This is a genomic window from Franconibacter daqui (genome assembly GCF_014644275.1).
Taxonomy (GTDB): domain Bacteria; phylum Pseudomonadota; class Gammaproteobacteria; order Enterobacterales; family Enterobacteriaceae; genus Franconibacter; species Franconibacter pulveris.
In genome coordinates this window covers 224,594-281,257 of the sequence record NZ_BMKJ01000001.1, presented here as the reverse complement: position 1 = coordinate 281,257, position 56,664 = coordinate 224,594, and the positions used below count along the sequence as shown (strand labels likewise).

The window sequence follows — 56,664 nt, the reverse complement described above, 5'->3', positions numbered from 1 at the left end:
GGCGGCGCTGTTTACGGTGCTGGTCGGCTTGCCGGTTGGGGTGCTGCTGTTTATCTCGCGCCGCGACGGCGTCTTGCCGCTGCCCCACCTGAATGCGGTGCTGGGCGCGGCGATAAATACAGGCCGTTCGCTGCCGTTCATCGTGCTGCTGGTGGCGCTTATTCCCTTTACCCGCCTGCTTATCGGCACCACGCTTGGCAGCACCGCTGCGGTCGTGCCCATTACCCTCGGCGCGTTTCCCTTTTTCGCCCGGGTGGTGGAGAACGCGCTCGACGAAGTGGATAAAGGACGCATAGAGGCTGTGCTGTCGATGGGCGGCACTATCTGGCACATCATCGCCAAAGCGCTGCTCCCCGAGGCGTTGCCCGCTATTCTGGCCGGCATCACGCTGACCGTGGTGATGCTGATTGGCTTCTCTTCGATGGCGGGCGTCATCGGCGGCGGCGGGCTTGGCGACCTCGCCATCCGCTACGGCTATCAGCGCTTTAACGACCAGATTATGGCGGGCACGGTGGTTATCCTTATCGCCCTGGTCCAACTGGTGCAATCCTCCGGCGACCGGTTGGTGCGCCGCCTTGCCCATCGCCGCTAATGCTCGCGCCGGGAAAGCTTATACCTCGTCGCGCTTAAGCAGCAGCGTGGTCAGCATGAACGACAACACCAGCGACAGCGCGACGCCCAGCAGGGCGAAAATAAAGTACGGGCCGAGGTAGGCTGGCAGACTAAAAATACTCGACAAAATGTAGCCATAAAGCCGCACGCCGAAAAAAGCGATAAAGGCGGACGCGAGCGAGCTTGCCGCCGTTGCGGCGATAAACGCTTTTTTATAGCGCGTCAGCACGCCAAACAGCGCCGGTTCAGTAATGCCGAGCAGCGCCGAGACCGCCGCGGAAAACGCCACGCTTTTATCGTTGCGCCCACGGCTTAAGCGCCAGATAGCGAAGGTAGAACCAGCAATGGCCATATTGGCCATAAACATCATCGGCATCAGCATGTCGTAGCCGCGGTCGCTGAAGTTTTGCAGCGCGATGGGCGTCATAGCGTGGTGCATGCCGGTGAGGATCGCTACCGGGCGGATCGCCCCGACAACCAGCCCGGCGAAGCTTGCAGAGACGCCAAACAACCCTTCAATAAACCACGCCAGCGCTTTGCCAAGCCAGATGCCGAGCGGACCTATCGCCACCAGCGCTGCCAGCGCGGCAAGAAACAGCGTCAGCGTTGGGGTAAAGACCGTTTTCAGCGTATCTGGCATAACGCTGTCTACCCAGCGGTGGATATAGCTCAACGCCAGCACGGAGAAAATGACGGGGATGACGCTTGCCGAATAGTTGAATACGGAAACCGGAATGGCGTTCAGAAACCAGAATGCGTTCACCGCGTCCGGCGCATGGCTGACGAGCGCTTTCGCCGCCTCGATAAGCGAGGGGTACATCAGGCAGGCCGCCACCGCCGCCGCCAGGTACTCATTGGTTTTAAAGATTTTCGCGGCGGAAACGGCAAGGAAAAAGGGCAAAAAATAGAAGACGCCGCTCGCGATAAGATCGATAACGATCACCGTATCGCTCTTTGCCGGAACGGCGCCCAACGCAACCAGCCCGGCCAGCAACCCTTTTATCATCCCCGCGCCGGCGATAGCGGGAACAATCGGGCCGAAAACGCCGGAAACCGTATCCATAAACAGCGAAACCAGGCTTTTTCGTCCCTTTTCGCTTGCCGCAGGCGCTTGCTCACGGCCACCCAGCGCCACCAGCAATTGCTCATACCAGCTGTTCACTTTCGGCCCGATGATCACCTGGAACTGGTCGCTTTGCAGCTGCGCCCCCAGCACGCCGGGCACTTTTTTTATTTCCGCCTGCTCCACTTTATTTTCGTCGATTAAGTCAAACCTTAAACGCGTCATGCAGTGCCAGACTTTATTAATATTTTCCGCCCCGCCCACGAGACGAATAATATTATTTACGGCCTCATGCGTCCCCATTTCATCTCCCGCTATCACATTATTATTCTGGCGTTATTGAGCTTCCAGAGTAGGGAAAGACAAGCCATAAAACAAACCAATAAAATCAGACAATAGTCACAATTTGCGATAGCCAAGGCGCCACAATGGCCGTCCGTTGTGAATTGGTACGGTATTTTTATAAATAATGCGAAAATAACAAACCAATAAAAATAGTCTGGAAAAAGCGGTTTACGCGCCCCTTATTTTGCGGCAATAGTAAATAAACGCGTAAAAAATAGTTCTGACCCGTCGCCTGGGAGAAATTACAGTGTTGCCAACTCGTATCGAAAATGTCGAATGCTTTATTACCCGCCCTGACCGCCATAATCTGGTAGTCGTGCGGGTGCGCACAAACAAAGGTGTGACCGGCCACGGTTGCGCCACCTTCCAGCAGCGCCCGCTGGCGGTCAAGACCATGGTCGATGAGTACCTCAGACCGCTGCTGGTGGGACGCGACGCCAACGATATCGAAGATTTATGGCAGCTAATGATGGTCAACGCTTACTGGCGCAACGGTCCGGTCATCAACAACGCCATCGCTGGTGTGGATATGGCGCTGTGGGACATCAAGGCGCAGCTCGCTGGCATGCCGCTTTATCAACTCTTCGGTGGCAAATCAAAAGACGCTATCGCCGCTTATACGCACGCCAGCGGCGATACGCCTGAAGCGCTGTGTGAAGCAATAGACGCTCTGCTTGCTCAGGGCTACCGGCATATTCGCTGCCAGACCGGCTTTTACGGCGGCGTAGCGCAGGCGATGCACCTCACCCGCGCCCCGTCTCCCGGCGCTTATTACGATCAGGATGAGTACATCGCCAGTACGGTCGGCATGTTTAAAATGCTGCGGGAGAAATATGGTCAGCGCTTCCATATTCTGCACGATGTGCACGAGCGGCTTTTCCCCCAGCAGGCGGTGCAGCTCGCCAAAGCGCTGGAGCCTTACCAGCCGTGGTTTCTCGAGGATATCCTGCCTCCTGCGCAGAGCGCCTGGCTTGAGCAGGTGCGCATGCACAGCAGTGTGCCGCTGGCGATGGGCGAATTATTCAATAACCCGGCGGAATGGCACGACTTGATAGTTAACCGACGCATCGATTTTATTCGCTGCCACGTTTCGCAGATTGGCGGCATTACGCCTGCGCTCAAGCTCGCCGTTTTCTGCCAGGCGTTCGGCGTGCGCGTGGCGTGGCATGGTCCGGGCGACATGACGCCCATCGGCGTGGCGGTGAACACGCACCTGAATATCCACCTGCATAACGCCGCTATTCAGGAATACATTGCGCATAATGACGAGACCGGCTCGCTCTTTCCTGGCGCCATAACGCCTGAAAACGGCTATCTGTATGCGCCGCAGCAGCCAGGCATTGGCGTGGGATTTGATGAAGAGAAGGCGAACTGCTGGCCGGTGGTTTATCGGCCCCATGAGTGGACGCAAAGCCGCCTGCCCAACGGCGCTATCCACACACCCTGACATCAGGCTTCGCCCTGGCGGAAAGCGAGATTGTCGCGGTTGAAGGGAATCACATAAGTGCAGCTGTAATTAATATCGATGATCTCGCTTATCTCATACACCCTGCCTCCTTCCAGAATGCCGCGATTGCTGATGCGCATGGCCGGCATTCCCTTCCTGCAGCCCAGCAGCGCCGCCTGCTCGCGGCTTACGCTCACCGCCTGGTAGGCCGTGAACAGGTGTGAAATGCGGTAGCCTTTGCTCAGCACATACTGCTGAAGCGAGCGCTCAATAACCTGCTGCGTGAGATCGGGGAAATCTTTTACCGGCAGTCGGGATACTTCAATCTGCACCGCGACGTCGTCTACAAAACGCAAGCGGCAGAATTGCCAGATATATTCCCCTTCGGCAAGCCCAAATGCCTGCTGCGCCTCGCCGTCCGGCAGTTTCTTGTGCAGGCTTATCATGCGATAGCGGATTTGGTCGAAGCGTTTTTCGGTGATGGAGTTGTAGACCAACGGATTACTGCGCGCGTGCTCGTTGATCCAGATGCCGGAACCCTGCACCACGCGCACCACGCCAATGCTGACCAGCTTTTCCAGCGCCTGACGGATAGTAAAGCGCGAAACGCCATAATCAACGGCAAGCTGGCGTTCGGGCGGCAGCTTACGCGGCCCGTTCTCGTCGCGCTGATAAATCTTGCTCAGAAGATCCTGCGTCACGAACTCTTTTTTCTTCACTCGCCCTCTCCCGCAGCGAAATCATGCTTCGCCGCTGTGCAAAAATTTCCCCGGATCGCTATGCTAACGTGAGCCTGATGTTTTGTATAAACATCAACAGGAAAGTTGGGGATGACGTGAAGACAAAACATCGAGTAAGTCTGATTACCGGCATGCTGACGCTGGCCCTGCTGCTGCCAGTGCTGTTCAGCATCTGGTTTGCCCATCATCAGGCGGAAAAACGCTTTCGCAGCGAACTGAACAGTTATACCGACCGCACGATACGTCGCACCGGCCAGGTGGAAGAGCAGGCAAAACTCGCGCTGTGGGAGATCAACCGTTTTCAGGGCGAAACCTGCAGCCCTGCACACCTTCAGGCGATGCGTCGGCTCACCTTCAGCTTTCGTCACGTTCAGGAAGTGATGTATATGCGCAACCGCACATTGCTCTGTTCCTCGCTTGAAAGCCGCGGCGAGCAAATGCGCTGGCCGCGCCCCGATCGCATCAACGCGGAAGGCTACGCCGTCTGGTTTACGCAAAGCAACGATCTCAATTTTTATCACTATATGGTGGCGCTCGGTATCGGATCGCATGTTGTCGTGATGGATCCGATGTCGTTTATCGACGTTATCCCCTTCGGCAGTTGGCCTATTGAGGTGGCGCTGATTGGCCTGAACCAGAACCGGGTCATCGCAAGCAGCGTGCGCTTTGATGAGAGCGTCTGGCAGCGCGCCCAGCAGGGAAAGCTCAGCAGGCTTGAATATCAGGGCAATGTTTATCTCATCCGTCGCCAGCCCGAATCCGGCTTTGCGCTGGTGGTCTGGGCCTCGCGCCTGCCGCTGGAAAAAGAGAGCCGCGACCAGATGATGGTCTGGCTGCCGCTCGGCGTGGCGATAAGCGCCTTCGCCGTGGTGCTCATGCTGCGCCTGCTGCGACGGATCCAGTCGCCGCGCTACCGACTGCTGGATGCGATTAACGCCTCCGAATTGCGGGTCTATTATCAGCCTGTCGTCAACCTTTCCAACGGTCGGGTGGTGGGTGCCGAAGCGCTGGTGCGCTGGCCGCAGCCGGACGGCTCCATGCTAACGCCCGATATTTTTATTCCGCTTGCCGAACAAACCGGGCTTATCTCGCGCATTACGCGTCAGGTGGTGCAGAGCGTGTTTCGCGATCTGGGCGACTACCTGCACGTTCATCCCGACATGCATATTTCCATTAATCTTGCGCCGGAAGATTTATTTTCAGATGACCTGCTCGATTTGCTCACGCCGCTGCTGGCGCGCTGGCAGGTGGAGCCGCAGCAGATAGCGCTGGAGATAACCGAGCGCGGCTTCGCCGACCCGAAAGTCACCTCGCCGGTTATCGAGCGGCTGCGCGAAGCGGGGCATAAAGTTTATATCGACGATTTCGGCACCGGCTACTCCAGCCTGAGCTACCTTCAGGATTTACCCGTCGATATTCTGAAAATCGACAAATCCTTTGTCGACGCGCTGGAATACAAGCAAGTCACGCCACACATCATCGAAATGGCGAAAAGCCTGCGGCTCGAAATGGTGGCCGAAGGGGTGGAAACAGAAAGCCAGGCGGACTGGCTGCGCCTGCACGGCGTGCAGTACGGGCAGGGCTGGCTCTACAGCAAAGCCCTGCCGCCAGGCGAATATATCGCCTGGTTTAATCAGCAAAACGCCACGCTACTTACGTAACAGTTGCTGTAGCCGCTGCTGCTGGCGGCGCGCCAGCCAGTCCCCCAGCACAAAAAGCTTTATCCCGCTCACGGCGATAAGCCCGCCCCAGATAAGCGTCGGCCACATAAACCAATAATGGCCGGGCGACGTAAACAGGTTAATGAGCGTAAGCCCGCTACAGACCACAAACCAGGTAATAAGCTGCCGCCAGAAGGCGGATTCGCGGGCAAGACGCGCCCGGGCCGCCTTCACGCGCTTATCCAGCGCGTCATCCTGACCGGGCGGCGTGGCCTCCTGGGTCAGCTCAGCGACGTTCACGCCAAAGGCGGCGGCAATGGCGCCCAGGGTATCCAGGCTCGCCTGGCCGCCGTTTTCGATGCGCTGAATGGTGCGCACGTTTAATGAAGCGAGCTCTGCCAGTTGCTCTTGCGACCAGGCCCTGGCGAGACGCCGTTCGCGAACGCTATTCTTATTCATAAACCCCTCCGGATAACGAGACCTGGCAAGCGTAAAACGAGGCGTTCGCCAGCGCCACGACACGCGCCCGACACGCGCCCGACACCTTCCCGACAGGCGCGCGGCGGCGGTTTCTCTTCTACGCTGGAAGTATAAGCAACGCGAGGATCGCCATGACAAAGAAAGTGGGTTCCCCCAACTGAAAAGGCGCGGCACTGGCTGGAACCCGGCCCGGCGGCGCTGATTAGCGCAGTGGAAAGCGGAGCATAACATCATGACGCGGAGCGGGCATACCGTCCGGGTGTTATGCTTGCGTCGAGCGCCGTCTTTACGATGAGGCGATATCGGAAAACGATAACGTTTTTATCGTTGCAGTCGTCAACGCGCGGCTGCGGCCGCAGCGGCCCCGCACGCTGCCTTACGCCGGGGCCGGTTAGTTTCGCACTGACGGCGAGGTGCCTGAGCGCAAAAAGGGCTTATCCGCCGCTCGTCGCACTAGTTATCCAGAATCGGCATAAAGCCGCCGTAAATCATCCGTTTGCCGTCAAAAGGCATCTCATCGCCAAGCGCCTTCATGCGCGGGTCCGCCATCATTTTTTCATTGGCGGCGTCGCGCACCTCTTTGGAGGGGTATTCAATCCAACTGAACACCACCTCCTCGTTATCCTGCGCCTGTACCGCGCGACGAAAGTCGGTCAGCCTGCCGTCGGGCACATCTTCGGCCCAGCACTCCACGACACGCAGCGCGCCAAACTCCTTAAACAGCGGCGCGGCTTTTTCAGCCAGCGCCTGATAGGCCGCTTTATTTTCCGCAGGCACCGCCACGACAAAACCATCAACATAGTTCATTTCATACCTCCGTAACGAAGGAACGGGCGGCGAAGCGCCCGCGTTGATCGTGCGAGGATAAGTGTAGCGGCGCGCCCGGTTTCACGCCTGTCGCCAGCTAAAGCTGTAATGCAGACGTTCTTCATTGAAAATAAATTCTGGCGCGACGCTGGGGCTCCAGGAGTCGTCGCCGCCCACGCCCATATGGAACGCGTCGAGGTTGAGCCTGACGCCCGCCTCTTCGCGCAGCAGGTGGCGATGGCTGGTCTCTTTAAGCTGCTGCGCGCTGTAGCGGCTCAAACCAAAGTGGAACACCCCCTGTAGCAGATGCGAACCGTAGCGCAATTCATGTGTATCACAGCGCAAGCCGTTTTCGCCCGGGAAGATATAGGGCGTATGCAGCGCGTTTAACGGCAGCGTCCAGCGCCCCTGTTGCGCCGCGAGGCGTCTGTCGGGGTAGCTTTCATGCGGCCCCAGCCCCAGCCACTGCACCTCTTCCGCCACTTCCGCAAGCTGGCAGCTCAGGCCGATGCGGGCGGGCGCCGGGATACCCTGGGCTACCTGCACGTCTACGCTGCCGTGCAGCGCGCCGCTGGCGTCAATACGCCAGTTTTTCTCGCTGATAAACAGCGTCTGGCCCGCGTGGCGCCAGGCGTGAAGAGTGCGGATAAGCACCTCGCGCCCGGTCGTCACCGCCTCGCAGCGCAGACATTCCGCCGTCATTTCATACATCGCGCGGGTGAAGTTATCCTTAAGCGGCGACAGCAGCGTCGGCAGGCCGTCGCGCCACCATTGCTCCAGCCAGCCGCTCTGGCGGTTGAAGCACCACGTATTCTCGCCTTGCCGCACGCGCAGCGCGGTTTCGGTAACCTTGAGCTGCGGCGTTTCGCCCTGCGCTATCGGCTCCGGTAAAACCAGCGGCGCCGGCAGCCGCCACTGATCCCACGCGCAGCGGTGTCCGGCTGCTGACCAGGCGGTCGCCTGCGGCTGCACCACTTCTACATTCAGCCAGCGCTGGCCGGGCGGCAGGGTTTCCGGCAGGGTCAGCGTAAACAGCTGTTTCCCCTGCGGCGCAAGCTCGAGCGTCATCTCCCCCTGTCCTGCCGTTTCGCCTTCCACTTCCAGCCGCCAGCGCAGCCGTTCGTTATCCGTGCGGCGGAAAAGGTATTCGCTGGTCACTTCCACCATCAGCGGCGTGTGGGAAACCAGACGAAACTGGAAGAATTGCTGGGCGCGCTGCGCTTCATAAAGCGCCCAAAAGGTGTTGCCGTCGGCATCGGTTTTACACAGCGCCTGGTCGACCCAGTCCCAGACAAAGCCGCCCTGCAGGCGCGGAAACTCGCGAAACGCCTGCCAGTAGCGGGCGAACCCGCCGAAGCTGTTGCCCATCGCGTGCGCATACTCGCAGAGGATCAGCGGGCGGGTTTCGCCAGGCAGGCCAATCCACTTTTTCAGCGACCACTTCGGCACCGCCGGGAAAGGCTGGTCCTGGTCCACACGGGCGTACATCGGGCAGATAATGTCCGTCGCCGCCGTGTTCGCCCGTGGGATCGTTGGATTTGATCCAACGGTAGAGCGCGTCGTGATTCGCCCCGTGGCCCGATTCGTTGCCGAGCGACCAGATAATAATGCAGGGATGATTGCGGTTCGATATCGCGGCGCATGGTTTCTTCGTCTACCACCTGTCCACGCTCGGGATGGTGCTCGTGGCGGTTCACGCCGCGGATAAGCAGCGGCTGTCCGTTGAGTTTCAGCAGCCCTTCGCTGATCTCCACCTTACGAAAGCCGATGTCGCACGCCTCGGCTTCCAGCAGCGCGTTATGCTCGTCATAAAGCGCCACCACCAGCCGGTAAAGATGCGGCGCTTCGGCGCTCCACAGCAGCGGTTTTTCCACCGGCAGGCGCAGCGTTACGCGGTCGCTCCAGGCGCCGCGCTCGTCGATGATTTCGCTGCCGAAGGGGCTATCGCCCTGCGCGACGCACGCTCCGTCGCGCCAGAGCGACAGCGCCACGCGGCAGGCGGCAACGGCTGGGCCTTCCGCGCGCGCCAGCACCTCGAGCGTCGCGCGGCTAAAGTCCTCATTCAAATGGGTGCTGGCCTGGTAATCCGCAAGGCGGGTGGCGGGCTTGTGCTGTAGCGTGACGTCGCGAAAGGCCGGCATGCAGCACGCCGCTCAGGTCAAACTCCGCAGGCAGACGACTATCCTGCGAATACCCTACCCAGCGCCCATTGCAGAAGAGGTAAAACGCAGAGTTTACGCCGTCAAAAACAATGCGCGTCTGCCCCTGCGCCGGTCGGGTTCTCTTTGGGCACACAGGGCGGCGTGACGGGAATGGGATAGGTGACGTTGGTGTAAATCGGCGTATCGAAACCCTGCATCTGCCAGTTGGAAGGCACCGGCATCGCCGCTGCTTGCGGCAGATCGGTCAACAACCAGCTTTCCGGCACCTGTTCCGGTGCGCTGAAGAAAGAGAACCGCCACTGGCCGTTCAGGCTTAGCCTGTGCGCCTGGGCAGACGCTTCACGCGCCGCTTCCACGGTGCGCCAGCTGTGAAACGGCGGGTGGGCATCAAGCCGGTTAAGGCTGGTTACCAGCGGATTTTCCCAATCGCGGCGGGCCAGCAGCGTCTGTAAAGCAACAGTCTGGGCAGGGGCGGTCATCGTTACCTCATCTATTTTTGCGAAGCGCTCACAATGAAGTCACGATGCACCAGGATTGCGCTCAGGTAAAGCAGGAGATCGTTATCCGTCGAGGAGGATCACAGAAGCATCAGGCGTTTTTCAGCAGCGCCACTTCTGCGGCCAACTGGCGAAGCGCCTGGGCAAGGCGCTGCGCATCCGGCGCATCCTGGCGCGGCGCGGTAGTCCGGCGCTCAACCAGAGAGACCGGCAGCACGCGCTGGCCGGCTCCCGGCGGTTGCGTAAGCCCCGCTACCAGTCCATCCACCGCCTGTTCGCCCAGTTCGCGGAAATCCTGCCGAATGGTGGTGAGCGGCGGCGAGTACCAGGCGCTGTCGGCGGTGTCGTCATAACCGATAACCGAGAGCGCCTCCGGCACGTTGATGCCGCGCTCGGCGCAGGCGCGAAGCACGCCCAGCGCCATTTGATCGTTGGCGACGATAATGGCCTCCGGCCGGGAGGCGAGCAAGGCGTGGCACTGCTGGTAGCCGGAAGCGGCGCTCCAGTCGCCCTGCGCCACCGCGCAGGGTTCCAGATCCGCCTTAGAGAGCGCCGCAAGCCAGCCATCGTGGCGCAGGCGCGCCGACACCGCGTTTTGCGGACCGGCGAGGAGCGCGATACGCCTGCGCCCAAGCGCCAGCATATGTTCCACCGCCAGCCGCGCGCCGGCAAAAGCATCGAAAACCAGGCTGCTGACCCGCGCCTGCGGCCCAACATCAAGAAACAGCGTCGGCAGCGGATGGCAGCGCTGCGCCAGCCGCTCCGCCTCCTCCTCTTCCAGCGGCACGTTGATGAGCACGCCATCCACCCGCTGCGCCAGCAGATTGTCCACCGCCGCATGGCAGGCTTCGGGAAGGTTTTCATCAAGCATAGAGATGACCACGCTGAAGCCGCGCTGGCTGGCACGGATTTTCATGGCGGCGGCGATTTGCGAAGGGGCGTGCAGCGCGAGCGTCGTGGTTACCAGCCCGAGCGTCATGGTGGGCTTGCCAGCGAGCTGCTGCGCCACGCGGTTAGGCACGTAGTGCAGCTGCGCCATCGCCTGTTCGACTTTCTCGCGGGTACGCGTTGATACGTGCTCCGCCTGGTTTATCACCCGCGACACGGTCTGGTAGGAGACGCCCGCATGGCGGGCAACGTCGTAGAGCGTAATGGCTTTTGGCTTCATGGCGGCTGGCTTAGAGGAAAAAAGATATTCTACACCAGCCGCCGCTTTTCTGTTGCGATGCGCTTCGCAGCCCGTTCAGATCGTCTGGCGAGCGGCTGTTGGCGCGGCTGGGACCACGCGAAACCATGGCAGGCAGAGCTGAATAAGCGGTCCGATAGTGAGCGCATATAATACGGTGCCGGCGCCAAACGTGCCGCCCATCGCCCATCCCGCCAGCAGCACCGTCACTTCAATCGCGGTGCGGATGCTGCGCACCGACCAGCCAGTACGAGCGTGAATGCCGGTCATCAGGCCGTCGCGCGGTCCGGCGCCAAAGCCAGCCCCAATATACATGCCAGTGGCGATCGCGTTTACTGCCACCGCCGCCGCCAGCAGCACGCCGCGGGCAACGAGCGATTCCATTGGCGGCATCACCGCCAGCGCCGCGTCTGCCGCCAGCCCCAGCACCACCACGTTGCTTACCGTGCCGAGACCCGGCCGCTGGCGCAGCGGTATCCACAACAGCAGCACCAGCGCGCCTACCAGAATCATCACCATGCCGATATTGAGTGAAAAAATCCGCGCCACGCCAAGGTGAAAGACGTTCCACGGGTCGGCGCCCAGATCGGCCCGCACGAACATCGCCGTGGAAACGCCGTACAGCACCAGGCCGGTGTAAAGCTGAATTAATCGACGCACCATTTTTTCATCCTCTTTTGCGTGAATGGCTATCACTTTACGCTTTCCGGCCTTACTATTAAGGTCCAGTTTTCAAAAAGTGGACTGCTTATGAGCCTTCGCCGTACCGCCACTGCCTCTCTGTTGCGCCAGCTTGGCCGCTGGCAGCAGGAAAACAGCCGCGCCCCGGTATACCGCCAGTTGGCGGATGCGCTGCGCCTGCTCATTCTCGACGGCCGCCTGCCGCTGGACAGCCGTTTACCCGGCGAGCGGGAGTTTGCCGCGGCGCTCGACGTGAGCCGCACCACCGTCGCCAGCGCGCTGGGCGTGTTGCGCGATGAAGGTTATTTGACGAGCCGCCATGGCTCCGGTTCCGTGACGCAGTTGCCCGCCAGCCGGGAGCGCATCCCTACCCGCACCGGTGGTACGCCGCTGCTCGATCTCTCTACCGCCGCCCTCAGCGCCGGGCCAGAAATCCATCATGCCTACCAGCAGGCGTTGATAGCGCTGCCGCCGCACCTTGCCAGCACGGGTTATGACCCGCAGGGGATCGCGCCGCTGCGAACCGCCATTGCGCAACGTTACCAGGCTCGCGGTTTGCCGACCACGCCGGAACAGATCATGGTGGTAAACGGTGCGGTCAGCGGCTTCGCACTGGTGTTACGGCTGCTCACAGGCCCCGGCGACAGAGTCGTGGTCGATCACCCCACCTACCCGCTCGCCATCGCCGCCATTCAGGGCGCATCATGCCGTCCGGTGCCCGTCGCGCTGCCGCAAACGGGCTGGGATACCGACGGGCTTGCCGCCACTATCGCCCAGACCTCGCCGCGTCTGGCTTACCTGTTGCCCGATTTTCATAACCCGACCGGACAGTGCATGGATGCGAAAACCCGTGCGCAGGTGGCGCACATCGCCGCCCGTACCCGCACCACGCTTGTGGTGGACGAGACGATGGTTGACCTCTGGTATGACGCGCCGCCCCCGCCACCGCTTGCCGCCTTTGATGAAGATGAGCGGGTGATTACGCTGGGCTCCGCCGGCAAGAGCTTCTGGGGCGGGCTGCGGCTTGGCTGGATCCGCGCCAGCGCGAAAACCATCGCCTCGCTGATTCAGGTGCGCGATACGCTGGACTTAGGCTCGCCCGTGCTTGAGCAACTGGCGGTCGCTTCACTTATCTCCCACAGCGAAGATTTTCTCCCGGCGCGGCGGGCGTGGCTGCGTAAACGCCGGGATGACTGCGCGGCGATGCTGGCGCAGCTTTACCCGAGCTGGCGCACCGTTACGCCGCCGGGCGGCCTCTCTTTCTGGGTGGAATTGCCCGGCGCGTTGGCGACGCGCTTTGCCGCCAGCGCCGAAAACGCCGGCGTTCACCTTGGCGCGGGCACACGCTTCGGCGTAGAGGGCGCTTTTGAGCGTTATCTGCGGCTGCCTTTCACGCATGAGACTGAACTTCTGCGCCAGGCGCTGGAAAGCGTGCAGCCGCTCTGGCTGCAGCTGGAACAAAACGGAAATAATGCGATGCGCCGCGTAGTGTGAACCAGAGCCAGATTCTTTAGTCCGCCGCATTTGCAATGATAGTGAAGAGAGAGGATGCCGTTGACATCCGTCAACAAAATCGTTGACAGGCGTCAACAACACTATCATGATAGGCAGGAGGCTAATGAAGGGACACCCTGATAAAGATATACGGGCAGCCATCGACTATGCGTTGTTAAAAGGCTGGTATTTCGTCCAGGGCGGCAACCGTTCGCATTGCTTCGGACGACTCAAGTGCGGCATACCGGAGCACAGGGATCACATGATGAGCATCTGGTCTACGCCCCGGGACCCACGGCGCCACGCCAGACAGATTATCCGGCTGGTGGAGCGCTGCGAGCCTGTTAAGCATTGAGCGCGACAAGGCGGGGCGACCCGCCTTTTCAACACACTGAAAAAAGAGGGATCTATGGCACTTTACAATTTCACGCTTACCCTGTCTGGCGTCACGTCAGACACCGAAGGGCTTGAGGACGCGCTCTTTGCCAGCGGTTGCGACGATGCGCTTATTTGCTTCTATGGCACGTCGGTCTGGCTGGAGTTTGATCGGGAATGCGACACGTTGAGCAAGGCGGTGCTGAGCGCCATCAGGGATATCGAATCGGCGGGCATTAACGCACGCGTTGAGTCGGTGGATTCTGCACTGGTCGGCCTGAGCGATATTGCCGAACTGACGGGCCTCTCCCGCCAGGCGATAGCGTTGCTGAAAGATGGCGCCCGCGGTTCGCGCAACTTTCCTTCCCCGGTGCAACGCGTAAAGGGGAACTCGCCCCTCTGGCGCTGGAAAACCGTGACGGACTGGCTGGTTAGCGAAGGACGCGTGAAGGCCGATGACCCACTGGTCAGCAATGCGCGGGTGCTCGACAGCCTGAACCTGGCGTTGCAGCTTCGCGCTGCCCGGGAAAGCGACGACGTCACGCGCTATCTTGACCTTCTTAACCACCCGGAGAAACGCTCTGCTTGTTGCTGACATCACCGCCTGGCTCCTTTCAGGCATGCAGAATGTTCAACGTTACCCGGCTTAAAAAGACCGTAAGAATAAACAGCAGCCAGGCGCACCAGACGCCCATGACAACGTTAAGCGTTATCTCACCAAGGGAAAATAAGCGACGCATCACGATACCGGACTCCCGCCACGTTATTGACTGAGAACGAAGCCAGGATAAAACGGCAATGTTGCAGCTAAATGATGGAAGAAAATAAGAAGCGGAAAAACAAATGACGAGCCCGAAGGCTCGTCACAAACAGCATCATCCGTGATGGCACATTGCGAGATGGTGAGGCATGTTTTTATTTTATAGCTGCATCCTGACATCTCAACACGTCGGGGTTATGACGTTTTTATGAAAATAATGCGTCACTATTATTGCATTACCATTACGCCTGACGCGGGATCGGAAACCCTTTCACGGAAATAACAAAAACGCCCTCTTCGCGTTTTATTTTCGCGCCTGCATCGCACCAGTCTGAGGCAATACGAAAAAACTCGTCGCTGCCGATATCCCAACCCAGACGAACATTTTTCACATAGCCCGAGCGCAGGAGTTCACAGGCTTCGCGATAGGTGGAAGCCGTAGGAAGTGTGGTTTGCGTTTTCATTTTTTCTTCTTCAGCAGTTTTCTTAATGCTTTGATCTCTTTGGGATTGAGAGGGGAGATATCCTCTTCTTCGGTATGCTGGTTATCAATATCTTCATGGCCAGGCTCAGGCGATTCATTGGCCGCGAACAGCGCCTGAGAGAGCAGTTTTTCAGTGATGGCGCTGAGGGTTTCGTTGTTTTGCTCAGCATGAAGGCGGATCTGGTCTTTTAACTCTGCGCTAATTTTAACGTTAAGCACCGCTGTACTCATAAGAAAATCCTTTGAGAAGAAAAGCAGGGGGTTATTTAATACCGTAAATAGCTATTAATATCCAGCACTAAGACTTACCTGATTCGATTAAGCGCGCATAACAAAAGAACACAATATTATTATGACAATAGTATGACAGTTAAATGACATTATTAAGACAGGAATAAAGCCAGACAATAAAAAATAAAGGAAGGAGTACATTAGTGAAATTACCGCCCCGCCTGGAAAGGCAGAGCGGTATGCGAGATTACGCCGGGATAAGCTTATCGCGCTTCAGTTGATCAAAGAGCGCGAACAAGTCGTCGCGGGTGCAGTGATAAGCCAGAAAGCCCGCTTTGCGGCTTTTGCTCATGTCGGTGAACACTTCCATCGGGCGGCCAAGGTCGGCATCGGTGTGCCACCAGGAGGCCAGTCGGTTGACGTCCGGTTCACTGAGCTGATGCGCCTGAGCGACCGCTTGCCACAATGCCGGAGCGTTATGGCGCGCCATGCTCGCTTCCAGCGGTTGTTCCGTTTCCGGGAACGGCGCCGCCTCGATACCGAAATAAGCGGCGATTTCTGACCACATCCATTTCCAGCGGAACACATCACCGTTCACGGTGTTGAAATCTTCGTTTTTCGCCGCAGGCGACGTGGCGGCCCACTCCAGCTGCTCGGCAACCAGGCTCGCGCTGCTCATGTCCGTTACGCCATTCCACTGCGCCGCTGAGCCCGGGAAGACAAACGGCAGGCCGTGGAATTTACACAGCGAGGCGTAAACCGCCAGCGTCTGGCCCATGTTCATGGCGTTGCCAATGGCGTAGCCGATGATGGTGTGCGGACGGTGCACGCTCCAGCTGTAGCCATACTTTTGCGCACCGGCGAACATCTCATCTTCCTGAGCGTAATAGAAGTTGGCGACCGGCTGGCGGCCCTGCTCTTCACGAAAGGGGGTGAGCGGCACTTCGCCTTTGCCGTAGGCATCGAACGGGCCGAGGTAGTGCTTCAGGCCGGTGACCAGCGCAACGTGGCTGCCGTTGAGCTTTTCACCCAGCGCCTCGATAACGTTACGCACCATGCCGCCGTTAACGCGAATATTCTCTTCTTCATTCGCCTGGCGCGCCCAGACGCTGAAAAAGAGCGCGTCCGGCGTAATCTCTTTCACCGCCTCTTTTACGGACGATTCAGAAGTGAGATCCGCCGTCAGGGAGTGGCAGCCCTCTGGCACCGGCGTACGCCCGCGCGAAAGGCCATAAACGTCCCAGCCCTGCTCCAGTAACCGTTTCGCCGTAGCGGAACCCACAACGCCGCTGATCCCGGCGATAAGCGCTTTTTTCTGCATTGAACTCTCCTTCAGGTAGTGAGATAAAGCTTAATCGGGAATGTGAGTCTTATCCCGGGTATAAAATCGCGGCATACGGGAAAAATATTCATCAATCATGATTACCGAAGAAAACCTGAAAGGCATAAGCTGCTTTGTCGCGACCGTCGAATGCGGCAGTTTTAGCGCCGCCGCCGGGCGGCTGAACCTTACCGGCTCCGCCGTGAGTAAAAGCGTGGCGCGCCTTGAAAGCCGCCTGGGCTCGCGGCTGCTTGACCGCACCACCCGCCGCATGGCGTTAACTGACGCAGGCCAGGCCTATTACGACACCTGTCAGCGCATCCTGAGCGAGCTCAGCGAAACCGAAGCGATGCTGGCGGCGCAGCGGCGCATTCCCGCAGGCAGATTGCACATCGCCCTGCCGCAGACTTTTGGCCGCAAAGAGGCGATGCCGCTCCTTAACCGCTTCGCCAGCGCCAACCCGGAGCTGCGCCTTACCCTCGCCTTCTCCGACCGTTTTCTCGATCTGTTTGATGAGGGGGTCGATCTCGCCGTGCGCATCGGCGGCCCGCTCGACTATCCGCAGACGCTTTCGTCCATGCTGCTCGGCATGGAAAAGCGCGCCTTCTTCGCTGCGCCTGATTACCTCGAGCGGCATCCGCCGGTGCGCAGCGTGGAAGATTTACCGTCGCATCGGGCGATTGTTTATCAACTGGCGGACGGCAGCCATAAAGCCTGGCGCATTGTGCAGGAGAACGGCCAGGCGGTGGACCGTCCCGCGCCGTGGCGCATGGCGGTAGGCGATGGCGAAGCGCAGCTGTCGGCCGTTAAAGCGGGGCTTGGCGTGGCGCAGATGGCGACCTGGCTTACCCGTGAAGCCGAAGCGGCGGGCGAGCTGGTGCGACTGTTGCCGGAACGAGTCGTGGAAGGCTTGCCGCTGATGCTGGTGTGGCCGCGTAAAAAGACATTAACGCCGAAGATGGAAGCGCTGCTGGAAGCGATGCAGGCGCTAAGGATTGAGTGAGGTAGAAATGGGTGGGGCCCTGCCAGCTAAGGCTAACTCTTACTTTTCAATCAACCAGAAGCATGTGGAACACGGCCTTTGTACCGCCAGATGAAGGCGCACTCAGGCCATCTCTCTTTAATCGTACTTATTAATTGGCTATCTGCTTTCACATTGACGTGGTCTCTGTTTTAGCATCGTAGCTCGGTATTAAGTTCATGCGGGGAAAACAACGGAGTCGCGTAAAAACATTGCCGAAGCGAAAGCGTCGCCCGGCAATATTGAGTTAAGTAAAGAAATAAACCGATCAGGATGCCGGCGGCGTTAACGGCTGAACATCATTGCTATTCACCCAGCCGTGCGTCATTTTTCCGCTGTTGCCGGGATACTCAACCTCTGTCCAGCCGCCCTGGGTTTGTATTACCCCCACCACGTCTCCTTTGACGATCCAGGCTTTACGTCGGGTCGCGGCATCAGGCGTGGAGCTTAGATAAGTCCGTGGGCTGCTTACCTGCATCAGCGTTTGCCAGTGTGTCTGCTGCGTCGTCTCCAGCTCCAGACCTGTCGCAATTTCAGGCATCAGCACATTCATACAACCCGCATGATTTTGCCCATCGGGAATGGCTAATGTGACACCCGTATTATTCGCGGTAATATGGCCCGAGAGTACAGATGAAGACCAGGAAGTGATGCCGTCTGGCTGTTGCGCTGAAACAGGGCCTGCCAGAAAGAAAGTGCAGGTACGTTTCACGCTGTCTTCAGCCGATTCGGAGTAATAGCCGGTTATCTTTCCCGTCGGTGAGACGGCCAGCAGTAAACCTTCATATACGCCAGACTGTAGTGTCGCGGCATACGAAGAAAACACCGCCATTAAGAGTGAAAAACCGCCAACCCTGCGCAACATTTTTGCTTTCATCACCGTCCCTTCTCCAGGTTTTCATACGTTCTGCGAATTTTAACGTCATAATCGCCGAAGTCGCTGCCGTTATAGTTATATGCCATATTGTAAAAGTCCTTATTTACCATTGCCGACAGCAATGCGCTGTTCTTCTTACACAAATGTAAAAAGGCATTTAATTGCTTACCAGCATTTGCCTTCATATCTTTTAAAAATGAGCTGAGATCTTTATAACCGCACGATTCGTAATTAAAGCCCATTCTGCTTTACCTGGTGAACCGACGGCGCTTTTCAATAAAGATGGTAAACGCCTGAGAGAATTATCCATCTCTGAATGCGAACAGATGAAAACATATACGGTTAGTGGGAAACAGCATCTGATGTCGTCAGCAAAAGGCTGGTCGCATCCGGCATGCGTTGATACGCCGCTTGCGTCGTTTCATCAGCAGAATAGAACAGAAAAAGGAATTATTGAGAGCAGAAATGGGTGGGGGCCCTGCCAGCTACATCCCGGCACACACGTCCTTTGCTTTGGCTGCTTCCTTCCGGACCTGACCAGGTAAACAAAGTAGCGTTGCGGGAGAACCAACAGGGCCCCCATTGAGGGCGTCGTTAAACGCGCAGGCGGCATTATGTCGCCTGCCCCCGCCAATTGCAAGCAAGCCCGCGCCGGATGCCGGTTTATTGCGCAGTGGCGACTGCGCTGAAGGGTTTCCGGCAAGCCAAAATCTCAATCTTCTTTGCTCCCTTCCGCTTTGCGAGTCGCCTCGCATTGCCTTTATTTACCCCTGTATCACGCTGCTGTAACATGCTCGCGCCACTGGCAAAATCCAGTGGTCGGGATTTGCAGCCCGCCAACACAGCCAACCTCTTCCATTCATTACTCAGGACTATGACCATGAAACAAGACTGGCATCGGGCGGACATCATTGCAGCCATCAAGAAATCAGGTTCTTCGCTTGCCGCGCTCTCTCGTGAAAACGGACTCTCCTCCTCCACCCTTGCTAACGCCCTGTACCGACACTGGCCGAAAGGGGAACAGATCATCGCCGCAAAAATAAAAACACCGGCCAAAGAGATCTGGCCTTCACGCTACGGTGAATAAAAGCGCTATGCGGCGAACCGCTGGGCTCGCCGCTTTTACATCTTATTTAATGTGACTAAACAAATTTAAAAACCGAATACGATTCCTGTAGTCGGCGTATGGCTTTTCGTTTTGTAAAGCTGATAACACGCCAGCCAGGCGAATGCGATTTCTTTATGAGACGGTTTATCCCCGCTGGCGCGGGGAACACTTTACGTCGTTGGGCCACTCCGAAATATTGGGCGGTTTATCCCCGCTGACGCGGGGAACACGCAGACCTCATCGAGAGTGATGCTGTATTGTTCCGGTTTATCCCCACTGGCGCGGGGAACACTTTTGCCTGTTGTAATTGCGCTTCTACGCAAACGGTTTATCCCCACTGGCACGGGGAACACACCAGGCAATCATGCGCGCCAATGCGCAGGCTCGGTTTATCCCCACTGGCGCGGGGAACACGTCGGTAAGACGCTGAACCGGCTGACCAGCGGCGGTTTATCCCCGCTGGCGCGGGGAACACCAGATAGCAGTATTCTTTGGCAGCGATGTGTGCGGTTTATCCCCGCTGGCGCGGGGAACACGATTTATTGTATCCCGGCGATCCGGTGATGAGCGGTTTATCCCCGCTGGCGCGGGGAACACACTCCGCCGCTGCGGCGGGTGTGGCAAAACTACGGTTTATCCCCGCTGGCGCGGGGAACACTTATAAAGGCCGCGAATCTTTACCGGTCAAACCGGTTTATCCCCGCTGGCGCGGGGAACACAGTTAAGAGACAAGCCGCGTCATAGCTATCGTCGGTTTATCCCCGCTGGCGCGGGGAACACTCAATCCAGCAAATGTCGACACCCTCAATAGACGGTTTATCCCCGCTGGCGCGGGGAACACACGTTGATATCTATCCAACCCAGCGCGGTTTCCGGTTTATCCCCGCTGGCGCGGGGAACATCATCACATCAATTTTTGTTTCGGGTAAATTCACGGTTTATCCCCGCTGGCGCGGGGAACACGATTTTTTCCCTTTCGCGGCCGTGGCATCCAGCGGTTTATCCCCGCTGGCGCGGGGAACACTGCGATTTATTCTGGACTGTCCAAAAAGGCCGCGGTTATCCCCGCTGGCGCGGGGAACACATTTCCGGGGCGGTTTCACGGAGATAGCTTTCCGGTTTATCCCCGCTGGCGCGGGGAACACCTACAGAAGACCAAAGGGATCAGCAAAATGGACGGTTTATCCCCGCTGGCGCGGGGAACACCAGTAGTTTTATCGAGTATAGAGATCAAGACGCGGTTTATCCCCGCTGGCGCGGGGAACACTCCGTGGTATTCCGATCCGCGAATGCGACGCGCGGTTTATCCCCGCTGGCGCGGGGAACACTTCAAAGTCGGCAATCACCTTGGCAAACCACACGGTTTATCCCCGCTGGCGCGGGGAACACGTAAAGCGCTGTGCATCTGATCATTCAGGGGGCGGTTTATCCCCGCTGGCGCGGGGAACACCTTGCCAGCCACCCGTACGCCACATGGGGCAGCGGTTTATCCCCGCTGGCGCGGGGAACACCTTCATTTTTTCTGGCTCGCTGCCAGACCATCCGGTTTATCCCCGCTGGCGCGGGGAACACGCGCAGGAAGAAGTCATTACCCGCGGAATAACCGGTTTATCCCCGCTGGCGCGGGGAACACGCGTGTGGGCTTGCTGCGTGGCTCGGCGTGGACGGTTTATCCCCGCTGGCGCGGGGAACACCGAACCTCTGGCTCTTTGCCATGCGGCTGCGGCGGTTTATCCCCGCTGGCGCGGGGAACACCTACGCGCCCCTATTGGCGCAACCCTAACAGACGGTTTATCCCCGCTGGCGCGGGGAACACAAGATCGTTGCTATATCGGTGCATACGGTTGCCGGTTTATCCCCGCTGGCGCGGGGAACACGCGGCGCGGCTAACCACTGGAATTACAACCATCGGTTTATCCCCGCTGGCGCGGGGAACACATCCAGAAGATTTTTATTATCTCGCTTATCTCCGGTTTATCCCCGCTGGCGCGGGGAACACTTTTGTGCATTGGTGGGGTTTTGGGATTTGACCGGTTTATCCCCGCTGGCGCGGGGAACACTTCATTTCCAGCGCTTCGGCGTGGACTCTCTCCGGTTTATCCCCGCTGGCGCGGGGAACACGCGTACCTGGAGCAGCAGCACCCCAACGGCGGCGGTTTATCCCCGCTGGCGCGGGGAACACGCCTCGCGTAGCTCCAGTTCGACGTCTGTTCTCGGTTTATCCCCGCTGGCGCGGGGAACACTCCGTAGTATGATTTTACAGAGGGGCTGTATCCGGTTTATCCCCGCTGGCGCGGGGAACACCATGTGGTCGCCGGATTTTTTTACGTAGCGCTCGGTTTATCCCCGCTGGCGCGGGGAACACCCAACCCAGGCCCTTATTAAACCGCCAGCAGCCGGTTTATCCCCGCTGGCGCGGGGAACACCTGCAACCGGGGTCTATCCCGATAATCACGCCCGGTTTATCCCCGCTGGCGCGGGGAACACGGAAAATCAACCTGCCGCGAGATTGCGGCGCGCGGTTTATCCCCGCTGGCGCGGGGAACACGAATCTGTCGCAAGCTGGAAGCGGTCGCCCTCCGGTTTATCCCCGCTGGCGCGGGGAACACGCGTCATTCAGAGCCTCAAGAAGAGCTTCGCGCGGTTTATCCCCGCTGGCGCGGGGAACACTAACTTCGCTTTTGAGTCGCCCACAATGCACACGGTTTATCCCCGCTGGCGCGGGGAACACTTTTTAACGTAGTTATACGTTAGTGCAGACGTCGGTTTATCCCCGCTGGCGCGGGGAACACTTATGCGCTCAAAGGAACCCCAGCCACCGACGCGGTTTATCCCCGCTGGCGCGGGGAACACGTCTAAAGAACCTGCCACTGTCTGATAGAACGCGGTTTATCCCCGCTGGCGCGGGGAACACACCATATTAGAAACAGATTGGCGGTTCGAAACCGGTTTATCCCCGCTGGCGCGGGGAACACTATCTCTGTCTTCGTCCTGTAAAATTTCCTCGCGGTTTATCCCCGCTGGCGCGGGGAACACATCCGGTAGATGACGCAAAGTCAATATTTATACGGTTTATCCCCGCTGGCGCGGGGAACACACTTAAACTATACAATTGTTTTTTATCGTCTTTTTTGACAGACAACAATCTACCAACCTTTTAATTACATCTCCATATTATTAAAGAGCAAATAACCTACTGATTTTCCTGAGGTAAAAAAGAAACCAGCCGCAGGCCATCGAGATCTACCGGCACACGTCGGTTAGCCCCGTAAGTTTGAAAATCAAAACCCGATTCGTTATTTGTCGCCCAGGCCATCACCACATTTCCCGCTTCCGCCAGTTCCGTAATCTGGTGCCAGATCATCTCGCGAACGCGACGAGAAACATCGCCAACGTAAACCCCGGCGCGCAGCTCAAGCAGCCAGACGGCGAGCCTTCCACGCAACCGGGGCGGCACGCTTTCCGTCACCACAACCAGCATGCTCATTAACGACTCCTGAACCCGGCTTCCGCCAGCGATTCCGCTTCCGGAATAGCGGGTGGAAGCATATCGGCGGCAGGCTGCGGCGGTTCAATTTCACCTGCCGACAACACCTCTTCAATAAGCGGGATCAATTTGCCGGTAAGCTTTTCACTGCGGAAAATATCGCGACAAGCCAGACGCACTTCACGATCCGGCTGATCGGGATGACGAGCGGCGATCTCAAACGCTTTCGGCACCACAGCTTCAAACTTGATGATGTCTGCAATGTCATAAACAAAAGAGAGCGGTTTGCCGCTGTGAATAAAACCTATTGCCGGGGCGTAACCCGCCGCCAGCACCGCCGCTTCCGTAATGCCATAGAGGCAAGAGGTGGCTGCGCTGATGCATTGATTAACCACATCGCCTTTCTCCCACGCCTTTGGATCGTACCGGCGTCCGTTCCACTTCACGCCGTAGCGCTTTGCCAACAGAGCGTAGGTCTGGCGCACCCTCGCGCCTTCAATACCGCGCAGTTGCTCAACCGAACGCCGCGCGGGCGGTGGCTCGCCAAAGCGCAGCTCATACATTTTGCGCACCACCTTTAGCCGCAAGGTCTCATCCAGCGCAAGCTTCGCCTGGTAAAGCAGCTTGTCCGCCCGCGCCCCGCCGGGCTGGCCTGAAGCGTAAAGCCGAACGCCCGCTTCGCCCACCCACACCAGCAATGTGCCTACCTGCGAAGCCAGCCGCACCGCCGCGTGAGAAATACGCGTTCCCGGCTCCAGCATAATGCAGGCGACCGAACCCACCGGCACATGGGTACGTATCCCGGTTTTGTCGACCAGCACAAAGGCGCCGTCCAGTACGTCGAGCTGACCGTACTGAAGAAAAATCAGGGAGGTGCGATCCTTAAGCGGAACAGGGTTTAACGGAACGAAGCTCATTCCCGCCGATCCGGTTTGATGAGCATCAGGCCGCAGCCAAAGGCGCGACATTTGCCGAACCCTAGCGCCATCCGTTCCAGGAAGAACGCTGGCTGGGTCACGCGCAGCACGCCTTCAAAATCCACGCTGCTGAACTGAATAAGCTCCCCACGGGATTTGACGATCTGCTGCTGTCGGTAAGCCGCAACGTTTGCCTGTTCAACACAAAAGCCGCTTTGCTCGCCCTGCGCGACAAGCCACGCCAGCGCCGCCTGTTCCTGACTGGCCCAGAGCGCGTTATCGCCCTCGCCGCGCCGCCATTCGCGTTTAGCGTTCATCAACACGTCGTGCCGCTTACCGTTGCGGGTTATCACCGGGTTCGCCCGCAGCGTGAAACGCAGCGTGATGCCCTCCTCAACAGACGGAGCGAAGGGCCGCGTCTGCACATCAAAAAGCGGATGATCAACCTGCGGCGCGGTGGCGGAAAGCAGGTAAAAACAGAACCCCTCCTGCAGCGCTTCACGGCGATAAAGATACTGCCGCTGCGCCCCGCCAGGGAAAAGCTCCCACAGCCACTGGTGCATGACGTACTCGCCGCGCGCCATCATCTCCATCAGCCTTTCAGGGGTAAGCCTGGCGGTGGGGAGCATTATTTTTGAGAGGTACATGGCGCCTCCTGCGTCAGTCGTCCTTGTTTTACGGTTCGGGTATCGAAATCCCAGCGCCTGCGGCTCTGCGGCTGGTCACGCCAGGTCTGGAGTTCGTCAGCCTTAAGTCCGTCGTGGTCGCCCTCCCACCAGATCTGCGGATGAAACTGCGCAAGTTGTTTTAGCGCCGGACAAAGCTCACCTAACGCGGCGCCGTAGCGCGCCAGCGCCTCGCGCAGCACCGACGCCGCCTCGCCTTCGCACAGCTGCGGCCAGAGCGGCAGCCCGAGCGGGTGGCTTTTACGGCCGAGACAGAGCGGAAACACAGGCGCCAGCAAAGCCGCCTGTAACGCCTCCAGCGTGTAAGGCGCGCCAGGGGTTGCCGCCACCGCAACCAGCCAGTAGCCGTCGGTGTAGTAGTCGCGGCGGGAAAGCGTGGTTTCGAGCACGAGCTTGTCACGCAGTTCGTCTTTGCGGGTGAAATAACGGACCTTGCGCGCCTCGCGCGGCACCTGAACCGTATGGTAATCCCGCGCCCAGACGGTAGACTTCCCGGCGCAGACGATAAACTGATAATGCTGATTAAGCATGTTCAGCGCCGCGTCATCATCGCGCCGGATGCCGAGGGCGGCGGCAAGCAGCCCCAGCAGCGCCGAACGCCCCGGCAGCGCGCGCGTATGCCGCACTTCGCCAACGGCAATCTCCCCCCAGGAGGCCATTGCCCCCTGGAGCTGGAAAATAAGATAGCGGTTCATGGTCGCCCCTTAAGCGCTGATAAAATCCAGCAGTTGCGCGACGGAACCTTCGCCTTTCACGCCGCATAAGGTCGCGCACGGCGTTTTTTCGCTCCCATAGACTTTATTCATGTTGTCGCGAAGCGTCGTGATGCGGCGCACCGCCTCTTCCAGTTGGTTATTGCCGGTCACCGGCTCCCAGAACGCGGCGGCCAGCGAGCGCGGCTGCTCTTTGCTTTTTTCCGCCAGCGCCCAGCTGGCGTATGCGCGGGAGGCGAAGCTGTTTTGCTTGCCGGTCGGGGAGATTTTCAGCGTACATTCGCCAAGCGCGCGCAGCGTTTTCGCCAGCAGCTGTTCGTCGCCGTTAAGGTTTTCCAGCAGGCGATCGCGGTCGATACATATATAGGTGTAAAACAGCGCCGAACCAAAACCGAGCTCGCCGATATGGCCTGCGCCTGCATCCTGCGCCGATGCCTGACGCAGATCGTCAACAGCCGTGAAGAAATCGTCCTCCATCAGGGTCTCGCCCACGCCGAATGCGTGGGCCACTTGACATGCAGCCTCGATGTTATACTCCGGCGTTGAAGCGAGCATGCGGCCAAACAGCGCGATATCGACGGCCATGGCGTCTTTACGCAGGAAGGAAAGTTCATCCGGCGCCGGAGCGCGTTTTTCTTCTGCCAGCATGCGGGCCAGCGCCTGCACTGCCTGCATCTCAAGCGGGCTGATATGCGCCAGCTGTTCAGTCTCGGTATTGATAAGCGGATCTTTATCGATTTTTGTCTTGTCTTTCTCGTTTTTCACCTTGCCAAAGCAACCGGCGATAGCGCCGCCCCACTCAATGGCTTTTGGCTGCGAAACGCCGCCATCCAGCATAATTTCCGCCGCCTCGCGGCCAATACGCGCGGTGCGGGTGCCGATATGTCCAGCCAGCGCCTCCTCAAACAGCGCGGACGTACGCCAGGCGCGCTTGAGGCTTTGCGAAGAAATACGCAGGCGCGACGCGCCGCCGATAGTAACGGTTTTCGGCGCGCCGGTGTCGTCGCGGTTCAGGTTGGCGGCTGGGTAGGCGGTTAACAGATGAAGCTGAATAAATGTGGTCATAGCGAATGTTCCTTATTCCTGAGTGGCGGCCATATCGGCCGGTAAAGTGGTATCGACGGCATCCGGAGCGTCTGACGGGGCGCCCGCCATGTAATAGTCGAGCGCCCAGCGCACGCGAATGTATTCGGTTGGAGTGCGCTTTTGCGCCGCGTGGCGCGCGTGCGCGTCTTCTTCCGCGCACCAGCGAAACACGCCTTCGGCGAGATCGGGCAGATTGACCGTGCCGCCAAGCAACTGCACCGCGCGACGCAGCTGGCGGAACAGTTCTTCCTGGGTTCGCGCCTGGCTCAGCCGCCGAAAGCGCAGTTCAGACATCACCGGGTTATTGCCATTGGTTTGCCCGAGCTGCGCGGCGAAAGGCTGACGTGTTTCAATGGTTTTAACGTGTGCGGCCAGTGCTGCGACAATGCCGAGCGCGCAAAAACGCCACTCGCGCCCCGGTACGTTCCAGAGCGAGGGGAGACGTGCAACCAATACTCTAAACCCTTCGCTGAGCCAGACGTCGGAAAGCGTATGGCTGCGCCGCAAGCTGGCGCGCAATCGTCGTCCCTGTTGCTCATTAATCAGCGAATGCCACTTCAGCAGCGATTCGCGGTGCGCCTGCGATAACATGCTCACTTAATTTGCCTCCTGCGTTTTTTTAGCCCGCGCGCCTTTCCCGCCAGGCTTAACTTTCGTCTGCGTGAAAAATTTCTTGCGCGCTTTCATGATGTCTGAGAATTCTGTGCGCTCTTGCGGATTGGTCAGGGCGCGATCGTCGAAGTAGTGGCGCGTAAAGCGCCAGATGTCGCTGTTCCAGGCGCTGAGCAGCGCGCGGTTGTCGCCCGTCTCGTCGGCTTTCACCGCCTCGACCAGCGCCAGAAACCGCGGCTGCGTCTGCTGCCAGAAATCGATGTCAATAAAACTGAAATCACCGCGCACGGTGGCATTCTCGCCGTACCAGGCTTCTTTCAGAGCGCTGCGCAACAGGCTGAGCATTCGGGTCGCAAAACGGGCGGCGTCGCTCAGCGTCTGGCGGATAAATGGCAATTTCTCTTCGGGGGTCTGTAGAAAAGGTAAATGATGCTCGTACCAGCAGCGGGCCTTCATGTTGTCGAAGTCATAACCAAAGCACCACAGGCCGGTTTGCGCGCCTTCCAGCCGCTTTTGCTGGCGAATTTTGATAATGCTGGCGGGCTGCTCGTAATTATTTTCGCTTTCGCTCTCCATCATCAATCCCAGCCAGTCGCGCCAGAGCAGACCGCCCGGCTGCGCTTTCAGTGAGAACATCTCCCCGCCCTCTTTTTTAGGAACGCGATGCGGCGTAAGCGGATGTACCCAGCCGACGTAGTTGATGCCGTAGTTTTTTACTGTCATCGCCGTTAACAACGCGTCGCCCGGTTCACCACAGAGATCGCAGGCGCCCTGCTGCGTGGCGGAAAAATCAATACGGATACGGCGCGGCATGCCCCAGAATGCCTGAAGCGCGTCGGCCTGTTCCGGGGTCACGATATCGCTCGCCTTTTCGCTGGTGCGGGTCGGCGCAAGCCAGGGAAATACGCAGGCGTCATAGTTTGCGGGCAGCGGCATATGGCTTTCACGCTGCGGCATTACGTTGAGCCACAGCCTGCGCCACAGCGGCGCGGGCTCGCCGTTATAGCGGTGCAATTCCAGCAGCGTGGTCATCGGCCCACCGCCGCGCAGCCCGGTGCGGTAGCCTTTGCCGCCTGAAGGCGCATTTAATTGCAGTGAAAAGAGCGCCAGCGCGGCACAGTGCGGGCAAAGCTTCTCCGTCACACCACGCTTAATAAAGTGGTCTTTATTCAGCCTCAGCGTCTGGGCGCCGGGCGTTTCCGGCAGCAGCAGCGCCAGCGAGACGCTTTCGCCATCAAGCGGTTCGAAATCCTGCATAAACGAGGGCGTGCCAGGCCCGAATTCAAACAGCGGCTCTAGCGGCGTGAGGGCATTGCGGATCATCCCGGTTGTTAACCCCTCTTCCCAGATATCCTCCCAGCCTTCCTTGTCCTTCGGCGCCAGTGCGGTTTGCAGCACGCCGAGCAGAAACTGCCAGGCGGCGCCCTGAAAGTCGGGGCGGGGTAAAACCAGCTCCATAATATTTTCATCGGCCAGTTCCATCGGCGCGATTTTTCCATGGCCGCCATCGCGGTAAATAACGGGTAGCCATTTTGTGGTGAGCAAATTGAAATGCATTTAACCTCCTTGATATACAGGCCGTCCGTGGCCTCGCAGTCCGTTAGATATTATTTACGACAAAGGAAAACATGAGCACCACTGTCAACTCCAGCCTCGTAAATATACGAAGCTTACACGCCCACTTTCTGATATGAGCAAAACGAAAAATAAGATTCATCAATATCTCAGGGAAAAAATTAACCCGCCAAACAGATACCCCTAAAGAGGTAGACAATCATAACCCTCAAATTTTCAATGACAATAAGAACTCTTTGATAGAAAGAGCAATTAGGAATAGATAAATAGTTTAGAAAATAACATCCGATAGAATGTGCAGGTTCCCTGATTCCGGGATAAACCCACAATAAGAACACTTGGTATTCGTTCCCCGCGACAGCGGGGCTTTACTGGCATTACTCAACACCTGTCAGACCTTCTTTAGGTGAATACCCACCCGGCAGCAAAATGACCACCGCCTCTTTTTTACGCTGCGTAATGCGCCAGCGTTCCAGCGCCTCGCCAGCCAGCAGCGTAAAGGCGGTTTTGTGCTTATCCCACCAGCTTTTACGCACCCGCAACGCGCTCATCTCCCATGGGTTATCCCCCTGCGCATAGGGCTTAATGCCCTCAGGTGTGCTGTACGCCAGCCAGATATCGACGGTGAGTTCACCGAGGCGCGTAGAAACTTCAGGCCCCCATTGTTTTGCGCTATTCGGGTCATATCCGCCTTCAAGGTAAATTTCAAAATTGGCGGCAATCGCACGCTGACTGTAATAGTCGGCCATTGCTTTTTCTTCAGAAAGTTTCATGCCTTCCGGCACTTCGCTTTCCTCGCCATAAACGGCCTCAATTAATAAACGCGCCGCTTCCGGCATGCGTATTTCGCCCTGCTCGCGCAGCACGCGCTGGGTTAGCCACAGCCGTGAATGCGCCGGATAAACGTAGCTGGTGTTGCGCATCGCGGAGGTTAACCACTTTTCATCTGGCTGCGCCTGCCACGGCGGCGCCAGAATATCGAGGCGCGGCGCGGGCCTTTCATCCACACCGGTTAATTTAATGTTTCCGTGACCATCGCGAATGTGCCGCTGCATTCGCCCGGCGCGCTGAATTAACAGATCCACCGGCGCCAGATCGCTAATTAAATAATCCAGGTCAATATCTAAAGATTGTTCAATCACCTGAGTAGCTATTATTACTTTTCCGTCGCGATGGTCGGCATTTTCTTTACCAAACCATGCCAGCGTTTTTATTTCCGTAGCAGCACGATCCGTAAAAGCGAAACGACTATGGAACAAAATAATATTTTCTTCGGGAATATTTCCGTTGCGAATTAGCTCCCGGTAACTGCGCACCGCGTCGTCAACCGAATTACGTATCCAGCCAATACAACTCCCTTCCCCCACGACCTTTTCTATTTTATTGAGGCAGGCGGCTTCGTCTTCCACCCAGCCGATGCTGACGCGCCGTTGCACCTGAGGGCGCGTAGCAACGCGATGTCCGCCACTGCCCTGCGCGTGAAGGTGCGTTACCCACGGATAATCATCGAGCCCAGGGCGCACCGGCTCACAGGGCATATTTAACCCTCTGTAAAACGCGGTAGCCAGACGGTCTCGCTGGGTCTGCGAGAGCGTGGCGGAGAGCAAAATCGTGGCGTTGCCGCTGGCGGCCTGGACTTCAACCAGCTTTTCCAGAAGGTGCGACATATAAGCGTCGTAAGAGTGGATCTCATCGGCTATCAGGATTTTGTCGCTCAGGCCCAGCAGGCGCAGATTCTGATGCTTAAACGACATGACTGCCATCAGCGCCTGATCAAGCGTACCGACGCCAGTCTCCGCCAGCAGCGCCTTTTTGGGCGACTCGGCAAACCAGGCGGCGCAGCCTTCGAACGAGGCGACTTCATCGCCAGACTCATTCGCTAACAGCTCGCGGGCCCAGATGGACGCGTTAAAATTTGCCGATAGTCTGCGCGCGCTGTGCGCCAGCGCAAGGCTTGGATGGCTGCCCTCGCGGTAGAGCCGCAGCCAGGCGCGCTCCATCCGCGCATACATCGCGTTCGCCGTCGCCATCGTCGGCAGTCCAATATACAACCCACGGGCATGACCGGCCGCCATCAGCCGATGCGCCAGCACCAGCGCCGCTTCGGTTTTCCCGGCGCCGGTGACATCTTCAAGAATGATAAGCCGCGGGCCGGGCGTGTTGATATCGAGCTCCAGCGCTTTTTGCTGAAGCGGCGTTGGATCGGTAATAAAAGGAAAAAGGGTAGCGATGCCTTCAAACGGCGCGACGTCGCTGGCTGGCGGCAACAGACGCAGCGCGTTTTTCGCCTGGTTGACAGCGCGCGCCCAGTAGCTTTCGAGCGGCATTTTACCAGCCGACCACGGGAAAAAATGATTGCCGGAGCCAGCCCAGTCCGCCAGCACCACCAGCGCCGAAACCAGCCAGCTCAGCGGTAAAAATTGATCTCGCCAGCCCGCTTCGCTCCACGTTTGCGGCAGCGTAACGGACGGAAAGAGTGTATTCACCGCCCGCGCAAAGGCTTGCGCGGCTTCTATATCTTCAGGCAAAAAATCGTTATGGCAGTTTTCGCTTGATATCGGCAGGCCGTGGTGCCCAATCACCACCGGCATCCAGCGTTCGAGCACGCGTTTGCGCAGACGCAGAGAGAGCGGGCTGACAACGCTTGCGGCAACAGTCTCGCTAAGGTGATATTGCCACAACCACATGCCCGTCACGGTGTGATGATGCCGATTTTCGCTGACGTCGCGCTGGCCATGAGCGAGCGCTTCATGGGTATATTTTTGCTGAAACAGACGCGCAAACTTGCCGATGTCGTGCCAGCAAAGCAGCCAGGCGAAGAATTCCGCCGCCGTTTGACGCTCTGTTATGCCCAGCGCGGCGAATATCCCGGCGGCGTTAAACCGGTTCTCCATCACCATTACGTAGCCACATGCCGCCACATCCAGCGAATGCCAGCACAGAAGGTGATAGTCATCGCCTTTATGCTCCAGCCCGTGAGCGGCTTTTCCCCAGTAAGAATAAAAATCCATTTAATTCATCCATGTGCTGTTTCATGAATAAATTATTCTTTTTATTCTGAAATCGAACTGTGAGTAGTGTCGCCAAATAACGGTACATTCATGTATGTAAAAACAAGCGGTTAAGCCTTCCCTCCTCCCCCACTCCTCACTATCCTTACTGTCTCATCTCACGGAGTGCGAATGATGGATAACCTGGACAGTTTCCCGATGCGCGTTTATCAGATTGTCGCGGCCATTCCTGAGGGATGCGTGACGACCTATGGCGAAGTGGCAAGGCTTGCGGGCTCGCCGCGAGCGGCGCGGCAGGTGGGCGGCGTGCTGAAAAGATTACCGGAAGGCAGCCAGTTGCCCTGGCATCGGGTCGTGAATCGCCACGGCGCGATTTCGCTTACCGGGCCCGATTTACAGCGTCAGCGGCAGGCGCTGCTGTCGGAAGGGGTTCAGGTCTCCGGCAGCGGACAGATAGACCTCGCCCGCTACCGCTGGCGCTATTAAAAACGCCTCCGAAGAGGCGTTAATGTTCAACTCAGAACTGCGTGGGAGCCGGAACCGCTGACGAAGGGTTAACCTGCGTTGGCGACGTGCTCGGCACCGTTGTCGCCGCACCGCCGCCTTCCTGTAACGGGATCGCGGTCTGCTGCACCGGTACCAGGTTCAGGTCGATTTTAGTGCCGCCCTGGGTTACTGCTGGTTTAACCTGGTCAGTTACCAAAACAATCTTGTTGTCGATGGTGATGGCGGCGCTCAGCAGAATGCGGGCATTCGGCTGTACGTCGGCCGGGTTAAACGGCAATACGAAGCTGAATGGCGCCTGCTTGCCTTCGGTACGTACCGCTTTTTGCGCGATAACACGGGAAGGCGCGTCAGACTGCGAGGCGTCGGCGAGCGTTACGGTCAGCACGGCATCCGGCGGCAGCGCCACTTTCTGACGGACCCAGACCGTACCGGAGACGTTAGGCTGTTTAATAACCGGCTGTGTCGCCACGCCAGCGGTGTTCGGATTCGGCGCCGGAACCGCTATGTCCGCGCTTTTATCCTTTGCGCAACCCGCCAGAGCAACCGCAACCGCTAAACCACTTAACATGTGCACGAGTTTCATTGCGTTCTCCTTATTTTCAATGCACCAGTGAGCGCGATAACTCACCAGAAGTGAGTGGTCAGAACTTGCTTGTCGTGCTAAGTGTGGCACAGGTCACTGATTTTCGCCTGGTAATGGGCCGCCATTAAGATAATTCCACCCCTCGGACCAGTTGTGGTTCTACGTTATACTCTCGTTACTTTCCCGGCACCGCTGTGCTTTCTTTTGCTGTTGAGGACCCGTTATGAGTCAGGCGCTGAGCAACCTACTGGCATTGTTGAATCTGGAAAAAATTGAAGAGGGGCTGTTTCGCGGCCAGAGCGAAGATTTAGGTCTGCGGCAGGTCTTTGGCGGCCAGGTCGTCGGGCAGGCGCTTTACGCTGCTAAAGAGACCGTGCCGGCAGAACGTCTGGTGCACTCTTTCCACAGCTATTTCCTGCGCCCGGGCGACAGTCAGAAGCCGATTGTGTATGACGTTGAAGTGCTGCGCGATGGCAACAGCTTCAGCGCCCGGCGCGTAGCGGCTATCCAAAACGGCAAACCTATTTTTTACATGACCGCCTCGTTCCAGGCGCCGGAAGCGGGTTTCGAGCATCAAAAAACGATGCCTGCCGCGCCGTCGCCCGAAGGGCTGAAATCGGAAACCGATATCGCCCGGGCGCTGGAAAAGTTCCTGCCACCGCAGGTGAAAGAGAAGTTCCTTAGCGATAAGCCGCTCGAAATTCGCCCGGTGGAGTTTCATAACCCGCTGAAAGGACACGTGGCGGAGCCGACGCGCCAGGTGTGGATCCGCGCTAACGGGGCGATGCCGGACGATTTCCGCGTGCACCAGTCGCTGCTGGGCTACGCCTCCGACTTTAACTTCCTGGTAGTGGCGCTGCAGCCGCACGGCGTGGGCTTCCTGGAGCCAGGCATGCAGGTGGCGACTATCGACCACTCCATGTGGTTCCACCGTCCGTTCGACATGAACGAGTGGCTGCTCTACAGCGTGGAGAGCACCTCCGCCTCCAGCGCGCGCGGCTTTGTGCGCGGCGAATTCTGGAGCATGGACGGCAAACTGGTCGCCTCTTCTGTGCAGGAAGGGGTGATGAGGAAGCGCGGTTAAGTAAGCCGTGACGGCGGGCCGCCCTGACGTTCAGGCGCGCCGTTTGCTGGCTGAATATGCGAAACGCCACCGGAAAGACGCTGCGCCACTGGTTTTACCTCTCCCCTGAAAATAAAAAACCTCCCGCACGCGGGAGGTTTTAACAGGAGAGATGCTCTACTCAGGCGTTGTAGGCATTCTCGCCGTGGCTGTTGACGTCCAGACCTTCGCGCTCCTGGTCTTCCGGTACGCGCAGACCAACCGTCATATCCGCCAGTTTGTAGCCGATGAACGCCACCACGCCGGACCAGACCACGGTAACCGCAATACTTTCCAGCTGCACCAGCACCTGGTGACCCATGGTCACGCCTTCTGCGTAACCCACGCCACCCAGCGAGCTTGCTGCGAACACGCCGGTCAGGATGCAGCCCACGATGCCGCACACGCCATGCACGCCGAAGACGTCGCACGGGTCATCAACGCGCAGCCAGCGTTTCAGCATGGTGACGCCCCACAGACCCGCCAGACCCGCCGCGATGCCGACAATCAGAGAACCGCCGACGCCGATGTAGCCGCAAGCCGGAGTCACGCCTACCAGACCCGCGATAGCGCCGGAGCAGGCGCCCAGCAGAGAAGGCTTGCCGCGCAGCGCCCATTCACCGAAGACCCAGGCGAGAATGGCAGCGGCTGTCGCCACAACGGTGTTCAGGAACGCCAGACCGGCGATTTCATTCGCCGCACTGGCGGAGCCGGCGTTGAAGCCAAACCAGCCAAAGTAAAGGATCGCCGTGCCGATAAAGACCATCGGCAGGTTATGCGGTTTGAACGCTTCTTTGCCAAAGCCCACGCGTTTACCCACCAGGTAAGCGCCTACCAGGCCCGCCACCGCGGCGTTAATGTGCACAACGGTGCCACCTGCGAAATCCAGCGCGCCATGAGAACCCAGCAGGCCGCCGCCCCACACCATGTGGGCGATAGGCACGTAGGAGAGCGTCAGCCATACCACCACGAAAATAAGCACGGCGGAGAAGCGAATGCGCTCAGCCAGCGCGCCGACAATCAGCCCCACGGTAATACAGGCGAACGAACCCTGGAACGCCACGTGGATGTACTGGTAGAAGCTGCCCATGAGATCGGTGATGTTAATACCCTTCAGCAGGATCCAGTTAAGGTTACCGAAGAAGCTGCCGCCGGAGCCAAACGCCAGCGAGTAGCCGTAAACCACCCAGAGAATGCAGACCAGCGCGAAAGTCACGGAGATCTGCGTCAGCATGGAGAGCACGTTTTTACCGCGCAGCAGGCCGCCATAAAAGAGCGCCAGGCCAGGTACGGTCATAAAGAGCACCAGTGCGGTGCAGATCATCATAAAAGCGTTGTCCGCTTTGTCCGCCACCGCCGGAGCGGCCATGGCAAGGCCGGGCAGAAGCGAAAGCAGGCCGAGGCCAGATTTCAGTGCTGTGTGTTTCATCTTTTCCATTCCTGTCACGGTTGGCCAGTTACAGTGCCGCTTCGTCGGCTTCGCCGGTACGAATACGAATCACGCGTTGCAGCTCGGCAACGAAAATTTTGCCGTCGCCAATTTTGCCGGTATAGGCAGCTTTACTAATGACATCAATCACTTCATCAAGTTGGTCGTCTGCAATAGCAACGTCAATCTTCACTTTCGGCAGGAAGTTAACGCTGTATTCGGCACCGCGGTATAACTCGGCGTGGCCCTTCTGGCGACCAAAGCCTTTCACCTCGGTTACCGTCAGCCCCTGAATGCCAATTGAAGAAAGCGCCTCGCGCACGTCTTCCAGTTTGAATGGTTTGATTACCACGGTAACCAGCTTCATAAATCCCCTCCAGTCGAATTGGGTAATGGCCGCAGCTAACAACTTTGTTAAAGCAAGCGGCGTGCCAGGAATGAAAAAGCGGGAGATTTTGCGCCCGGCAAGCGGGCATTCATGGAGTGAATGAGTAAGAAAAAAGTGTGACCGGGATTCAGATTGTTCCTGGAAAGCAAAAACGCACCATGCTGGTGCAGGGTGCGTTGCATTTTTGCACCAGCAAAGCGAGCGGCTGGCGCGGTGCGTAATTATAGTGCATCAGGCGATAAGCGACTCTTCCCGCTCGCTCGCTTCCAGCTCTTCGCCTGCCAACTGAAGCTGATACATCTGCCAGTAGCGCCCTTTCGCGGCGAGCAGTTCCTGATGCGTGCCGCGTTCAACGGCCTGGCCGCGGTGAAGCACCATGATCGTATCCGCTTCCACAATGGTGGAAAGACGATGCGCGATGACCACAAGCGTGGTGTGTTCACGGATAGCCGCCAGCGCCTGTTGAATCGCCTGCTCGGTGCCGGAGTCGATATTGGCCGTCGCTTCATCGAGGATCAAAATTTGCGGCGTATCGACCAGCACGCGGGCCATCGCCAGCAGCTGTTTCTGGCCGACAGAGAGGTTATTGCCCTGTTCGCCAAGACGGGTGTGGATACCCTGCGCCATGCCGCGCGCCAGCTCCGCCAGTTGCACCGTCTCCAGCGCCTGCCAGACCTGTTCTTCGCTGATGTCGCGCCCGAGGGTGACGTTGGCGAAAAACGAATCCGCCAGCACCACCGGGTCCTGCTGCACCATCGCCACCCCCTTGCGCAGCGCGCCATGGCTCAGGCTCTGGAGCGGCCGCCCGTCGAGGCGAATTTCGCCGCGCGTCAGCGGGTAATATCCCATCAGCAGGTTCGCGAGCGTGCTTTTACCGCTGCCGGTATGGCCCACCAGCGCAACGAAATGACGCGACGGAACGCGCAGGTCGATATCCTGCAAAACCAGACGATCGTCGCGATAAGCGAACGAAACATTATCGACGTCGATCGATCCGCTTTGCAGCGGCCGATCGTCATCGCCGTAGTTCTGGCGCGGCCTGTCCATCAGCTCGAAGACGCGCTCGCCCGCCACCACCGCCTGTTGCAGCATCGACTGCTGGGTGGTGAGCTCGATAAGCGGTTCGTTAAGGCGTCCAAGATAGCTAATAAAGGCGTACAGCACCCCAACCTCTATCGTGCCAACTGACGTAAAGCCGAACAGCATCAGCAACCCGCAGAGCACCAGCGCGGAAAAGAGGCTTAACAGCGGACGCAGCAGGAAACCATCCAGGCGCAGCGTCTGCATGCGCGCCAGATAGTGCGAATGGCTCGCTTCATTCATCCGTTCGCCAAAGCGCGCCTGCTGGCGAAACTGCTGGATGACGCTCATGCCGTTGATCACTTCGTTAAAGCCGTCGTTGATATCTGCGAGATAAGCGCGCACCCGGCGCACAATGGGGGTGCTGTAGCGCTGATAAATCAGCATTACAATCAGCACCGCCGGAAAGATGGTGATAGCCACCAGCGCCATCCGCCAGTCGAGGCTGAACATGGCCACCAGCATCGCGCCCACCAGCGCCGCGCTGCGCAATACCGTTGCGACAACGGTGACGTAGAGATCGCGGATAACTTCGGTGTCGTTGGTCACGCGGGAGATAAGCTGCCCTACCGGCTGGGTGTCGAAGGCGCCGAGCGGCTGGCGCAGCGCGGCGTCCATCGCATCGGTGCGAAGCTGCTGCACCACGCCCACGGCCGCTTCGTTAAACAGCAGCGACTGCCAGTAGTGCAGCCCGGCGGCGAGCAGTTGCAGCAGGAGATAAACCGCCGCCAGCCCGCTGACCAGCGCAAGCGGCATACGATGCTGCGCGACGAGGTTGTCAATAAAGTAGCTGATGAGCGCCGGGCCGCTGACTTCCGCGGCGGCGGCAACCCACAGCATAACCACCGCCATCGAAAGCGGTTTACGCCAGGGCTTGCCATACGCCAGCAGGCGTTTTAGCGTCGGCCACAGCTGACCAAAATTACGCATTCATCGCCTCCTGTTGGTTCTCTTCCGGCGCGTCGTCCAGCGCCGCTTCAAGCTGCTGATAGCGGTACATATCGCGATACCAGCCCGGCTGGCTCGCCAGCTGTTCATGCTGACCCCGCTGGGCTACATGACCGTGCTGCAGCACCAGAATTTCGCTCGCTTCGGTCAGCGCCGAAAGGCGATGGGCGCTGATGATAACCGTACGGTCTTCTCCCCACTGGCGCAGGTTGTGCAGGATCTGGTGTTCCGTGCGCCCATCTACCGCCGAAAGCGCGTCATCCAGAATCAGCATCTCTGCGTTCAGCAGCAGAGCGCGGGCAATGGAGATACGCTGCTTCTGCCCGCCGGAGAGCATCACGCCGCGCTCGCCCACTTCGGTGTCGTACCCCTGCGGCAGGCGCAGAATATCTTCGTGCACGCAGGCGAGTTTCGCCACATGCTCAATCTCCTGCTGCGTGGCTTCAGGCTTGCCGAGGGCGATATTGTTCGCCACCGTGTCAGAGAAGAGGAACGGCGTCTGGTTCACAACGGCCAGCCGGGCGCGCCAGTCATCCAGCTTCAAACGAGGCAGCGGGATGTCATGAAAGCGAATCTCCCCTTCATCAACATCGAAATGGCGCTGTATCAGCGTTAACACGGTGCTTTTCCCCGCGCCGGTCGGCCCGCACAACCCTAACATCTGCCCCGGCTTCAGGGCGACGTTGAGGTTTTGCAGCGTCGGCTGGGTAACGCCAGGATAACGGAAGGCGCGGATAGCCACGCGCAGCTCGCCGCGTCCCGGCGGCGCGCTTTCGTCGCCGTCGTGAACGACAGGCGCCTCAGCAAGCATGGCGCGAATGCGGCTGTACGCCGCGCTGCCGCGCTCGACGATGTTAAACATCCAGGCCAGCGCCAGCATCGGCCAGATCATCAGGCCCAGATACATCGTGAAGCTGGTGAGCTGGCCGAGCGTCAGCGTGCCGTTCATCACCATCCAGCTGCCGCCGCCGATAGCCAGCAGGTTCGCCATGCCGATGGCGATGTAAATAGTCGGGTCGAAGCGGGCATCCACACGCGCCACCCGCAGGTTCTTCTGCCCCGTCTCCCGCGCGTCTTCGGCGAACAGCGCCGACTGACGGTCCTCCAGCCCGAACGCCTTGATCATGCGGATGCTGGTCATGCTCTCCTGAGTGCGATCGTTAAGCGTTGAAAACGCCGCCTGCGCCGCCTTGAAGCGGTGGTGCAGCTGGTCGCCGTAGCGCTTAATGACAATGGCCATCACTGGCATCGGCAGCAATGCCAGCAGCGTAAGCTGCCAGCTTATTTGCGTGCTCATGACTATCAGCACCGCGCAGCCCATCACCAGCGAATCCACCAGCGTTAATACCCCTTCGCCCGCGGCAAAGACCACGCGGTCGACGTCGTTGGTGGCTCGCGCCATTAAATCGCCGGTGCGGTGGCGTAAGTAGAACTCAGGATGCTGGCGGCTGAGCTGGCGATAAAAATCGCGGCGCAGCTCAACGGCAAGCTGATAAGACGCGCCGAACAGCAGCACGCGCCAGACGTAGCGCAGCAGATAAACCACAATCGCAATCGCCACCATGACGCCTATCCACAGTAAAATCTGCCCGGCGGTGTAGTGGCGTTGGGTGACGCCGTCCACAATAACGCCCACCAGTTTTGGCGGCACGAGTTGCAAAACGGCGATAATGATAAGCAGGGCTACGGCGCCGAGATAGCGTCGCCACTCCCGGCCGAAGTACCAGCTTAACTGAGCAAATAATCGCAAAACGTTTGTCCTGATTGTCTTTAATGACGATAAGCGCAGGGATGGAGTATAGGTGGCCGCTAAAGGCTACGCCTCCACCGGCAGGGCTGTGGTGTATTTTATCTGCTCCATGGCGAAACTCGAAGTGACCTCGGAAAAGCCCGGCACCTGGTTCACCAGTCGCTTGTAAAACTCGTCATACCGCTTCATATCCGCTACCTGAACCTGCATCAGGTAGTCGTACTCCCCCGCCATGCGCCAGAAGCCCAGCACCTCAGGCATGCCGCTGACCACCGAGACGAAGTGGCTATACCACTCGCGGTTATGGTGCTGGGTTTTGATAAGCATAAACGCCGTCAGGCCGAGGCCGAGCTTTTCCGGGTCCAGCAGCGCCACTTTACCCGTGACATAACCTTCTTCTTCCAGACGCCGGAGCCGTTTCCAGCAGGGGGTTGTTGTCAGATTAACGGCATCGGCGAGCGCCTGCAAAGAGCGGGTGCAGTCACTTTGCAGCAACGCAAGGAGCTTGCGGTCAATTTTATCTAACATAGCGGCCACCAGGAGAATAATTTTCTCTTATTCAAGCCGCCTGTAGGTGAAATGGCAACGTTTTTCCCCGCGATCTTCGTTACTCTAAGCACAAATTGACAAACGGATCACGCGCATGACCAGCTCCTGGGTACGCCACGCCATTACTGAAATCAACGCTGATAACCAGCGTTCTGCGGATACGCACCTGCTGCGCCTGCCGCTGCCCGCCTTTCCGGGCATTTACCTCTATCTGAAAGATGAAAGCACTCACCCGACCGGCAGCCTGAAGCACCGCCTCGCCCGCTCTCTTTTTCTCTACGCCTTAAGCAACGGCTGGATAAAAGAAGGCACGCCGATTATTGAAGCCTCCTCGGGGTCGACCGCTGTTTCAGAAGCCTGGTTTGCCCGGCTGCTGGGGTTGCCTTTTATCGCAGTCATGCCCGCCTGTACGGCGAAGCGCAAAGTTGAGCAGATAGCGTTTTACGGCGGCCGCTGCCACTTCGTGCAAAGCGCCTGCGAAATTTACGATGCGTCCGAGACGCTGGCGCGCGAGCTCGGCGGCCATTATATGGACCAGTTTACCTACGCCGAGCGCGCCACCGACTGGCGAGGCAACAACAATATCGCCGACAGCATTTTTCGCCAGATGCGCCATGAGCCGCATCCGGTGCCGGCGTACATTGTGATGAGCGCAGGCACGGGCGGCACTTCCGCAACGCTTGGCCGTTACCTGCGCTACCAGGGACACGACACGAAGCTGATGGTAGTAGACCCGCAAAACTCGGTGTTTATGGATTACTGGCACACCCGCGACAACACGTTGCGAAGCGGCGTGGGGAGTAAGATTGAAGGCATCGGCCGCCCGCGCGTGGAGCCTTCTTTTATTCCGGACGTCGTGGATGAGATGTTGCGCGTGCCGGACGCCGCGAGCGTCGCCGCCATGCAGTGGCTGGAGACGCAGCTTGGCCGCAAAGTGGGCGCCTCCACCGGCACCAATATGTGGGGCGCGTTGCAGCTGGCGGCGCGCATGCGCGACGAAGGCCGCCAGGGGGCAATTGTCACCCTGCTATGCGACAGCGGGGAGCGCTATCTCGATACCTATTACCAGCCGGAATGGGTGGCGAAAAACATCGGCGACCTGGCGCCGTATCAGGCGGCGCTGGCCTCGCTGCTGGAAGAAAAAAAGCCGGGCTAGCCCGGCTTGCTGGAAATCCTCATCATTCGGGGGAATAAGTAAGGTGTGGTGTATCCAGCCAATGTGTTAAATAGTGTGAAACCGCCTGTCGGCTACAGTGACCTATCACCGGCAGGTGGGGTAAATCCGCTATCAGCTGCGGCATGGCGTTGCCCATAATCAGCCCATGCCCGACCAGTGAGAGCATCTCGCGATCGTTCATGGCGTCGCCGAACGCCATGCATTCCGCCAGCGTATAACCCAGATGCTGGCTCAGCACGGCCAGCGCTGCGCCCTTATTGCATCCCGGCGGCAGCACTTCCAGACAATCTGTGGCGGAAAAGCACAGGTGCGCGTTGTTTCCCAGCGCCTCGTTAAGCTGAACGCGCAGGCGACACAGATCGTCATGATCGCCGCAGAAGCAGATCTTCGTCACCCGGTGCGCCGGGATCCGTTTGAGATCCACCAGTTGATAACGAAAACCGCTATAGCGGTGCGCGACGAGCAGTTCCGGCATATCGCGGTCGGTCAGCCAGCCGTCATCATTAAAGACGTGAATGCTCGCCTGTGTATCCCAGTGGCTGTGCAGCACCGTTTCCGCCACACCGGGCGCCAGATCCTGGCTGTGCAGCAGTTCCCCTTCCAGGGTATGAATGCGGGTGCCGTTGCCGGTTATCAAAAACGCTTCCAGAGAAAACTGGCCGAGAAGGGGTCGCATCTCCATGACGTGCCTGCCGGTCGCAAAGGCCAGCGCAATGTCCCGCTCCCTCAGGCGGCGCAACGTGCTAATAGTCTTTTCGCCCAGCCGATGGTCCGGCATCAGCAGCGTGCCGTCCATATCAAAGGCCGCGAGTTTCGCCATGGTTATCTCCTGTGTGAAGCTGATTGCATGCCGAAAAGTATCGCCTGGTATATACGGAACTAATAGTGAATACTTGCCAGAAACTGTTCCGGGTTTTGTATGCGACTGCTCAATCGATTAAACCAATTTCAACGTCTCTGGCAGCCTTCAGCGGGCTCGCCTCAACAGACCACCGTGGCGGAACTAGCGGCGCGCTGCTTTTGCAGCGAGCGCCACGCCCGCTCTCTGCTGCGTCAACTTGAAGAGGCAGGCTGGCTGACGTGGCAGGCGCAGTCAGGACGGGGAAAAAGAGGCACGCTAACCTTTCTGGTTAGCCCGCAAAGCGTGCGTGCGGGGATGATGGAAAAGGTGTTACGCCTGGGGGAACATCACAACGCCCTTGCGCTTGCGCAGCTGGCGCCGGAGCAGTTGCGTCATCTGCTGACGCCGTTTCTGGGCGGCCAGTGGCAGAACGACACGCCAACCCTGCGCATTCCCTATTACCGTCCGCTGGAGCCGCTAACGCCCGGCTTTTTGCCAGGACGCGCCGAGCAACATCTGGCAAGCCAGATTTTTGCCGGGCTGACGCGCTTTGAGGCGGCAAGCCTTCGTCCGCACGGCGACCTGGCGCACCACTGGGAGGTTTCCCCCGACGGCCTGACCTGGCGTTTTTATCTTCGCTCCACCCTGCACTGGCATGACGGCAAGCCGGTCGAAACGGCGCAGCTGCTTACAAGCTTTACCCATCTCCTGACGCTGCCCGCGCTGCGCCAGCTTTTCTCAAGCGTTAAAACGGTCGACTCGCCCCACGCCCGGTGTTTGCGCTTCACGCTCTTCAGGCCCGATTACTGGCTTCCCTGGCGGCTCGCCAGCTACTGCAGTTTTCTCGCGCACCCGGATGATAATCAAACAGGCTGCGGCCCGTTTCGGCTCACGGCTTTTACGCCTGAGCTGGTGCGGCTGGAAAGCCACGAGTTTTACCATCTGCAACATCCGTTGCTGAAGGCGGTGGAATACTGGATAACGCCGCAGCTTTTTGACCGCGCGCTCGGCACCAGCTGTCGCCATCCGGTGCAGATAGCCCTTGGCCAGGAAGAAGAGCTGGCCCATCTGCGTCCGGTCAGCAACAGCATCAGCCTCGGCTTTTGCTACCTCGGCGTACGCCAGGCCGGACGTCTCTCCATCGCACAGGCGCGGCGGCTTATCAGCCTTATCCATCAAAGCGGCATGATTGACGCGCTGCCGCTGGATGAAGGGCTGATTACGCCGAGTCGCGAGATGCTGCCGGGCTGGGAACTGCCGCAATGGCCGCCGCAATCGGTGCAACTGCCGCCCCGGCTGACGCTCTTTTATCATTTGCCGGTCGAGTTGCATGTTATGGCGCAGCAGTTACGTGAACAGCTGGCCTCTTTGGGTTGCGAATTAATCCTCCATTTTCACGACGCCAAAAACTGGGACGGCTGCGGCGAACTGGGGAAAGCGGATATGGTGATGGGCGACAGGCTTATCGGCGAAGCGCCGGAATATACGCTGGAGCAGTGGTTGCGCTGCGACGCGCTCTGGCCGAATTTGCTGACGCTTGCGCAACAGCAGCATCTGTTCGCCACACTCGATTCCGTACAGCGCTATCCCGATGACGAGACCCGTAACGCCGCCCTGAAAGCCGTGTTTTATGAAATGATGTCCGCAGGCATCATCACGCCGCTCTTTAATTATCGCTACCAGATAAGCGCGCCGCCGGGAATTAACGGCGTTGAGCTTAACGCGCGCGGCTGGTTTGATTTCACCCGCGCCTGGCTGCCGCCGCCTGAGCAAGGCAAAGAAGCTGGTTAGCATGGCGCTACGGCGCTACCATACCGTTTTTGCGATTAAGAACCACAGGGTTGATTATGAAACGTGCCGTTGTTGTCTTCAGCGGAGGACAAGACTCCACCACCTGCCTGATTCAGGCGCTCCAGCAGTATGATGAAGTTCATTGCGTGACGTTTGATTACGGCCAGCGCCATCGGGCCGAGATTGATATCGCCCGCGAACTGGCGTCCAGGCTGGGCGCACGGGCGCACAAAGTGCTGGACGTCACGCTGCTGAATGAACTGGCGGTGAGCAGCCTGACCCGCGACAGCATTCCGGTGCCGGATTACGACCCGCAAGCGAGCGGCATTCCCAGCACCTTTGTGCCAGGCCGCAACATTCTGTTCCTGACGCTCGCGGCCATTTACGCCTACCAGGTACAGGCGGAAGCGGTAATAACCGGCGTTTGCGAGACCGATTTTTCCGGTTACCCGGATTGCCGCGATGAATTTGTCAAAGCGCTTAACCATGCCGTAAGCCTTGGCATGGCGCGGGACGTGCGTTTTGAAACGCCGTTGATGTGGCTGGATAAAGCGGAAACCTGGGCGCTGGCGGACTACTGGGGCAAACTCGAGCTGGTACGCCATGATACCCTCACCTGTTATAACGGCATCAAGGGCGAAGGCTGCGGCGAGTGCGCCGCCTGCAACCTGCGCGCCAACGGCCTTAACCGTTATCTTGGTGACAAAGCGGGCGTTATGGCCGCGCTCAAGCAGAAAACGGGGTTACGCTAATCGCGTTTCGCCCGCTTTCAACCGCTCGAACTCTTTGGCGTCATGGCTGCAAAACAGCGTGACGCCAGCGTTAGCATCGGTCGCCAGCGCCCTTAAGCGGCGCTGGTTATTCAGCCGGGCGTCTTTATCTTCCTGCATCATCGTCTGGTAAAAGCGCAACCCCGGCGTGCAGTGATAAGTGGGCGCCATTTCTTCGCGGAAAAACCACGCATCGCCGCCGTGCAATAGCCAGCCGCCTGGCGTATCTATCGCCACCCCGGCGTGCCCCTGCGTATGTCCACGTAGTGGGATTAGCAAAATCTCCGGCGGCAGGCCTTTTAACTCTCTCACCGACTCAAAACCAAACCACGCTTCGCCTCGGGGCTGATAGCCGTGCCAGCCTGAAATCGCACCCCACTGACCGGGCCGATAACGCTCGCGCGCCAGCCAGCCGCGGCGGTCGCTGGCGGTATCGATTTCAGTCTGCATCAGATGCACCTGAGCGTTCGGGAAATCGCTCAGGCCGCCGGCATGGTCGAAATCAAGATGCGTAAGCACAATATGGCGGACATCACCCGGCGTAAAGCCCAGCGCCGCAAGCTGATACGCAGCCGTAAGCTCTTTACGGTACTGAATATTGTTCATTGCCCGGAAAAACCACGGCAGGCGATGGGAGGGCTCCGCCATATCTTCAAGCCCGAAGCCTGTGTCCACCAGCACCAGACCATGCTGGTCCGTCTCTACCAGCAGACAGTGGCAAATCAGGTGCGCGTGCGCGCCCTTGCTGAATCCGTCATAAAGTTTGCCGCCCAGCGGGCACATACAGCCGCAGTTAAGATGGTGAATCCGCATTGCACCTCCGGTTATACGAGTCCATAACCTGAAGTATAAGTGGTTAAAAAATATAAGCAGAACGGCAGGGGGTGATTAGTTTTGGAATGGAAGATGAAGCAAGAAACAGACAGGCGACAGGCTAATAATGTGCTCTGTTGCGGTTTATCCCGCCCAGGCGGGGAATACCAAAACGAAACGCGCTGGCGTCATTTTCAAGGGGGGACCCCCGCTTACGCGGGGAACACCAGCCTTCGCAATACCAGATTATCTACCGGGCGGAGGAGCCAAAAGCCATCAGGCGTCATGAAAATATTTTAAGCCATTAGACTATTAATTTTTCCAGCTTTTCACGCAGCTCGCCTTCAATCGGCAGCGCTTTTTGCGTTTTGAGATCGATGCAGACAAAAGTGATTAACGCGTCGGCGACCACCTGCCCTTCTGGCTCAAGCGTAATAACCTGGCTCAGAACGCCGCTTTTACCGTTAAGCTGTTTCATTTCACTGGTTACGGTAAGCAGATCGCCCAGCACGGCGGGACGGCGATAATTGATGTTGATGTTTACCACAACAAAAGCAATGTTGTTGGCCGTCATCCACTGAAAACTTTCTTCATGCTCAAGGCCATCCCAGCGCGCCTCTTCAAGAAACTCCAGATAGCGGGCGTTATTAACATGTTGATAAACATCAAGATGAAAACCCCGTACTTTGATTTGTGTCTGCATAGCGCTTTAACCCTTGTCATTGTTTTAATCGATACAGAGGTCACACCACTGGTATGACCTCTTTAGTCTGGCAAAAGTTTTTAACTCTGCAAGGACAAGTTACGGTTAAAGCGTGAGGTTAGGCAGGTTCCTTTCTACCAGCGAATCGCCCATGCCAGGCACCTGTTTTAACTCTTCCAGCGCTTTGAAAGGGCCGTGCTCTTCGCGATAGCTGACGATAGCCTGCGCTTTTTTCTTACCCACGCCGTTCATCGCCTTCGCCAGCTCATCTACCGTGGCGGTATTGATGTTGACGGTGCCTTCTTCGCTTTGTGATGCTTTTTCGCCAGGTGTCAGCGCTTTGCTATCGGCGCTATCGGGTCGGGTTTGCGTTACCTGTGCTTTTCCTGCAGAAGGCGCCGCCAGTGAGGTGCTGCTAAGGCCGCAGCCTGCTACAGCCAATGCCAGACAGAGTGCTTTGATTCCACGTTTCATGCTGTTTTCTCCTTGTTTGTTGACAGCAGAGCTACCTTATTGCGCCAGCCGTAACGCAACAAACAGCAATCTTTAAAAATGGAAAAGGCCGCGTAAGCGGCCTTTGTCTGTTGCAGCGTATTGCAAAAATGTGCGAAACGTCTCGTTATTGCTGCTGTTCCGTTATCATGTCGCCCATTTTAATTTTGGCTTCTTTACGCAGGTTGCTCATCAGCGCCTCGAAAGCGACCTGGGCATTATTCTGGGTGATCCCCTGCACCATCGCTTTCTTCTGCTCTTCCGGCAGCGTGCCGCTGCGCACTTCGTCCAGCGCCAGCAGAACCACGTTCCCCTGCATATCGTTGCCCATACCGTAGCTGGGTTTGCCCTTAGCAGGCAGCGGCAGGGTAAAGGCGGTTTGGCTCAGCGGGTCCTGACCGGTGCGGCTCAGCGTTTTCGCTTCGCCAAAGCTCAGGCCAGCGGCTTTCAGCGCCTCGTCGCCTTTGCCGTTTTTGAGCGCGCTCAGCAGTTTCTCAGCGTCAATTTTCGCCTGCTGTTCAGCTTTCTGATGCTTAACCGCGTCCACCACTTCGTTACGCACGTCCGCCAGCGGTTTTGTCGCTTCCGCTTTATGATCGGTAACGCGCAGCACAAACGCACGGTCGCCTTCAACGGTAATGATGTCAGAGTTGCTACCCGGCGTGCCGTTCTCGCCAATCAGGCTGCCGCCGAAAATCGCATCCGCTACCGGTTTGAAGTTCAGCTCCTGCGGCAGATTGTCGTGGCCGAACCAGTCGGTTTGCACGGCCTTAACGCCCGCAGCTTGCTCGGCGCCCACCAGCGATTCGTTGTCATTGCTGGCCGCCTCGCTCACTTTCTGCTGCAGCGCGAAGTAGGCATCCAGCGCTTTTTCCTGCTTCACTTTTGCGGCAATAGCGTCATGCACTTCGGCAAGCGGCTTCACCTGCGCCGGCTGAACGTCATCCAGACGGACTATCAGGAAACCTACCGAAGACTTGATAACGCCTGAGAGCTGGCCTTTCTCTTTCAGACCGGCGTTTTTCAACTCTTCCGGCGTAGTGGCAGGCTCAAGCCAGCCCATGTCGCCGCCGTTACGGGCAGAAATGATGTCGGCTGATTTCTCTTTCGCCAGAGCAGCAAAGTCACCGCCCTGCTTCAGCGTATCCAGCACCGCTTTCGCTTCCGCTTCAGTTTTCGTCTGAATGACGCTGTACCGATTACGCTGCGGCTGGGTAAACTCATCCTGATGCTGATCGTAATAAGTCTGGATTTCCGCATCGCTCGCGGTTTCCGGCATCGCAGCCGCGTCCAGCTTGATATAGCTTACGCGAAACTGTTCCGGCGCCACGAAACGATCTTTATTCTGCTGGTAGTAGTTATTGATTTCCGCATCGGAAACCTGCTGTTTAGCCGCCAGCGCGTTTACGTCAATGGTGGCTTCACGCACCAGACGCTGTTGAGAAACCAGCGCAGCCAGTTCATCCGTTTCGCCGTTCAGCATAAAGTCGGTGCCGACGATAGCGTTAATTAGCTGTTGCGTGGTCAGCTGATTGCGCAGCGCCTGCGCGTATTGATCCGCCGTCATTCCCATTTGATTGACGATGGCGTTATAGCGCGTGTTGTCAAACTTGCCGTTGCTCTGGAACGCGGGCTGCTTAAAGATAGCTTGTTTTACCTGCTCATCGCTGATGCCAAGGCCCAGCTTTTTGGCGTACTGATCGAGAAGGGTCTCGTCTATCATGCGCTGGAGCACCTGCTGGCGCATGCCTTTCATGTAGCTTTCGTTCGCCGCCAGCGCAGAGAACTGATCGCCAAGCTGCTGCTGCATGCGGTTGCGCTCGCCCATGACCGCGTTTTCAAACTGTGCCCGGTTAATCTCCTGGCCGTTAACTTTTGCGGCATAATTATTGTTACCGCCAATCAGGTAATTACCTACGCCCGTCAGAATGAACGAGACGATAATTAAACCCAATATGATTTTGAGCACGACGTGATTAGCCGCCGCGCGTAAATTGTCCATCATGGTGTAACAACACTCCGCTGTAGTGTAACTGGTAAACCCTGCACAGAGACGTATCGCGTCCTTCGGAACACGGCTCTGCCGCTGCGCCCTGAGGCGTATTGTGACAAGAAAACGGGGCGGTTGTCAGCCCACGCGCCTCATAAAAATCCGGGCATATAAAAAAGGCACATCTGACGATGCGCCCTTAGTTTCAAAAACCTTACGGGACTTCCGCAAGCGTTTCTTAATTTACCGCGTCTTTAAGCGCTTTACCGGCACGGAAGCCAGGCACTTTAGCCGCTGCAATGGTGATCTCTTTACCAGTTTGCGGGTTGCGGCCAGTGCGGGCAGCACGCTCACGAACAGCAAAAGTCCCAAATCCAACCAGAGCCACTTCGTCCCCTGCCTGCAGAGATTCAGTAACGGAAACAATCAAAGCATCTAACGCACGTCCAGCCGCGGCTTTGGAAATATCAGCGCTTGCGGCAATTTTGTCTATCAGTTGAGATTTATTCACTCTTCTCTTCCTCTCTTTATTATTTATATCGCACCCGATCCCTTCGTAGCGCGACCGCGCAGCAGTTATAACAGGCATGCATCGCCCTTACAACAGTAGTTATTGATGGCACGCCCGGTCAGCAATCTAAATTAGCTATACAAAAAAAAGCTGGCAAGTGACAAATCACTCGCCAGCCCTGTTTTTATCAGTGCTCTTTGCGTCAGGTCACTATTTCGCAGTGACTACCTGCATACCGAACGGTTCGTTCTGCAGCGCAAGCGTCAGCACCTCTTCAATGCGTTTCACCGGATGGATATCCAGATCGGCAATGACGTTCTCCGGAATTTCTTCCAGATCGCGCTTGTTGTCATACGGGATCAACACGGTTTTAATGCCGCCGCGATGCGCCGCCAGCAGTTTCTCTTTCAGACCGCCAATCGGCAGCACCTGGCCGCGCAGCGTTATCTCGCCGGTCATCGCTACGTCGGCGCGAACCGGGTTGCCGGTCAGGCAAGAAACCAGAGCGGTGCACATCGCAATGCCTGCGCTTGGACCATCTTTCGGCGTCGCCCCTTCCGGCACGTGAACGTGAATGTCGCGTTTCTCGTAGAAATCCCCGTTGATACCGAGTTTTTCCGCGCGCGCACGTACCACGGTCAGCGCAGCCTGGATGGATTCCTGCATCACTTCACCAAGCGATCCGGTGTAAGTAAGCTTGCCTTTACCCGGTACGCAGGCGGTTTCGATGGTCAGCAAATCGCCGCCCACTTCGGTCCAGGCAAGACCTGTCACCTGCCCTACGCGGTTTTCGTTGTCGGCGCGACCGTAATCGAAGCGCTGAACGCCCAGGTAATCTTTCAGATTGTCGCCCGTGATGGTTATTTGCTTAAGCGCCGGGTCAAGCAGCAGCTGTTTCACCGCTTTACGGCACAGCTTAGAGATTTCACGCTCAAGGCTACGCACGCCCGCTTCGCGGGTGTAATAGCGGATAATGCCGATAATCGCGCTGTCTTCAACGGTCAGTTCGTTCGCTTTCAGGGCGTTACGCTCAACCTGCTTCGGCAGCAGATGGCGCTTCGCGATGTTAAGCTTTTCATCCTCGGTATAGCCGGAGAGACGAATCACTTCCATACGGTCCAGCAGCGGCGCAGGAATGTTCATGGAGTTAGAGGTCGCCACAAACATGACGTCGCTAAGATCGTAATCCACTTCGAGATAGTGGTCGTTGAACGCCACGTTCTGTTCCGGATCGAGCACCTCAAGCAGAGCGGAAGCCGGATCGCCGCGCATGTCGGATGACATCTTGTCGATTTCATCCAGCAGGAAGAGCGGGTTTTTCACGCCGACTTTCGCCATTTTCTGAATAAGCTTACCGGGCATAGAGCCGATGTAAGTACGGCGGTGGCCGCGGATTTCCGCTTCATCGCGCACGCCGCCCAGCGCCATACGGACATATTTGCGTCCGGTGGCCTTCGCAATGGATTGCCCCAGAGACGTTTTACCTACCCCCGGCGGTCCCACCAGGCACAGGATGGGCCCTTTAATTTTGTTTACGCGGCTCTGCACAGCGAGATATTCAAGGATGCGGTCTTTCACACGGCCCAGACCGTAGTGGTCAGTATCCAGAATCTCCTGCGCCTGACGCAGATCTTTTTTAACCTTGCTGCGCGCGTTCCACGGAACCTGCACCATCCAGTCGATATAGCCGCGCACCACGGTCGCTTCCGCAGACATCGGCGACATCATCTTCAGCTTCTGCAGTTCCGCTTCGGCCTTTTCCTTCGCCTCTTTCGGCATTTTCGCCGCATCGATTTTGCGCTTCAGCGCTTCGTTTTCATCCGGCGCGTCGTCCATTTCGCCAAGTTCTTTTTGAATGGCTTTCATTTGCTCATTCAGATAGTACTCCCGCTGGCTTTTCTCCATCTGCTTTTTCACGCGGTTGCGGATACGTTTTTCAACCTGCAGCAGATCAATTTCCGATTCCATCATCGCCATCAGATATTCAAGGCGCTCGTTGATATCGGACATTTCAAGCACGGACTGTTTGTCGGCGAGCTTCAGCGGCATATGCGCGGCGATAGTATCGGCCAGGCGCGCCGGGTCGTCGATGCTGTTCAGTGAAGTCAGCACCTCCGGAGGAATCTTTTTGTTAAGTTTGATGTAGCCTTCAAACTGGCTGATCGCAGTGCGAACCAGCACTTCCTGCTCGCGCTCGTCAATAGCCGGCGAGTTCAGGTATTCAGCTTTAGCCGCAAAGTGTTCGCCATTATCCGACAGGGTGGTAATACGCGCGCGCTGCAAACCTTCTACCAGCACTTTTACCGTGCCGTCAGGCAGTTTCAGCATCTGCAGAATCGAAGCCACTGTACCTACAGTGAAAAGATCGTTCACACCCGGCTCATCCGTTGAAGCTTCTTTCTGCGCGACGAGCATGACTTTTTTGTCATTGTCCATGGCCGCTTCAAGACAACGAATGGATTTTTCCCGTCCCACGAATAAAGGAATAACCATGTGCGGATAAACCACCACATCGCGCAACGGCAATACGGGGATTTCAATGCGTTCAGAACGCTCAGGATTCATAGAGCTCTCTCTTAGTTTAGTTTCCGCCAGGTGATGGGTGCACGTGAACCCACTTCACGGCATCACCAACAAGTAAATCAGTATATGGGGATGTTTCCCGGACATTCAATGTCAGGATGGCAGGAAAAATAAATGGGGGATTATTTCCCCCATTTATTGTTTAACGGATTGTATAAAGAGGCTATTTATTCGCCGGAGGCTTGCGCTTCCGGTTTGCCGTAAATCAGCAGCGGCTCAGACTGGCCCGCGATAACCGATTCGTCGATAACCACTTTTTCAACCTCTTCCATGGAAGGGAGATCGTACATGGTATCCAGCAGTGCGCCTTCAACGATAGAGCGCAGGCCACGAGCACCAGTTTTGCGCGACATCGCTTTCTTCGCGATGGCTTCCAGCGCTTCGTCGCGAAACTCCAGTTCAACGCCTTCCAGGTTAAAGAGCGCCTGGTACTGCTTGGTCAGGGCGTTCTTCGGCTCTTTCAGAATCTGGATAAGCGCTTCTTCGCTCAGTTCGTTCAGCGTAGCGACAACCGGCAGACGACCAATGAACTCAGGAATCAGGCCGAATTTAATCAGATCTTCTGGCTCCACCTGCGAAAGCAATTCACCTTCTGTCGCTTTCTGCGATTTGCCTTTCACCGTTGCGCCGAAGCCGATACCAGAGCCGGTTTCGACACGGTTGGCGATGACTTTATCAAGACCTGCAAACGCGCCGCCGCAGATAAAGAGGATTTTGGAGGTATCAACCTGCAAAAACTCCTGCTGCGGGTGCTTACGTCCGCCCTGCGGCGGTACTGCCGCCACGGTGCCTTCAATCAGCTTCAGCAGCGCCTGCTGCACGCCTTCGCCAGAAACATCGCGGGTGATGGACGGGTTATCGGATTTACGGGAGATTTTATCAATCTCATCAATGTAAACGATGCCGCGCTGCGCTTTCTGCACGTCGTAATCGCATTTCTGCAGCAGCTTCTGAATGATGTTCTCAACATCTTCGCCCACATAGCCCGCTTCAGTCAGGGTAGTGGCGTCCGCCATGGTAAACGGCACATCCAGCAGGCGAGCCAACGTCTCGGCAAGCAGGGTTTTACCGCTGCCGGTTGGGCCTATCAGCAGAATGTTGCTTTTACCCAGCTCAACACCATTGGAGCTGTCGCCGTTACGCAGGCGCTTGTAATGGTTATAAACCGCTACCGCCAGGACTTTTTTAGCTTTTTCCTGACCGATGACGTAATCATCAAGATGGCTGCGAATTTCATGCGGCGTAGGCAATGCGCTACGTTCGCGATGCGGAGCCACTTCTTTAATCTCTTCGCGAATAATGTCGTTACATAAATCGACACACTCGTCGCAGATATACACGGACGGTCCGGCAATCAGCTTACGCACTTCATGCTGGCTCTTGCCGCAAAAAGAGCAATACAACAGTTTGCCTGAACCGTCTTTGCGCTTATCTGTCATGAGTCAAAACCTCTTTTCTGTTCTTCGTGCCGCACGCGACCACGCAATGCCCCATACAGGCGCCAGCCGCCAGGGTGACTAAGGCAGCCGCTTACTAACTATAGTATAGCGGCTGCCTTTGGCGGGCATTAGTTACGATGGGTCAAAATGGAGTCAACCAGGCCGTACTCCACCGCTTCGTTGGCGGAGAGGAAGCGGTCGCGCTCTGTGTCTCTTTCGATTTGCTCAAGAGATTGACCCGTATGTTGCGCCATAAGTTCATTCATGCGTGCTTTCACTTTCAGGATTTCGCGGGCGTGGATCTCAATATCCGTCGCCTGACCCTGATAGCCGCCGAGCGGCTGGTGGATCATCACGCGCGAGTTGGGCAGGCAGAAGCGCTTGCCTTTAGCCCCCGCCGTCAGCAGGAAGGCGCCCATAGAAGCCGCCTGGCCCATACAAATGGTGCTGACGTCCGGCTTAATAAATTGCATGGTGTCGTAAATCGACATCCCGGCGGTAATAACCCCGCCCGGCGAGTTGATGTAGAGATAGATGTCTTTTTCCGGGTTTTCCGCTTCCAGAAACAGCATCTGCGCCACAATCAGGTTAGCCATCTGGTCTTCGACCTGGCCTGTCAGAAAAATGACACGTTCCTTAAGCAGACGGGAGTAGATATCGTAAGAACGCTCACCGCGTGAGGTTTGTTCAACCACCATCGGCACCAGCGCCATATGGGGTGCAAATTGATCTCGTTCGCCACTGTATGACATATCCGTCTCCTGGATAAAAATTCTGAGTAACCTGCTGTACTGATCCTACATGAGCCTGCATCAGGATAACGATGCCCTTAGCGGCTCTCAACCTTTACGGACGGATTATCAGTCAGAGTCTTTACACTGCCTAACCCTTTAATGGGGATAAGTTTGGCCTGTTTCAAGCATAACAATCTTTTGCTGTTACGCTAACACCCAAAGGCGCTAATTGGCACCTCTACGCCAGGTTGCAGCATAAAAAAGCCCGTCACCACCGGGTGACGGGCTGATTAAGCGCTTCCTGGGAGAAGAATACGGGCTTATGCCTGCTGGTTCATCAGCTCGTTGAAGGAGGTCGCTTTATCAGTCACTTTGGCTTTGGACAGCACAGCTTCAACAGCCTGCTCTTCCAGCGCGACATTGCGCATGTTGTCCATCAGCTCTTTGTTTTTGCTGTAGAACTCAACTACTTCGCTCGGATCTTCGTAAGCGGAAGCCATCTCTTCGATCAGAGACTGTACGCGAGCTTCATCAGCTTTCAGCTCGTGGGTGCGGATAACTTCGCCCAGCAGCAGGCCGACAATAACGCGACGTTTAGCTTGCTCTTCGAACAGCTCGCGCGGCAGCTCCAGCGCTTGCTTCTCGTTGCCGCCAAAACGCTGTGCAGCCTGGCGACGCAGCACGTCGATTTCGCCGTCGATCAGCGCAGCCGGTACGTCGATTGCGTTAGCGTTTACCAGACCGTCGATAGCCTGAGACTTGATGCGGTTACGCACAGCGCCTTTCAGCTCGCGCTCCATGTTCTTACGCACTTCAGCGCGCAGACCATCAACGGAGCCATCTTCCACGCCGAAGCGCTTGATGAAATCGGCGGTCAGCTCCGGCAGTTCACGCTCTTCCACTTTCTTCAGGTTGATAGCGAATTTCGCGGCTTTACCTTTCAGGTTTTCAGCGTGGTACTCTTCCGGGAAGGTCACATCGATGGTGAACTCTTCGCCCGCTTTGCGGCCTTTGATGCCTTCCTCGAAGCCCGGGATCATGCGGCCCTGACCCATCGCCAGCACGAAGTCAGAAGCTTTGCCGCCTTCAAACTCTTCGCCGTCAACAGAACCGGTGAAATCGATAGTCACGCGATCTTCAGCATCAGCCGCGCCGTCTTTATCTTTCCAGGTCGCCTGCTGCTTACGCAGAGTATCCAGCATGGTGTCCACGTCAGCGTCAGTGACTTCGACCACCGGCTTCTCAACCTCGATGGATTCCAGACCTTTCAGCTCAACTTCCGGATAAACTTCGAACTCAACGGCATAGGTAAAGTCTTCGCCCAGCTTGTATTCGCCCGGAACGTAGTTCGGCGCGCCGGCCGGGTTGATTTTTTCTTTAATGATAGCGTCAACGAAGTGACGGCTCATCAGATCGCCCAGCACATCCTGGCGAACAGAGGCGCCATAACGCTGAGCAACGACGTTCATCGGTACCTTGCCCTTGCGGAAGCCGTCGATACGAACTTTTTTCGCCACGTTGACCAGCTCGCTTTTTACAGCGTTTTCGATGCTGTCAGCAGGGATAGTAATCGTTACACGGCGCCCAAGGCCCTGAGTGGTTTCAACTGAAACTTGCATCTTGTTACCTCAAAAAATCACAGTGCTCGGTCAACTCTGGAAGCCCTTATGATGGTCATCGCTTCGCAGAACCGGGATCTTTTCTGAATCAGAATCACAATCCCTGTCGCCAGAATCATCCCGAAGACATTCCGAAAAATAAGACGCGCATTATAGCGGCATCCCTGGGGGTAGTCGAGAAAAGCAAATGTACCGCTTTGCGGCTTTTTTCACACTTCCCGGCTCTTTTTTGCCTGAACCGCCATTAATTCGTGCAAAATTCAGACAAAACAAAACGGCCCGTAGGCCGTTTTACACGTTTAGCTCTGGCGCAACATACTGGAAAAAGCCTCGTCGTTGCAAATTCCTCTGCTCAGGCGATGCTGCCCGCGCCGCGACAAGGGGGCGAGGCGAAAACCGTATCCTGCAACCCTTCCCATTCCTTTATAGTGTAGGTATGCAGCGCAAGCGCGTGTACAGTGCCGGCCAGCTCTTCGCTTAAGGTGCCGTAAATAAGGCGATGGCGGTTTAAAAAACGCTCGCCCGTAAAGCGATCGCTCACTAACACCACTTTAAAGTGGCTTTCTGAACCAGCAGGAACGTTGTGACGATAGCTTTCATCTACGACTTCCAGAAACACGGGATCAAACGCTGCCCTTAATTTTGATTCTATTTGCTCGCGTACCATCATAACGATCTCCTCGACAACGCTGTGATGCCTGCCATGTCTATAAATGTTAGCCGCATTTACCGTTTACATAACCAACAGGCAACAAAATTTTAGCTTTTCATTCCATTATTTCGATGAATGCCTCACGAGGTAAAGCTAAACGGTGGGAGCAAAGGCTTTTTCTTACCAAAAAACAGCTTACTTGCTCAGAAAAAGGCCAACGCGATGAATTTACATCCATTCCCTCTTCCCCTTGCGAATGGCGATGTTATGATGGCGAGAATTTTATTCTTGACAGCCCAAGGTACTCCGAGAGCCACAATATGTTAAAAAAACTCTTTTTCCCGCTGGTTGCCCTTTTTATGCTGGCTGGTTGCGCTACACCGCCTACGACTATTGACGTTTCACCGAAGATTACGCTGCCGCAGCAGGATCCGAGCCTGATGGGCGTAACCATCAGCATCAACGGCGCCGATCAGCGTCCCGATCAGGCGCTGGCCAAAGTAACCCGTGACAATCAGCTCGTCACGCTGACCGCCTCCCGCGACCTGCGCTTCCTGCTGCAGGAAGTGCTGGAGAAACAGATGAGTTCTCGCGGTTATATGATTGGGCCGAACGGCGCGGTAGATTTGCAGATAATCGTTAATCAGCTGTATGCCGATGTTTCCCAGGGCAACGTACGCTACAACATCGCTACCAAAGCGGATATCTCTATCATCGCCACTGCGAAGACCGGTAACAAGATGACCAAAAACTACCGCGCAAGCTACTCCGTTG

General features: G+C 57.4%; 51 protein-coding genes, 1 other RNA gene, 1 pseudogene and 1 CRISPR repeat array (2 of these 54 only partly in view). Of the genes and pseudogenes, 14 read left to right on the top strand and 39 right to left on the bottom strand.

Translation table 11 applies throughout. The annotated features are described in order from the left end of the window. Nucleotides 1-592, top strand: the 3' portion of a protein-coding gene (locus tag IEX01_RS01330) for a methionine ABC transporter permease (RefSeq protein WP_188723140.1). 80 nt of this gene lie to the left of the window's left edge; only the last 592 of its 672 coding nucleotides appear in the window; the start codon falls outside the window, past its left edge; it ends in the stop codon at nt 590-592. 18 nt (nt 593-610) lie between these two features. Here the strand turns inward: IEX01_RS01330 and IEX01_RS01325 are convergent, their stop codons facing one another. Next, nucleotides 611-1,978, bottom strand: coding sequence for a PTS transporter subunit EIIC (locus tag IEX01_RS01325; protein WP_188723139.1), 1,368 nt, complete (start codon nt 1,976-1,978; stop codon nt 611-613). Nucleotides 1,979-2,267: 289 nt separating this feature from the next. Between IEX01_RS01325 and IEX01_RS01320 the strand changes: the two genes are divergently transcribed. Further along, nucleotides 2,268-3,467: an enolase C-terminal domain-like protein gene (locus tag IEX01_RS01320; RefSeq protein WP_024557403.1), complete on the top strand. Its 1,200-nt coding sequence runs from the start codon at nt 2,268-2,270 to the stop codon at nt 3,465-3,467. A 2-nt stretch (nt 3,468-3,469) separates the two neighbouring features. Here IEX01_RS01320 and IEX01_RS01315 read toward each other — a convergent pair whose 3' ends face one another. Further along, on the bottom strand, nt 3,470-4,186 hold the full coding sequence (locus tag IEX01_RS01315; protein WP_024557404.1) for a GntR family transcriptional regulator: 717 nt from the start codon (nt 4,184-4,186) through the stop codon (nt 3,470-3,472). Nucleotides 4,187-4,302: 116 nt separating this feature from the next. On the opposite strand from IEX01_RS01315, the gene pdeB reads away from it, so the two are divergent. Continuing rightward, nucleotides 4,303-5,868, top strand: coding sequence for a cyclic di-3',5'-guanosine monophosphate phosphodiesterase PdeB (gene pdeB, locus IEX01_RS01310; RefSeq protein WP_024561496.1), 1,566 nt, complete (start codon nt 4,303-4,305; stop codon nt 5,866-5,868). Here the strand turns inward: pdeB and IEX01_RS01305 are convergent. The 5 genes and pseudogenes from IEX01_RS01305 to yczE form a co-directional block, all read right to left on the bottom strand. Then, on the bottom strand, nt 5,857-6,327 hold the full coding sequence (locus IEX01_RS01305) for a 2TM domain-containing protein (protein WP_024557406.1): 471 nt from the start codon (nt 6,325-6,327) through the stop codon (nt 5,857-5,859). The genes pdeB and IEX01_RS01305 overlap by 12 nt on opposite strands. Before the next feature lie 474 nt (nt 6,328-6,801). Beyond that, a complete protein-coding gene (locus IEX01_RS01300; RefSeq protein WP_024557407.1) occupies nt 6,802-7,155 on the bottom strand; it encodes a DUF1428 domain-containing protein in 354 nt (117 codons plus the stop codon). A gap of 81 nt (nt 7,156-7,236) precedes the next feature. Continuing rightward, a pseudogene (locus IEX01_RS01295) lies at nt 7,237-9,796 on the bottom strand (beta-galactosidase small subunit-related protein). Nucleotides 9,797-9,905: 109 nt separating this feature from the next. Beyond that, nucleotides 9,906-10,982, bottom strand: coding sequence for a LacI family DNA-binding transcriptional regulator (locus tag IEX01_RS01290; protein WP_188723138.1), 1,077 nt, complete (start codon nt 10,980-10,982; stop codon nt 9,906-9,908). Nucleotides 10,983-11,057: 75 nt separating this feature from the next. Next, on the bottom strand, nt 11,058-11,663 hold the full coding sequence (gene yczE / locus IEX01_RS01285; protein WP_188723137.1) for a membrane protein YczE: 606 nt from the start codon (nt 11,661-11,663) through the stop codon (nt 11,058-11,060). 87 nt (nt 11,664-11,750) lie between these two features. Between yczE and yczR the strand changes: the two genes are divergently transcribed. The 3 genes from yczR (at nt 11,751) to IEX01_RS01275 (ending at nt 14,145) form a co-directional block, all read left to right on the top strand. After that, nucleotides 11,751-13,175 (top strand): MocR-like transcription factor YczR, encoded by a 1,425-nt coding sequence (gene yczR / locus IEX01_RS01280; protein ID WP_024561501.1) that lies wholly within the window; start codon nt 11,751-11,753, stop codon nt 13,173-13,175. Between the two features lie 124 nt (nt 13,176-13,299). Then, nucleotides 13,300-13,530 carry a hypothetical protein gene (locus IEX01_RS21475; RefSeq protein ID WP_229701797.1) on the top strand — a complete coding sequence of 77 codons (231 nt, stop codon included), beginning with the start codon at nt 13,300-13,302 and terminating at the stop codon, nt 13,528-13,530. A gap of 54 nt (nt 13,531-13,584) precedes the next feature. Then, the gene (locus tag IEX01_RS01275; protein WP_188723136.1) at nt 13,585-14,145 is read left to right on the top strand and encodes a helix-turn-helix transcriptional regulator; all 561 of its coding nucleotides are present in this window, start codon (nt 13,585-13,587) and stop codon (nt 14,143-14,145) included. A gap of 19 nt (nt 14,146-14,164) precedes the next feature. On the opposite strand, the gene IEX01_RS21675 is transcribed toward IEX01_RS01275, so the two are convergent. From IEX01_RS21675 to IEX01_RS01260, 4 genes are all read right to left on the bottom strand, one after another. Then, complete coding sequence (locus IEX01_RS21675; protein ID WP_268237236.1) at nt 14,165-14,290, bottom strand: hypothetical protein; 126 nt, start codon at nt 14,288-14,290, stop codon at nt 14,165-14,167. Between the two features lie 262 nt (nt 14,291-14,552). Beyond that, on the bottom strand, nt 14,553-14,774 hold the full coding sequence (locus IEX01_RS01270; RefSeq protein ID WP_188723135.1) for a hypothetical protein: 222 nt from the start codon (nt 14,772-14,774) through the stop codon (nt 14,553-14,555). Further along, nucleotides 14,771-15,025 carry a hypothetical protein gene (locus IEX01_RS01265; protein WP_024561504.1) on the bottom strand — a complete coding sequence of 85 codons (255 nt, stop codon included), beginning with the start codon at nt 15,023-15,025 and terminating at the stop codon, nt 14,771-14,773. Before IEX01_RS01265 ends, IEX01_RS01270 begins: the two co-directional genes overlap by 4 nt. A 247-nt stretch (nt 15,026-15,272) precedes the next feature. Continuing rightward, a complete protein-coding gene (locus tag IEX01_RS01260) occupies nt 15,273-16,346 on the bottom strand; it encodes an SDR family oxidoreductase (protein ID WP_188723134.1) in 1,074 nt (357 codons plus the stop codon). Between the two features lie 94 nt (nt 16,347-16,440). Here IEX01_RS01260 and IEX01_RS01255 point away from each other — a divergent pair, with 94 nt between their 5' ends. After that, on the top strand, nt 16,441-17,349 hold the full coding sequence (locus tag IEX01_RS01255; protein ID WP_024557417.1) for a LysR family transcriptional regulator: 909 nt from the start codon (nt 16,441-16,443) through the stop codon (nt 17,347-17,349). A gap of 286 nt (nt 17,350-17,635) precedes the next feature. Here IEX01_RS01255 and IEX01_RS21470 read toward each other — a convergent pair whose 3' ends face one another. From IEX01_RS21470 to ffs, 3 genes are all read right to left on the bottom strand, one after another. Continuing rightward, nucleotides 17,636-18,244 (bottom strand): SH3 domain-containing protein, encoded by a 609-nt coding sequence (locus IEX01_RS21470; RefSeq protein ID WP_229701796.1) that lies wholly within the window; start codon nt 18,242-18,244, stop codon nt 17,636-17,638. Further along, nucleotides 18,244-18,486, bottom strand: coding sequence for an N-acetylmuramidase domain-containing protein (locus IEX01_RS01245; RefSeq protein WP_035888245.1), 243 nt, complete (start codon nt 18,484-18,486; stop codon nt 18,244-18,246). The genes IEX01_RS21470 and IEX01_RS01245 overlap by 1 nt, the downstream gene beginning before the upstream one ends. A gap of 234 nt (nt 18,487-18,720) precedes the next feature. After that, nucleotides 18,721-18,817: signal recognition particle sRNA small type (gene ffs, locus IEX01_RS01240), an RNA gene on the bottom strand. Nucleotides 18,818-19,118: 301 nt separating this feature from the next. Here ffs and IEX01_RS01235 point away from each other — a divergent pair. Next, a complete protein-coding gene (locus IEX01_RS01235) occupies nt 19,119-19,331 on the top strand; it encodes a helix-turn-helix domain-containing protein (RefSeq protein WP_024557422.1) in 213 nt (70 codons plus the stop codon). Nucleotides 19,332-19,492: 161 nt separating this feature from the next. Next, nucleotides 19,493-22,449: a CRISPR direct-repeat array (repeat unit 29 nt; unit sequence CGGTTTATCCCCGCTGGCGCGGGGAACAC). Between the two features lie 96 nt (nt 22,450-22,545). On the opposite strand, the gene cas2e is transcribed toward IEX01_RS01235, so the two are convergent. From cas2e to cas3, 8 genes are all read right to left on the bottom strand, one after another. Next, nucleotides 22,546-22,839, bottom strand: a complete 294-nt coding sequence (cas2e, locus tag IEX01_RS01230; protein WP_188723133.1) for a type I-E CRISPR-associated endoribonuclease Cas2e — start codon at nt 22,837-22,839, stop codon at nt 22,546-22,548. Continuing rightward, entirely contained in the window at nt 22,839-23,756 is a 918-nt protein-coding gene (cas1e, locus tag IEX01_RS01225) for a type I-E CRISPR-associated endonuclease Cas1e (protein WP_188723132.1), read from the bottom strand. The genes cas2e and cas1e overlap by 1 nt, the downstream gene beginning before the upstream one ends. After that, nucleotides 23,753-24,403, bottom strand: coding sequence for a type I-E CRISPR-associated protein Cas6/Cse3/CasE (gene cas6e, locus IEX01_RS01220; RefSeq protein WP_188723131.1), 651 nt, complete (start codon nt 24,401-24,403; stop codon nt 23,753-23,755). The genes cas1e and cas6e overlap by 4 nt, the downstream gene beginning before the upstream one ends. Continuing rightward, nucleotides 24,385-25,137 (bottom strand): type I-E CRISPR-associated protein Cas5/CasD, encoded by a 753-nt coding sequence (cas5e, locus tag IEX01_RS01215; protein ID WP_188723130.1) that lies wholly within the window; start codon nt 25,135-25,137, stop codon nt 24,385-24,387. The genes cas6e and cas5e overlap by 19 nt, the downstream gene beginning before the upstream one ends. Nucleotides 25,138-25,146: 9 nt before the next feature. Next, nucleotides 25,147-26,220, bottom strand: coding sequence for a type I-E CRISPR-associated protein Cas7/Cse4/CasC (gene cas7e / locus IEX01_RS01210; protein WP_188723129.1), 1,074 nt, complete (start codon nt 26,218-26,220; stop codon nt 25,147-25,149). Between the two features lie 12 nt (nt 26,221-26,232). Next, nucleotides 26,233-26,838, bottom strand: coding sequence for a type I-E CRISPR-associated protein Cse2/CasB (gene casB, locus IEX01_RS01205; RefSeq protein ID WP_188723128.1), 606 nt, complete (start codon nt 26,836-26,838; stop codon nt 26,233-26,235). Beyond that, complete coding sequence (casA, locus tag IEX01_RS01200; protein ID WP_188723127.1) at nt 26,839-28,410, bottom strand: type I-E CRISPR-associated protein Cse1/CasA; 1,572 nt, start codon at nt 28,408-28,410, stop codon at nt 26,839-26,841. Nucleotides 28,411-28,805: 395 nt separating this feature from the next. Further along, complete coding sequence (cas3, locus tag IEX01_RS01195) at nt 28,806-31,439, bottom strand: CRISPR-associated helicase Cas3' (protein ID WP_188723126.1); 2,634 nt, start codon at nt 31,437-31,439, stop codon at nt 28,806-28,808. 174 nt (nt 31,440-31,613) lie between these two features. Here cas3 and IEX01_RS01190 point away from each other — a divergent pair, with 174 nt between their 5' ends. After that, entirely contained in the window at nt 31,614-31,925 is a 312-nt protein-coding gene (locus IEX01_RS01190) for an MGMT family protein (RefSeq protein WP_188723718.1), read from the top strand. A gap of 31 nt (nt 31,926-31,956) precedes the next feature. On the opposite strand, the gene IEX01_RS01185 is transcribed toward IEX01_RS01190, so the two are convergent. Then, entirely contained in the window at nt 31,957-32,529 is a 573-nt protein-coding gene (locus IEX01_RS01185) for a YbaY family lipoprotein (protein WP_024557424.1), read from the bottom strand. Between the two features lie 223 nt (nt 32,530-32,752). Here IEX01_RS01185 and tesB point away from each other — a divergent pair, with 223 nt between their 5' ends. Then, complete coding sequence (tesB, locus tag IEX01_RS01180) at nt 32,753-33,613, top strand: acyl-CoA thioesterase II (protein WP_024561510.1); 861 nt, start codon at nt 32,753-32,755, stop codon at nt 33,611-33,613. 160 nt (nt 33,614-33,773) lie between these two features. Here the strand turns inward: tesB and amtB are convergent, their stop codons facing one another. The 5 genes from amtB to IEX01_RS01155 form a co-directional block, all read right to left on the bottom strand. Continuing rightward, nucleotides 33,774-35,060, bottom strand: a complete 1,287-nt coding sequence (amtB, locus tag IEX01_RS01175) for an ammonium transporter AmtB (protein ID WP_024557426.1) — start codon at nt 35,058-35,060, stop codon at nt 33,774-33,776. 28 nt (nt 35,061-35,088) lie between these two features. Next, on the bottom strand, nt 35,089-35,427 hold the full coding sequence (gene glnK, locus IEX01_RS01170; protein ID WP_002891893.1) for a P-II family nitrogen regulator: 339 nt from the start codon (nt 35,425-35,427) through the stop codon (nt 35,089-35,091). A gap of 252 nt (nt 35,428-35,679) precedes the next feature. Beyond that, entirely contained in the window at nt 35,680-37,458 is a 1,779-nt protein-coding gene (locus IEX01_RS01165) for a SmdB family multidrug efflux ABC transporter permease/ATP-binding protein (RefSeq protein WP_188723125.1), read from the bottom strand. Then, on the bottom strand, nt 37,451-39,226 hold the full coding sequence (locus IEX01_RS01160) for a SmdA family multidrug ABC transporter permease/ATP-binding protein (protein WP_029592091.1): 1,776 nt from the start codon (nt 39,224-39,226) through the stop codon (nt 37,451-37,453). The genes IEX01_RS01165 and IEX01_RS01160 overlap by 8 nt, the downstream gene beginning before the upstream one ends. A gap of 66 nt (nt 39,227-39,292) precedes the next feature. Beyond that, nucleotides 39,293-39,754, bottom strand: a complete 462-nt coding sequence (locus tag IEX01_RS01155) for an Lrp/AsnC family transcriptional regulator (RefSeq protein WP_024557429.1) — start codon at nt 39,752-39,754, stop codon at nt 39,293-39,295. 115 nt (nt 39,755-39,869) lie between these two features. Here IEX01_RS01155 and IEX01_RS01150 point away from each other — a divergent pair, with 115 nt between their 5' ends. Then, nucleotides 39,870-40,931, top strand: coding sequence for a PLP-dependent cysteine synthase family protein (locus IEX01_RS01150; protein WP_024557430.1), 1,062 nt, complete (start codon nt 39,870-39,872; stop codon nt 40,929-40,931). A 22-nt stretch (nt 40,932-40,953) separates the two neighbouring features. Here the strand turns inward: IEX01_RS01150 and cof are convergent, their stop codons facing one another. Continuing rightward, the gene (gene cof / locus IEX01_RS01145) at nt 40,954-41,772 is read right to left on the bottom strand and encodes an HMP-PP phosphatase (protein ID WP_188723124.1); all 819 of its coding nucleotides are present in this window, start codon (nt 41,770-41,772) and stop codon (nt 40,954-40,956) included. A gap of 99 nt (nt 41,773-41,871) precedes the next feature. Between cof and IEX01_RS01140 the strand changes: the two genes are divergently transcribed. Together IEX01_RS01140 and queC are read left to right on the top strand one after the other, a co-directional pair. Next, nucleotides 41,872-43,584: an SgrR family transcriptional regulator gene (locus IEX01_RS01140; protein ID WP_188723123.1), complete on the top strand. Its 1,713-nt coding sequence runs from the start codon at nt 41,872-41,874 to the stop codon at nt 43,582-43,584. Nucleotides 43,585-43,640: 56 nt separating this feature from the next. Continuing rightward, nucleotides 43,641-44,336, top strand: coding sequence for a 7-cyano-7-deazaguanine synthase QueC (queC, locus tag IEX01_RS01135; RefSeq protein WP_188723122.1), 696 nt, complete (start codon nt 43,641-43,643; stop codon nt 44,334-44,336). Here queC and IEX01_RS01130 read toward each other — a convergent pair. The 10 genes from IEX01_RS01130 to bolA form a co-directional block, all read right to left on the bottom strand. Next, a complete protein-coding gene (locus tag IEX01_RS01130) occupies nt 44,328-45,167 on the bottom strand; it encodes an MBL fold metallo-hydrolase (protein ID WP_024557434.1) in 840 nt (279 codons plus the stop codon). The two genes, queC and IEX01_RS01130, sit on opposite strands and share 9 nt — an antisense overlap. 304 nt (nt 45,168-45,471) lie before the next feature. Further along, nucleotides 45,472-45,870, bottom strand: coding sequence for a YbgC/FadM family acyl-CoA thioesterase (locus IEX01_RS01125; protein ID WP_024557435.1), 399 nt, complete (start codon nt 45,868-45,870; stop codon nt 45,472-45,474). Between the two features lie 105 nt (nt 45,871-45,975). After that, entirely contained in the window at nt 45,976-46,344 is a 369-nt protein-coding gene (locus IEX01_RS01120) for a ComEA family DNA-binding protein (RefSeq protein WP_024557436.1), read from the bottom strand. A 145-nt stretch (nt 46,345-46,489) separates the two neighbouring features. Continuing rightward, the gene (gene ppiD, locus IEX01_RS01115; protein WP_188723121.1) at nt 46,490-48,367 is read right to left on the bottom strand and encodes a peptidylprolyl isomerase; all 1,878 of its coding nucleotides are present in this window, start codon (nt 48,365-48,367) and stop codon (nt 46,490-46,492) included. 223 nt (nt 48,368-48,590) lie between these two features. Continuing rightward, nucleotides 48,591-48,863: a nucleoid-associated protein HU-beta gene (gene hupB, locus IEX01_RS01110; RefSeq protein ID WP_024554059.1), complete on the bottom strand. Its 273-nt coding sequence runs from the start codon at nt 48,861-48,863 to the stop codon at nt 48,591-48,593. Nucleotides 48,864-49,073: 210 nt separating this feature from the next. Beyond that, complete coding sequence (lon, locus tag IEX01_RS01105; RefSeq protein WP_024557438.1) at nt 49,074-51,428, bottom strand: endopeptidase La; 2,355 nt, start codon at nt 51,426-51,428, stop codon at nt 49,074-49,076. A gap of 185 nt (nt 51,429-51,613) precedes the next feature. Next, the gene (gene clpX / locus IEX01_RS01100; protein ID WP_024557439.1) at nt 51,614-52,885 is read right to left on the bottom strand and encodes an ATP-dependent protease ATP-binding subunit ClpX; all 1,272 of its coding nucleotides are present in this window, start codon (nt 52,883-52,885) and stop codon (nt 51,614-51,616) included. Between the two features lie 128 nt (nt 52,886-53,013). Next, nucleotides 53,014-53,637, bottom strand: coding sequence for an ATP-dependent Clp endopeptidase proteolytic subunit ClpP (gene clpP, locus IEX01_RS01095; RefSeq protein ID WP_024554056.1), 624 nt, complete (start codon nt 53,635-53,637; stop codon nt 53,014-53,016). Between the two features lie 302 nt (nt 53,638-53,939). Then, nucleotides 53,940-55,238, bottom strand: coding sequence for a trigger factor (tig, locus tag IEX01_RS01090; protein ID WP_188723120.1), 1,299 nt, complete (start codon nt 55,236-55,238; stop codon nt 53,940-53,942). A gap of 352 nt (nt 55,239-55,590) precedes the next feature. Further along, the gene (gene bolA / locus IEX01_RS01085; protein ID WP_024557441.1) at nt 55,591-55,908 is read right to left on the bottom strand and encodes a transcriptional regulator BolA; all 318 of its coding nucleotides are present in this window, start codon (nt 55,906-55,908) and stop codon (nt 55,591-55,593) included. Between the two features lie 302 nt (nt 55,909-56,210). Here bolA and IEX01_RS01080 point away from each other — a divergent pair, with 302 nt between their 5' ends. Beyond that, nucleotides 56,211-56,664, top strand: partial view of a lipoprotein gene (locus IEX01_RS01080; protein WP_024557442.1) — the 5' portion only. Its footprint extends 125 nt past the window's final position; the window shows 454 of its 579 coding nt (coding positions 1-454); it begins with the start codon at nt 56,211-56,213; its stop codon lies beyond the right edge, outside the window.

What these genes read in the sequence shown, in the direction of transcription:
- cas2e (WP_188723133.1), bottom strand. Translation starts at nt 22,839, where the DNA reads ATGAGCATGCTGGTTGTGGTGACGGAAAGCGTGCCGCCCCGGTTGCGT.
- IEX01_RS01235 (WP_024557422.1), top strand. Translation starts at nt 19,119, where the DNA reads ATGACCATGAAACAAGACTGGCATCGGGCGGACATCATTGCAGCCATC.
- IEX01_RS01260 (WP_188723134.1), bottom strand. Translation starts at nt 16,346, where the DNA reads ATGCAGAAAAAAGCGCTTATCGCCGGGATCAGCGGCGTTGTGGGTTCC.
- IEX01_RS01190 (WP_188723718.1), top strand. Translation starts at nt 31,614, where the DNA reads ATGGATAACCTGGACAGTTTCCCGATGCGCGTTTATCAGATTGTCGCG.
- amtB (WP_024557426.1), bottom strand. Translation starts at nt 35,060, where the DNA reads ATGAAACACACAGCACTGAAATCTGGCCTCGGCCTGCTTTCGCTTCTG.
- glnK (WP_002891893.1), bottom strand. Translation starts at nt 35,427, where the DNA reads ATGAAGCTGGTTACCGTGGTAATCAAACCATTCAAACTGGAAGACGTG.
- IEX01_RS01165 (WP_188723125.1), bottom strand. Translation starts at nt 37,458, where the DNA reads ATGCGTAATTTTGGTCAGCTGTGGCCGACGCTAAAACGCCTGCTGGCG.
- clpX (WP_024557439.1), bottom strand. Translation starts at nt 52,885, where the DNA reads ATGACAGATAAGCGCAAAGACGGTTCAGGCAAACTGTTGTATTGCTCT.
- IEX01_RS01305 (WP_024557406.1), bottom strand. Translation starts at nt 6,327, where the DNA reads ATGAATAAGAATAGCGTTCGCGAACGGCGTCTCGCCAGGGCCTGGTCG.
- cof (WP_188723124.1), bottom strand. Translation starts at nt 41,772, where the DNA reads ATGGCGAAACTCGCGGCCTTTGATATGGACGGCACGCTGCTGATGCCG.
- casA (WP_188723127.1), bottom strand. Translation starts at nt 28,410, where the DNA reads ATGCATTTCAATTTGCTCACCACAAAATGGCTACCCGTTATTTACCGC.
- IEX01_RS01130 (WP_024557434.1), bottom strand. Translation starts at nt 45,167, where the DNA reads ATGCGGATTCACCATCTTAACTGCGGCTGTATGTGCCCGCTGGGCGGC.
- IEX01_RS01150 (WP_024557430.1), top strand. Translation starts at nt 39,870, where the DNA reads ATGACCAGCTCCTGGGTACGCCACGCCATTACTGAAATCAACGCTGAT.
- cas7e (WP_188723129.1), bottom strand. Translation starts at nt 26,220, where the DNA reads ATGACCACATTTATTCAGCTTCATCTGTTAACCGCCTACCCAGCCGCC.
- IEX01_RS01265 (WP_024561504.1), bottom strand. Translation starts at nt 15,025, where the DNA reads ATGAGTACAGCGGTGCTTAACGTTAAAATTAGCGCAGAGTTAAAAGAC.
- IEX01_RS21470 (WP_229701796.1), bottom strand. Translation starts at nt 18,244, where the DNA reads ATGAAAGCAAAAATGTTGCGCAGGGTTGGCGGTTTTTCACTCTTAATG.
- IEX01_RS01245 (WP_035888245.1), bottom strand. Translation starts at nt 18,486, where the DNA reads ATGGGCTTTAATTACGAATCGTGCGGTTATAAAGATCTCAGCTCATTT.
- ppiD (WP_188723121.1), bottom strand. Translation starts at nt 48,367, where the DNA reads ATGATGGACAATTTACGCGCGGCGGCTAATCACGTCGTGCTCAAAATC.
- yczR (WP_024561501.1), top strand. Translation starts at nt 11,751, where the DNA reads ATGAGCCTTCGCCGTACCGCCACTGCCTCTCTGTTGCGCCAGCTTGGC.
- clpP (WP_024554056.1), bottom strand. Translation starts at nt 53,637, where the DNA reads ATGTCATACAGTGGCGAACGAGATCAATTTGCACCCCATATGGCGCTG.
- IEX01_RS01120 (WP_024557436.1), bottom strand. Translation starts at nt 46,344, where the DNA reads ATGAAACGTGGAATCAAAGCACTCTGTCTGGCATTGGCTGTAGCAGGC.
- IEX01_RS01275 (WP_188723136.1), top strand. Translation starts at nt 13,585, where the DNA reads ATGGCACTTTACAATTTCACGCTTACCCTGTCTGGCGTCACGTCAGAC.
- IEX01_RS01325 (WP_188723139.1), bottom strand. Translation starts at nt 1,978, where the DNA reads ATGGGGACGCATGAGGCCGTAAATAATATTATTCGTCTCGTGGGCGGG.
- IEX01_RS01185 (WP_024557424.1), bottom strand. Translation starts at nt 32,529, where the DNA reads ATGAAACTCGTGCACATGTTAAGTGGTTTAGCGGTTGCGGTTGCTCTG.
- cas1e (WP_188723132.1), bottom strand. Translation starts at nt 23,756, where the DNA reads ATGAGCTTCGTTCCGTTAAACCCTGTTCCGCTTAAGGATCGCACCTCC.
- IEX01_RS01140 (WP_188723123.1), top strand. Translation starts at nt 41,872, where the DNA reads ATGCGACTGCTCAATCGATTAAACCAATTTCAACGTCTCTGGCAGCCT.
- IEX01_RS01125 (WP_024557435.1), bottom strand. Translation starts at nt 45,870, where the DNA reads ATGCAGACACAAATCAAAGTACGGGGTTTTCATCTTGATGTTTATCAA.
- IEX01_RS21475 (WP_229701797.1), top strand. Translation starts at nt 13,300, where the DNA reads ATGAAGGGACACCCTGATAAAGATATACGGGCAGCCATCGACTATGCG.
- lon (WP_024557438.1), bottom strand. Translation starts at nt 51,428, where the DNA reads ATGAATCCTGAGCGTTCTGAACGCATTGAAATCCCCGTATTGCCGTTG.
- cas5e (WP_188723130.1), bottom strand. Translation starts at nt 25,137, where the DNA reads ATGAACCGCTATCTTATTTTCCAGCTCCAGGGGGCAATGGCCTCCTGG.
- IEX01_RS01300 (WP_024557407.1), bottom strand. Translation starts at nt 7,155, where the DNA reads ATGAACTATGTTGATGGTTTTGTCGTGGCGGTGCCTGCGGAAAATAAA.
- IEX01_RS01155 (WP_024557429.1), bottom strand. Translation starts at nt 39,754, where the DNA reads ATGTTAGATAAAATTGACCGCAAGCTCCTTGCGTTGCTGCAAAGTGAC.
- bolA (WP_024557441.1), bottom strand. Translation starts at nt 55,908, where the DNA reads ATGATGGTACGCGAGCAAATAGAATCAAAATTAAGGGCAGCGTTTGAT.
- yczE (WP_188723137.1), bottom strand. Translation starts at nt 11,663, where the DNA reads ATGGTGCGTCGATTAATTCAGCTTTACACCGGCCTGGTGCTGTACGGC.
- IEX01_RS21675 (WP_268237236.1), bottom strand. Translation starts at nt 14,290, where the DNA reads ATGCGTCGCTTATTTTCCCTTGGTGAGATAACGCTTAACGTTGTCATG.
- tig (WP_188723120.1), bottom strand. Translation starts at nt 55,238, where the DNA reads ATGCAAGTTTCAGTTGAAACCACTCAGGGCCTTGGGCGCCGTGTAACG.
- queC (WP_188723122.1), top strand. Translation starts at nt 43,641, where the DNA reads ATGAAACGTGCCGTTGTTGTCTTCAGCGGAGGACAAGACTCCACCACC.
- tesB (WP_024561510.1), top strand. Translation starts at nt 32,753, where the DNA reads ATGAGTCAGGCGCTGAGCAACCTACTGGCATTGTTGAATCTGGAAAAA.
- cas3 (WP_188723126.1), bottom strand. Translation starts at nt 31,439, where the DNA reads ATGGATTTTTATTCTTACTGGGGAAAAGCCGCTCACGGGCTGGAGCAT.
- IEX01_RS01290 (WP_188723138.1), bottom strand. Translation starts at nt 10,982, where the DNA reads ATGAAGCCAAAAGCCATTACGCTCTACGACGTTGCCCGCCATGCGGGC.
- IEX01_RS01270 (WP_188723135.1), bottom strand. Translation starts at nt 14,774, where the DNA reads ATGAAAACGCAAACCACACTTCCTACGGCTTCCACCTATCGCGAAGCC.
- cas6e (WP_188723131.1), bottom strand. Translation starts at nt 24,403, where the DNA reads ATGTACCTCTCAAAAATAATGCTCCCCACCGCCAGGCTTACCCCTGAA.